The following is a 53,082-nucleotide window of genomic DNA, read 5'->3' as shown; positions in this document are numbered from 1 at the left end:
TCACTTGCTCTGCATTCGCCGTGCGAGGCGGGCCAGCGTCGTCTTCGACAGCTCAACCTCAAGGGGACGGTGTTCCGGCAGGTACTTCAACTGGCTCGGGTTGATCCGCAGCACGAGTTCGATGTGTTCGCCGTGCTCGTCGTCGGAGATGTCGGCGGATGCGATCTCGCCCGAGACCGCATCCGAGTGGCCGACGATGTTGAACCCCAGCGCACCGTGTTCCTTTTCCAGCGCCGCGAGCAGGGCATCCGACCAGCCGTCAGCCGCGTGCATCACGACGTCGATCGTGGCGCTGCGGCGGCTGGCGTCCTCAGCGCGGATCGCGGCTAGTGCGGTAGCCCAGGTCTCGCCCGTCTCGTTCATGCGCGCGACGACGCGCTTGTCTCGGGCCACGAACGTTCCTCCGGTGATGGTGCGAGCACGGTTGTGGTGGTTGCGGTGGTTCATGATGCCGTCCCCGACGACCAGCTGCTCGGCCTGCTCGTTCCCGCCGTGCCCACCATCGTGGGCACGGCGTCGCCCCCGAACGCAGGCTGAACCGTGTTCGCGCTGGTCACGGATCCTTACGTTCCCGACGAGGAACCGCAGAACTCACGGGATGTCGCACAGCGGGCGAAGCCGTCGACCGGCGCGGTGGCCGGTGTGGGTCGAGCGTGGGTCAAGCGTGGGTCGAGGCGTTTGCGGTCGTGCTCGTTTCTGGTCACGGTGTCGGTCATGACGACCGCGAAGACCGTGATCCACGCCGAACTGCACCGCGTCGTGCTGGACGAAGTGCACATGAGAGCGAAGCGGGAAGAGGAGCCGGGCCTGCCGCCCCGGGAGCTGACTCCCGAGCTGTGGGTGATCTTCCGAGACCACCGCTCTGACATCGAGGGCAAAAACCACCAGCTCCCCGCCATGATCGGGCTCGTCCTGGCCGACGCGCGCGTCTCCGGGTACGGAGACGCCTCGGTGGCCTGGACTCTCACCGGCGTCCCGCCGGAAGGGAGCACCCTCGCCCAGGAACTCGACAAGCTCGGCGTCACGCTGCACGCACAGTGGCCGACCGTCTGGCGGTGACCACCGCGCAGGAGACCGCGCGGCTGCGGTTCGCCGAGGCATGGAACGGGCAGCCAGCGGCACCGGCTGGCCGCGCCGCAGGCCGTCCGCGCCGGGCTCTTCCGGTGATGCCCTGAACAGACACGCCTTCCCTGCTTTTAGCCCAGGTTTGACCAGCGAACATAGCTTGACGCGTACGCGTCAAAATCGGTAGACTTGAGGCTCACCGAGAGAAGGAGCGGACATGGCGAGGACGGCAAGCGAGCTGGCGGACGACCTGACGCAGAACCTGATCGCGTCGGTCGAGGGCCTCGGCGAACAGATCCGGACGAGCGCGGTGTCCGAGACCCGCGAGCTTCTCGCCCAGGGCCTGGAGGACCAGTTCCTGCAGCCGGGCAACCGCGCGCAGTTCGGCGGCAACACGCCGGACGAGCTGATCATGCTGTTCCTCGGCGAGACCGAGCTGTCCAAGATCCCGCGCCTGCACAACGCGCTCGTCCGGTTCGAGGAAGACGGCGGGGTGTCCGAAGACTTCCGCGCCGCGCTCCTGTTCGCCGTCCAGCTGATCCGCGACGAGACCTACGAATTCTGACCGCGCCGGCGGGGACCCCCGTCGGTCCCCGCCGGTCACGGAAGCCGTTGCAGGAGAAGGAAACCATGATGAATCTGACCGAGAACCTGATGCCGCTGGGCGAGCCGGTGCGGACCGTCGAAGGCCAGGCGTTGTGCCGGACCTGCGGGAGCCGCAACACGACGTTGCGGGTGTTCGAGCCGGTCGAGGTCGAGCCGGGCGAGTTTGACGAGGTGGTCCTCATCGACTGCCACGACTGCCGGTGCCAGACCCCGTGAGCGCGTCGAGCGCTGCGGAAACCACGTCGAGGAAAGGAATCAGGATGGGCAAGCAGGAGCAGCAGCGGGACGAGATCGCCGGAGCGGTCGGGAAGCTTTTCCCCGCGGACGCGGCGCGGGCGGTCGTGAAGGCCGAGGCGTTCGGGGCGCTGGTGTACCGGGTGGGTCAGCGGATGGACCTGTACGGCATCAGCGCGGCCGACGTGCTGGGCGAGGTTGACGAGGGAGACCGGGAGTTCGCGGGCCAGGCCGACGTCCCGGCGGCGTTCCTGGCCCGCAAGGTCGCGGACCTGCCCAGCCGCGCCGAGGGGACCGCGGCCGTGCCGCAGACGGCGGTGACCAGCGGGAACGTCCGGAGCGGGCTGGCGGATGTCGTCGGGGCCGCGATGGCGTTCAGCGATGCGGTGGCGCGAGTCGGGGCCGAGTCGTTCGGCGATCAGGCGTCCGTGCTGGAGCGGGCCGAGCTGGCCTGGGTGATCGACCGGCTGGACGACACGCGCGGTGCGGTGGCCGAGTGCCTGGGCGAGCTGGCCACCAGCGTGGCCGCGAGCGTGGAGGCGGACGGGGACGGCTTCGACTTCGAGGCCACCGTGGAGCGTCTGCAGGCCGTGGGCGACGGCCTGTACGCCTCGATGCAGGAGATCGATCCGGACGGCAAGCGCCACGACGTCGACGGGCTGCCGAGGGCCACGGCCAGCTAGCGCGGAGCTGAGGAGGACGGGGCAGCTGATATCTGCCCCGTCCTGCCGGACAGCCTACGGGCGCCCGGCAGGCGGGACCCACCGCCGCAGACTCCGCACCCCCGAGACCAGCGCGAACACCGAGCATCGAAGGAGCAGCAGGACAATGGCAGGAGACACGATCATCCTGCGCACCGACCTCCGCGACCACCGGCCGCTGCCCGACGACAGCGAGCTGGCCCAGTCCGTCGCGGTGCTGGCCCGCGCTCACCAGGACGCGATCTGGGACCGGCAGCAGATGGTCAACCGTCTGCGTTCCCACCTGCGTGAGTACTTCCCCGGCGCGCTGGTCGCGTTCCAGGGCTCCGGCACCCTCGGCCTGGACTCCGCCCACGCGCGCGTGGTGCTGGCCGCGGCACCCACCCCCGCTTCGGCCGCCCGCCTCAGCCGCGCCCGGCTGCGCGCCCTGCTCAACCGCGCCGGCCGCCTGCGCCGCGACCTCGACACCGAGATCGACCGGCTGCACGCCGCGTTCCGGGCGGATCACCTGCGCCAGCTGCCCCAAGTCGAGAACGCGATGGGACGCCAGGCCGCCGCGCTGATCCAGCAACTCGACGCTGCCTGCCGCAGCGTCGCCGAACTGGCCGCCGCGACCGAGGAAGTCTTCCTGACCCACCCCGACGCAGAGATCATCACCAGCTTTCCCGGACTGTCGACGTCATCAGGGGCGCGCGTGCTCGCCGAGATCGGCGACGACCGGTCCCGGTTCGCCGATGCCAAGGCGCTCAAGGCTTACGCCGGCTCCGCACCCGTGACCCGGGCATCCGGACGAAGCCACGTCGTCGTCGCCCGCACGGTGAAGAACCAGCGCCTGGCGGCCACCGGCTACATGTGGTCCTTCGCCGCCCTGCGCTCTTCCGAGCCCCGCCAGCACTACGACCGTCGACGAACCGCAGGCGAACGGCACACCGCCGCGCTGCGCAACCTCTTCAACAAACTCCTGGGATGCCTTTTCCACTGCCTGCAACACCACACGGCCTACGACCCCGGCCGCGCGTTCCCCAGCCCGGGACCAGTCACGCAAGCAGCCTGACACCCCCGAAATTGACCTGGAACCACATGAGATGTCTGACCAGCCGAGACCCAGGAGGCGGAAATGGGCGACTGGATGCCCGCGTGCGGCAGCTGCGGCGCGCCGATGATCGGCGGCGCCGACGGCGACGACTGCGTCATGTGCCGGCAGGCGAACGCCGAGCCGGAAGACTGACCGAATGCGGCGGCATATGCGACACGGTCGCATATGCACGACCCGCGCCTAGAATCGAACGCGTGAGCGATGGCTTTGCCGCCGCGTGGGCGACCTGGGACACGGCGCGGGGCGAGGGACAGTGCCCGGTCCGGCCGGGCCGGGTCACCGGCGACGATCGGCCGGCGCGGTGCCTCAGCGGGCACGATCTCGCGCTCGCCGGCTTCTCGCTCGGGTACAACCACACCTACCGCGCCAGCACCGTGACCTGCGGCGTCTGCGAGGCATTGCGGCTACCTCGCGCATCCTGGGCGCTGCTCGACCCGGCCGCGGCGAACCAGGCGACGGCCGGCGCGGACGTCGACGGGCTGGCGCTGGTGGTCACGCCGCCGCCGAGGCCGGCCGGAGTCGGGACCATCGAGCTGCGCACCCGCACCGAGTCCCGCGGCCGCGTCGAGCTGCTGCTGTGCGGGCCATGCCGCCGCGCCGTCGCCGTCGCCCTGGACGTCCCGCCCGAGCACCGGCGGACCGGCGTGGGCACAGTGCTGGTCGAGGCCGCGCGAGCGCGCGCAGCCGGGTACGGCTGGACGACCGTCCCTCGAGGAGACGATCCCGCCGTGCGGGCGTTCTGGTGCCGGGTGCCGGTGCTCGGCCCGGACCGCCCGCAGCCCTGCTCGCACATGATCACTGCGGGCTGGTCGCACCCGGACATGGCGGAGGCCGGGTGGTGATCGGCTGATCCGCTGGAAATCCCCGCGGGCACCCGACACGTCCACCTGCCGGGTGACACTCAGGCCTGATCGGGCACGTGCTCTGCGCTGCCCGGCCGCATCGTCGCCGGGAGCAGGTCCAGGCGCAGCCACAGCAGCCGGTCGGCGGTGGTTTCCTCCCGGCCGCCGCCGGAGATCGCCTCGCGGTGCGCGGCGACCGCCGCGGCCAGCGATCGCAGCGCCGTGCCCAGCCGGTCGAGGGCGTCGTCGCGGTCGAGGATGGAGAACCGCCGCACGAGTTCACTGCGGCGTGCGCGGGCACAGGTCACGAAGTGCACCGCGCGGGACTTCCACGCCTCGTACTCGGCAGCGGCCTGCTGGTACTCCCGGCGGGAACCGCGGAAGGCACGCAGGGCGGCCTTGCGCTCGGCGAACGCCACCTCCGTCTGCTTGAGCAGCAGCCCGAGCGCCCGGTAGGTCTGGCGGAGCCGGTCGTCGTCGGTGGTCATCGCACGCCACCGCGCCGGGTCCGGCCGGTTGATCTCCGCCCCGACCGCCTTCACGGCCGCCCGGTCGTCCTCCACGTCGTAGGGAAGCCTCATGCGTCCCTGGCCCAGGTCGGCGCGAACGGCTTCAGCCGGCGGCGGAGCTCCGGCGCGGAAAGGCCGCACAGCTGCGCCAGCGAGTCGACCGTTTCCGGCCCGAGGGTGAGCGGCTTGACCTCCGCCGGTCCGGCGTCGAGGCCCACTCGTTCGCGGGCCCACCGGTACAACGGGGCCAGCGGCCCGTCATCGCGCGGATCGTCGAGCAGCGCGGCGACGTCGAGCCGCACCACGCCTTCCGGAATCGGTTCGGTGAAGACCCGGCGGTGCACTTTGGCCAGCAGGTCGTGCGGCAGCTCGTCCATCGCCATGCACAGTTCGACCAGGCGCATCACGGAGCACTGCCGGGTGCCGAGTTCGTACGTCGCCAGGGTCTGCAGCGAGATTTCGCTGTGCAGGTGCGTGTTCAGCTCTTTGCGCGTCCATCCCCGGCCGCGCCTGAGCTTGCGCAGCTCGTCTCCCAGCACCCGCTGGTAGTGCTCAGAGTCGATCAATTGGCTCCGCCTTCCCGTTCAGCAGCACGGACTCGGGCGCACCACGGCCCCGGCAGCAGGGGAGGAGCTGCCGGGGCCGTAGTGCCGGGGTGGCGCCAGAGGGTCAAAGGGGGTCCGGATCGGATTCGTGCCGGTCCAGCCAGTCGGCCAGCGCGTCGCCGTTCGACGGGTCGTCGGCGGAGCGGGCCCAGAGCAGGGCGTGCAGCATCGGGATCCGGTAGTGCCACTGAACGATCGGGGCGCACAGCAGGCTGCCCTCCGACGGGCCGCCGCGCAGCCCGAGCACGTCCGACTCCCAGCGGTCGCCGGGCAGCGTCAGCACCGTCGTGTACGAGCCGGCGGCGTGCACGAGCGCGGAGATCACTCCGGTGTTGTCGAGCTGCGGCACGATCCACCAGCCGCGCCGCCGGATCAGGTCTGTCGCCAGCCGCTCGCATTGGCGCAGGACGATGCGCGCTCGCGCCGCTTCGGTCATACCCGCTCCAGCCGAACCCACGGGCCGACCATGTCCTCACGGTGGTGGCGGCCGCGGCCGCGTCCGCGCCGCCGCGGCCGGGGAATGGCCGGCCCCGGCGGCACCCGGCGCCAGATGGCGTCGCAGGCAGCACAGACCGCGGTCTCGCCGTCGACGCCCGGCCACACCGTTGCGCCGCACAACGCCGGGTACACCCCATCGGCGCGGTGCGCGACGAACTTCGCGTGGGCGATCCGGTGCTCGACGCCCGTCTCGCCGTCGACCATGGGCATCGAGTCGATGCGCTCGTCGGCCACGGCCCTCACCTCGCCCTCTCCCGGCGAAGTCCTCGGCGCACCCGCCGTACTTCGCACATGAGGCTGTGCAAGGCAAAACCGCCCGTCACGAGCGCACCGACCACCACCGGGGCCATGTCCCACAGCGTTCTGATCATCACGGCCTCCGGGCGTTGGAAGGAGGACCCGCCCGGGGCTGGCGGAGGGGGGAAACGCAAGCCAGCCGGGCGGATCCTCCGCTGACCTCGGCAGAGCCGAACGTCAGGCCTGCCGAGTGCTGAGGCCCGGTGACACAGCGTCGGTCGCGTGGCGCGAGCCGCAGTCCGGATTGGCGTGTCCGCGCCTCCGGGTACAGCCCGCCCGTGGCAACTGGCTGTGCCGCCGGGGGCTACCGTGTTCACTGCATCGGTTTGGTAGCCGGAACGAATGTAGCGCGCTACACACGTAGCGCGCTACGGTCCGGCTATGGCCTATCCGGGTGAACCGTTGTTCGTGCAGGACCTGCCCCAGGCCGGAGGTGAGAAGACGGTGGCGACGCTCTCGCCGACCGCTGTGCGGCGCTGGATTCGCATCACCTTGCGACGGATGCGCAAAGCCGCCGGACACGAGCCCGAAGATGTCGCTGCGCGGCTCGGCAAGACCGTGCAGGCTTATCGCCATTACGAGACGGGCACTCGCCTGCCGTCGGCGTCGGACGTGGAAGTCCTGCTCAACTGGTACGGGTTCCCGGAGCGGGTGCCGTTCTTCCGACAGCTGCTCAAAGCGGCTCAGCGCGGCAAGGACTGGTGGAAGAGCTTTCCCGATACAGGCGTTCCGGAGTGGTTCCAGCTTTACCTTGGCCTGGAGTCCAACGCGGCAACGATCAGCTCCTACGACGCCCAATGGGTGCCCGGCCTGATGCAAACCGCGGACTACGCCCGCGAGCTTTACCGGGCCGGCGACCGAGGGCTCAGCGACGGCGAGATAGCGACGAAAGTCGAGTTGCGGTTGGCGCGCCAACCGATCGTCACTCGCGAGGAGGATCCTCTTCGCATTGTCTGCGTTCTTGACGAAGCGGTTCTCTACCGGCAGGTCGGAGGAGCGCGGGTGATGAGCGGCCAGCTCGACCACCTGGGCGAGCTGGCCAGTCGCAGCAACGTCGAGATCAGAATCCTGACGGCAGCTTCTGGCGCACATGCCGGAACCGAGGGGACGTTCACGATCTTGGACTACCCCGAAGAATTTGTCGGCGACCCCGGCACTGTCTACGCGGAACTGCGGCCCGAGGGCCGCTACTTCGAGGAGCCGAGCCAGGTCGAGGATTACCGCAACGCGTTCCGCAGTCTGTACGAGCAGGCGGACGCACCCGAGTGCACACCTGATTATCTCAAGGCAGCAAAGGAAAAACTAAGATGACCACCGACGCCGATCGCGTCGACTACGTCCACGCGATGCGCCGCTTCGCCGAGCTGACGACCGGTTGGGAGAAGTCTCGTTTCTCCGGCGGTCAGAATGGCTGCGTCGAGTTCCATTTCGACGGCGTGCATGGATGGGTCGGAGTGCGAGACTCCAAACTCGGCGACAACTCTCCGGTTCTCGCCTTCAACAAGGTTGAGTTCGACGCCTTCATCGCAGCCGCACAAGCCGGTCAGTTCACCGACCGAATCCAGTAGCGGCACGGGCCGTGACTGCGGGAAGGCCACGTTTGAATCTCCCGCCCGGCGAGGGGTAAAGTGGCGGGCGAGAGCGCGGGCCCGCGGGGTTCGTGCGAGTCGCGAGGCCAGGTGACCTGGGGCATGACCGGGAGCCTGGCTTCACGCATGTCCGGGGCCGTTCACGGAGCCCCGTCGACCTGCAGCTCGATCACGCATTCGGCCAGCGAGGCGAAGTAACGGCTGGTCCCGGTCAGTCGGGCGCGCACCGCTCCCGCCACCACGTCGGAGATCCACAGCAGCGGTTCGGCGTCGCCGAGGCGGTGCTCGATCCGGATGTCGGCGCCCTTCGGCAGGGCGATCCGCCGGATCCGTTGCACGGTCTGGATGTCGCGGGTGTTGAGGTCGCGCTGGCGCGACTCGGCGACGATGAGCCGGACGCCGGCGCTGTGCAGCTCGGCCACCAGCCGCTGCAGGCCGAGCGCCCGCGCCCGTTCCTGGCCCTTCACCGGCACCGGTGCCGTCACGGTCACGACCTGCATTTCCGCGATGTCCGCGACGTGTTTCGCCGCGGAGAGCTTCTCCGCGTCGTCCATCGGATACCAGTGCAGCTTGCTGCCGCGGCGGGTTCCGCGCAGTGCCAGCATCGCCTCGCGCAGCACCTCGTGCCGCTCCTCCGGCAGGACCGCGGCCGCCAGGATGTAGAACCCGGCGTCGCAGTGCTCGTGGAACGACTCGTCGAGGAACGCCTGCAGCACCGGCACAGCCTAGGCCGCAGGCCCAGCCGGGCAGCCGAGGCGCGTCAGCCGATCCTGTGGACGCGAGCGGGCGCCTCGCCGCGTGATCTTGCGAGTCGCCCAGTGCAGCCCGGCTCAGACGCCACGAGAGTCCCGGTTGACCATTCACTATGTCTTGACGCGTACGCGTCAAATCAATTAGGGTGGAGGTATCGACGACGAGGGAGGAACCCGAGATGAGCACCGCGATCACCGACACCGGCCGCGAGGACCGGCCTGCCCTGCGGCTGGAAAACCTCGCTCAAGAACTCGGGATCACCGCGGCGCAGCAGCAGCTGCGCGGCGAGCTCGGCGACGCCGGGGCGTACCGGGCGGCGCTGGACGAATGGGCTTCCACGCGGCGGGTGTGGCTGGTCGGCTTCCGCCGCCGCACCGCCCCCGCTCGCTGGGAGATCGGCGGCCAGGCGCTCGTCGTCGCCGAGAACCCGCTGGTCGCGCGCGTGCTGGTCGAGCAGGACCCGACCGTGCGGATGTGGGGCGCGGACCTCTACGGCGTTCCCGGCCGTGACCTCGTCGGCCTCACCTGCGACCGGATCCACGCCGGTCCCGGCGACATCCGCCAGCACTGACCGGCGGGAGCGTCGAGCAGTGGCTGCGAGGCGATGGGCGGCGGGCGATCCCGAGCCGCCGAACGACGAGGTCCGCACGGTGACCGGCGCGTCCGGCACCGTGTGGGCCCGGTCCGAGCCCGCTGGCCTGTACTGGTGGCCGCCGCCGTGCGGCAGTGTCCGGCACTGGCCGGAGCTGCTGCGGATCGACGGGCCGGTGACCGCGGAAACCGGTGCGGTGCAAGGGGTTCTGTTCGACGTCGAGCCGGTCCCCCGCCGCGGCCGCCGCTGATGCTCGGCGCGGCCGCCACTGGGTAGTACATTCGTTACGGGGCACTGCGCGGTCCCTTCTCCGAGCCGGTCGGTCCCCACGTGATCGCCCGGCGCCGAGGACAAGCTGACCATCGAGTTTCAGCGCACGAACGAAGAATCCCGCGATCGGACGCACATCTGCCGACGAGCCTCGCGGGGCGACGTGGGCTCCCCGCAGGAGGAGATCAGATGGGCACCGGCAGCATTCGCAACCACCGCGCCGCGATCCGCGAATACATGGCCGAGCACGGGGTGAGCTACACGACCGCCAAGCGCGCGGTCGAAACCCCGACGGCGGCCGCGGCGGCGGGCGGGCCACCCGACGACGGCTTCGGCGGCCACGAGTTCGAGTACGAGTCGCACACCGACCTGTTCCGGTGCCACCTGTGCCGGGAGTACGAGGTGACCGCCCGCGCCGACGGCGGCCCGATCTCGCCGTGCCCGGGGCTGCCCGGCTACGGCGGCGAAACCGAACGGGTCTACCTGCTGCTGCACGAGAACCCGCGCAAGCGCGACGGCGGCGGCGCGGGGCTCGCGAGGCGCATCTGGGCGTCCGGCATCGGCCGCACGGTCCGGTTCTGCTACCGCGACGGACGCTGGCTGATCGAGTCGGCCCCGGGCGTGGTCGACGAGCTGCAGCGCCAAATCGCGAAAATCCCCTGCACCCTCCCCGACGGCAGCACGGCGCCCGCCTTCACCGCGACCGAGCAAATCGCCTTCGCCGAGGGGCAACGGATTCTCGCCGAGAATTACGCCGCCTACGTGGCCAAATACGGGCCGCCTCGGTAAATCCGCCTCTCCGGCGCAAGATTTATGCGAAATAAGACCGGTTTGACCAGCACTGAAAGATTGACGCGTACGCGTCAAAACAGGTAGATTGGTGCTACTTCCGGTACTTGGTTCCGAGCAGAGAATGGAGATCAGGATGAGCAGGAAAACCCTCGCCGTCGGTGCCGGTGCGATTGCGGCCGGAGTGGCCGCGAGGCTCGCCTACGCCCGCGTCGTCGAATACCCGAAGTGGCGTGCGGACCACGACGACTTCGTGCGCCGGTTGAACGAACGCGAGCCCCAGGCCGCGACCGCTGCCCCGCGCCGCGCCGGCCAGTAACCGGGCGCGCCCAGGACCGGGGCCGGCCGCCGCGCCGGCCCCGCCCGGGCCCGGGCGCACGAATCCGGGCCCGGGACCAGCAGAAATCAAGCCCCGGCCGGGACGACTCCCTACCACAGTCGCCGTCCCGGCCGCGGTTCCCCGCTCGCACGAGGAGGTTCCAGTGTCCACCATGACGACGACGCCGCGGACGTGGCTGGCCGGGCTCGGCCCGGCACCCGAGAGCGACCATGTGCGCGACGACCGGTGCTGCGTGTGGTCGCGCGGCGCGGACGGGCGCTACCACGACCCGTCCGGCCGCCACGAGACCGCCGAGGGCCTGCACGCCCGCACGGACCTGGTCGAGGTGATCCGGTGATCCGCGCGAACGACGACTCCGCGATCGGCTGGGACGACGCGAAATGGCTGGTCGGCAACGGCAAGGCCAAGGCCAAGCGCAACCGGATCCCCGTCCCGGTCCTGTGCTACGAGCAGCCGATCTACGACTGCAGCCAATGCGGGACCCCGTGCAGCGGCGTGATGTGCCTGTCCTGCACCACGAAATAACACCCGGACCAGCAAGCAGCGGAGGCGATCGGCGATGACGGAGCTGTCCAGCTGGGAGACCGCAGACGGCGCCTGGCACGTCCTCGGCGCGGGCGACGCGGCGACCGTGCAGCGCGTCCTGGCCGAGCGCGCCGAGCTGACCGGAGCCGAAGCGCCGCGGGTGCGCGAGACCGAGCTCGCGCGCCGCTGGATCCGCCGCACCGGCGGCGGCGTGTTCGTCCGGTGCCGCTCGACCGACGCCGGCGCGCAGCTGCTGACGACCTGGACACCGGCAACGGAAGAAGGGAGGTGATCGACATGTGCGTCAGCTGCGAGCAACGGCCCGCGACCCACGGCGACGTCTGCTGCCAGTGCTACGAGCCCGACCAGTAGCCGACGGAGACGGGGCCAGGGCTTAGCTGGCCCCGTCCGCCCGGAGCCTACGCGTCCGGTCCGAATATCGTCATGGCCTGCCGGGGCACCACGTCCTCGGCAGGCCACCCCATGAAAGGCACAGCGATGAGCAGCAGGAACGCCGCCGCCGTCTGGTACGCCGGGCGCGACGAGCTGGACCAGGCCGCCGCGCGGCTGTGGGCCGCGGTCCAGGCGCGGCACCCCGAGCTGCCCGTCACCGCGCCGCCGATCAACGCCCACTACCCGGCCGAGCCGCTGCCGCGGTCCGCGCCGGCGGTGACCGTGTCGGTGCTGCGCGAGGCCGCCCGCACCCTCGCGGACGTGCGAGGCGTCGAGGTCGTGCGCCGGGCAGGCCGCTACCACACCGAGAAGTTCGCGGAGCTCGCCGCCGAGGTGGGCCTGCGCGCTGAGACGGACCCGAGCAAGCCGGTGGACCAGACCACCGGATTCACCGTGCTCAGCCTGGCCGACGGCGCGACGGAGACCTACCGCGAGGAGATCGAGGGAATCCGGGCGGCGCTGCAGGCGCATCCGGTGCCCGAGATCGACACCGCGCCGCAGCCGCGCCCTGGTCGAGGCGGGGCGAAGGTGCGCGCGCAGTGCGGCTGCACACCCCCGCGCAAGATCTACGCGGCCGGCGCGACCCTGGCCGGCCCCGGCATCGTGTGCACCGCGTGCGGGCAGCCGTTCACTCCCCCCGCCGACTCCTAGTCGGCAGCCCCTGCTGCTCAAGCACAGGAAAGGAACCGGGCGATGAAGATCTTCGGCCAGACCGTCTACCTCAGCCCGCAGGCGAGAGAGGCAGCGCGCCAGCAGCGACGCGCCGAACGCAACGAACGGGCGATGACCAGCCAGATCGGTTCCGCCGACCCGGATGCGGACGTCAGGTTTGGATACCCGTCGTCGATCGCCCAGGACGAAATCACGTTCGCCTGCGAACTGCTTGTCGCTGCCCGCAAGGAAACCGGCGGCGACACGATCGACGTGGAATCGATCCGCACGGCACTGCGCCGCCGGTGCGGCGCCGCGGCCGCGGTGCACGCCGCGCCCGAGTTCGTCCCGATCCTCGCGCCGGAGATCGACGTCCTGGAGCGCGCCGTTGCGCTCCTGGAACAACGCAGCTGGACATGGCAGCACCACCTGCGGCTCTTCGGCCGCGAGCTGCTCGACGACCTCCGCCGCCGCCAGGGTCACGCCGAAGCCGTTCGTTACATCGGCGAGCTCCCCGTCTTCTGACCAGGCCGTTCGCGGCCGTCGAATCCCAGGAAGGATCACGATGACCACCTCCGCGATCGACACCGAGCTGCACGCTCAGGTACTCGCGCACCTGAGCGCGGCCGGTGTCGCCGACAGCGACCGGCAGGCCGCCGATTTCCTCAGGCGAGTCCAGACCGGGCGGGAGAACACGCCTCCGGACAATGACGCCATGCTGTGGGGCAGGACATCCGTCGCGCTGGGCATGTCGTTGGCAATCGAGCAGCGGGAAATCGTGGCACGGCAGCTGATCGCGATCCTGCGGCGGATACGGGAACCGCACCGGCGGACCTGGGCGCCGGGCGACGACCTGCCCTCGCCGCCGCCCGCGAAGATGGCCGACCTCGACGGGGACGTCTGGCTGCACCAGGCCAACGCCGGAAACGGCTGCTACCGCATGAGCGCGAAAGACCGCCGCCGCACCGCGGGCAGCAGCCACGACTACGAAGGCGTCGAGCTCTGGCCCTTCCTGCTCTACGCCGAGGGGCCGTTCACCGAGGTTGCACCGGCCAGGTAGCCCGTCGGGCAGCGCGACTGGCACGCGATGCCCGACGGCGTCGCCGGGCACTCCCACCGCGCGTATAACGCCATGCACGCCTTGCGGTTGCGCGGCGAGAACGCGGCATTTTGTCGGTGCCCGCCGGTACGGTCCCGCTCATGACGACTGCTGATGCCCGCGAAGCCGAGAGCGACGAGGCTGTCCCCGGCTGGACGGGGCGACGGTGGCTGAACCCGCCTGCGGCTGCGGGCCGTGACGACGATCCGGCGTGCGTGCTGCTGTCGCCCGCGGAACGCGCGCTGCTCGGCGAACTGCTGGCGGCGGAGAAGAAACGGATCGACGAGGCGATCGAGCAGGACCGGGCAGCGTCCTCGGGCCAGCGGATGACCGAGGAGGAAGTGGTCCGCCGAGGCCGGCGCAGCCTCGTAGCAGGCCTCGCGGCGGATCTTGAATGGGTCGCGGTGCCTCCGGCGGTCGCCGACGAGCGGCTGTCTCGGGAGGCGACGTGTCACCCGGCGAACCAGCTGTCGCGGCTTCTGCCGACCGTTCTGGTGCAGCTCGTTCGCTGGTCGGGCGGCCGGTGCATCGTGTCCAACGCGGTGCAGTACGCCGCGGCGGTCGAAGCGAGCCGCCGCGGGTGGGACGGAGTCGTCGACGTTGCGAACGCCGCCGTCAACGCCGGAGACCAGGCCGTCGAGCGTGCCTACGGAACGGTCGAACCGCCGCCGCGGTGACCGCGAACCATCTGTATAACGATCTATACGGCTGCGCGCGAAGACCCTGGGCGCGCCCCGGGTCCCGGCTGGTGCGTCGCTCGCCCCGCGATCGCTCGATCGGGGACGACGACCGCCTCGGGGCTATCGTCACCGGCCAGGGCTTCCGCTGGATTCCTTCGGCGGCCGCGCGCACACTCGGACTCGTGCACGTGTGCGACGTCGAGGTCGGCCAGACCTACGACGTGGTGGTTCCCGAGCAGCTGCCGCGCAGCCGCTATCCCTCGCCGCCCGGTCGCTTCGGGCTGTGGGACCAGCTGCGCCTGCAGCGCGGCGAGCGGTTCGCGATGACGGTCACCGGCACCGACCCGGACGCCGACCCGCCGATGGTCGACGGGCTGCGCGTGATCACGGCCGGGTACGTCGAGGTGCTGCTCGTCGACGACCAGGTCGCCCAGCTCGGCCTGCCGCCGGGCAGCTACCGCATCGCCGGCATGGTCCGCCCCGACCGGGACGGCGGCCGGATCGTCGAGTTCCCGCACACCATCCGGTCGCAGGTCCCCGCGCGCTGGCTGCGCCGACCCGCCCGCCCCGTGCCGACCGTCGCCGTCGATCTCGACGACGAGCAGGACTGAGCGGGCGATCGACCGTTTCCCGTTTCCTGGTCCGGAGCCACCGGGAAACGTCTGTCCCGGTGCCGTCCGCGGCACCGATGCTGAGTGCATGACTTCCGATCTGCGGTTCTGCCCCTTCTGCCCCGCCTCCGCCGGCGGAGATCCGTCCGAAGTGGACCCGGCCGACATCGTGCGGCGCTGGCCCGCTGCGACGGCATTCCATCCGCGCCGGCGCATCATCCCCGGTCACGTGATCGTCGCCCCGCACGCCCACGTCGAGTCGGGCCATCGCGACCCGGTCGTCACCGGCTACGCCGCGGCGTGCGCGGCCGAGCTGGCCGACCAGCTCGGCTACCGGGAATACAACCTGATCCAGTCCTCCGGGAGGTCGGCAACGCAGACCGTCCCGCATATCCACTGGCACCTGGTGCCCCGCTCCCCCGACGACGGGCTGCCACTGCCGTGGACGCCAAGCCAGCAGCGGGAACAGGCGGAGCGGACGGAGGCTGCGGCATGATCCGGCTCGTGCAGGCCCGCGAATCGCTACCCGCTCCGGCCGCACCGAGCGTGTTCCTCGCCGGACCGACCGCCGAGGCCGACGGCCCGGTGCCGTCGTGGCGGCCAGACGCGATCGAGCTGCTCGACCAGTGCTGGCGCGGGCAGGAACCGCTGTCGGTGCTCACGCCGGAAAACCCGGTCCGCGCCGACCGGTACCAAGATCAGGTAATTCTTCGCGCACTTGGCCGTGTCCCGAGAAGTTGTGTCGCATTCGGACAGTGCGAGCCGGAGTGCGTGTTCTGCCGGATCGTCGCGGGGACCGAGCCTGCGGAAGTGGTGCGGCGGTGGCCCGGCGTGATCGCCATCCGACCGTTGAATCCAGTGGTCGAAGGGCATCTGCTGTTGATCCCGACGACGCATGTGTCCGATGTCGGTGCGGACACGGCTGTCTCCGCTGCGACGATGGCGGCCGCGGCGGAACTCGCTGCTGAGCACGACGACTGCAACGTCATCTCCTCGAAGGGTGCAGCCGGAACCCAAACTGTGTACCACCTGCATATTCATGTGGTTCCTCGCGTGGCTGGCGACGGCCTGCCGCTGCCGTGGACTCCGCAGCAGGAGGCTGAACGGCGCGGGGTGGCGTAATGGCGGTCGAGGTGGTTTACGCGCGGGAAGCCGTCCCGGTTGGGTGCCCGTCGGTGATGCTGCTGGGGCCGACGCCGCGCACGGCGGCGGTGCCGTCGTGCGCCCGTCCGCTATCGACCTGCTTGCCGAGCAGTGGCACGGCGATGGGCCGTTGACGGTGCTGAGCCCGGAATCCCGAGGAGGCATCAGGGCGGAGCATTACGACGATCAGGTCGAGTCCGAGCTGGAGATGATCCAGTCGGCGGACGCCTTGATGTTCTGGATTCCGCGCGACCTGCGGACGTTGCCGGGCTTCACTACGAACGTCGAGTTCGGCCTTGTCGCGGGAACGTCTCCGGAACGGGCGGTGCTCGGGTGCCCGCTGTGCGCCAATCCGGCCTGTCGTTAAGGACGGTGTCATGAGCCGCCATTCGGGCTGAGTGGGCTGGTCAGGGTCGGTTTTCGGGGTGGCGGTAGCCTCCGCGCGTGCCGCGTGCCTTGGAGCAGGACGAGCTGATCGAGCACTGGACCCTTTTCGGCGACGAGGTCGCCCTGGTCAAGGGGAAGCGGAGGCGGAACGCGCTGGCGTTCGGGCTGCTGGTGCGGTTCTACGCCCGGCAGGGCCGGTTCCCGCACGGTCGCCTCGAGTTGCCGGATCAGGTGGTGGAGTTCGTTGCCGCGCAGGTCAAGGTCCCGGCGGCTGAGCTGTCTTCCTACGGCTGGACGGGCCGGACGCACGAGCGGCACCGGGCGGAGATCCGCGAGTTCTTCTCCGCGAGTTCTTCGGGTTCGCCGAGTGTTCGGTCGCCGACCAGGCCGACGCCGCGGACTGGCTGGTCGCCGAGGTGACCGAGGTCGAACGGCGTCCGGAGCAGGTCCGCGCCGAGCTGCTCGGCTGGCTGCGCGGCCGGCGGCTGGAACCGCCGACGTCGGGCCGGATCGACCGGATCGTGCGCTCGGCCCTGGACCGCGGCGAGACACAGCTGATGGAACGGGTCGCCGCGCTGCTCGCCGAGGACACGCGAGCCCGGTTGAACGAGCTGGTGTTCGCGGTGCCCGACGAGTTCGCCGAGTCTGCGGGGAGGGAAGATCCCGCGCGGGACGTGCTGGTGTGGGTGAAGTCCGACCCCGGCCGGCTGAGCCTGAACACGATGCTCGACGAGATCGCGAAGCTGGAGACGATCCGCGCGATCGGGTTGCCGGGCGAGCTGCTGGTGTGGGTCGCGCCGAAGATCGTGTCCGGGTGGCGGGCCCGCGCGGCGGTGCAGTCCCCGTCGCACTTCCGCGGCTTCGCCCCGACGACGCGGTGGGTGCTGCTGGCGGCGCTGCTGGTGGAGCGGGAGAGGGAGATCACCGACACGCTGGTCGAGCTGCTGATCTCCACGGTGCACACGATCAACGCGCGGGCGGATCGGCGGGTGACCGAGGAGATGGTGGCCTCGTTCAGGAAGGTCCGCAACAAGAACTCGCTGCTCGCGCGGGTGGCGGAGGCCTCGCTGCTGCGACCGGACGGCGCTGTCCGCGAGGTGGTGTATCCGGCGGCGGGCGGTGCGGCGACGTTGCAGGAGGTGGTGGCCGAGTACAAGGCGGCGAGCCCGGAGTTCCGCCGCAACGTGCAGGTGAAACTGCGCGCGTCGTACTCGAACCACTACCGGGTCGGGATGATCAAGCTGCTGAGGACGCTGCGGTTCCGGTCGAACAACGACACCCACGCGCCGGTGATCGACGGAATCGGCGTGGTGCTGCGCCATGCCGAGCACCGGGTGCAGTCCTATCCGCTGGGCGAGGCCGTGCCGATGGAGGGCATCGTCGAGGGCGACTGGGCGGAGCTGGCGTGGCGCGGGGCGCCGGGCGCGTCGCGGGTGGTGCGCACGGTGTACGAAGTGTGTCTGTTCAAGGCGCTGCGGGAACGGTTGCGGTGCAAGGAGATCTGGGTCGAGGGCGCGGACCGGTTCCGCGACCCGGAGCAGGACCTGCCGCCGGACTTCGTCGAGCGGCGCCGCCAGTACTACGCGGAGCTGTCCAAGCCGCTGGACGCGGCGGAGTTCATCGAACCTTTGCGCGCGGAGATGGCCGGCGAGCTGCGGGCCTTGCAGGAAGGCCTGCCCTCGTGCGACTGGCTGCAGATTTCGGCGCGCGGCGCCGGGCGGATCACGCTCTCGCCGCTGGAGGCGGACCCGGAGCCGAAGAACCTGCGCAAGCTCAAGAACGAGATCCGGACCCGGTGGGGCCTGGTGCCGCTGCTGGACATGCTCAAGGAGACCGCGCTGCGGATCGGGATCCTGGAGCACTTCGCCCCGGCCGGGTCGCGCGGCGGGCTGGACCGCGCCGAGCTGGCCGAGCGGCTGATCCTCGCGATCTTCGGCTACGGCACGAACATCGGGATCCGCGCCATCGCCGCCGGGGACCACGGGCACACCGAGGAGGAGCTGCGCTACGCCCGCCGCCGCTACCTCTCGGCCGAGGGAGCGCGGCGGTTCGCCGCGGCGATCGCGAACGCCACCTTCGCCGCCCGCCAGGAGCTGATCTGGGGCGCCGGGACCGGCGCGGTCGCGTCGGACTCGACGCACTTCGGGGCGTTCGACCAGAACCTGTTCACCCAGCACCACGTCCGCTACGGCGGACGAGGCGTCCTGATCTACTGGCACGTCGACAAGAAATCCATGGCGATCAACTCGCAACTTCTGTCATGCACCGCGTCCGAGGTCGCCGCGATGGTCGAGGGCGCGATGCACCACCGCACCGAGCTGGACGTCGAGGCCAACTACGTCGATTCCCACGGCCAGTCCGAGATCGGCTTCGGCATCACGAAGTTGCTGGGCTTCGAGCTCAAGCCGCGGCTGAAACGGATCAACGTCACCAAGCTCTACCTGCCCGACGCTGACTTCCGGGCGCAGATCCCGGATCTGGCTCCGGTGCTGTCGCGGCGCGGCCCGATCCGGTGGGACCTGATCGCGCAGCAGTACGACCAGCTGGTCAAGTACGCCACCGCGATCAACAACCGGACCGCCTCCACCGAGGCGATCCTGCGTCGCTTCACCCGCGCCGCGACCCACCCGACGTATCAGGCGATGCTGGAGGTCGGCCGTGCCCAGCGGACGGTGTTCCTGTGCCGGTACCTGCGCTCGCGCGACGAGCAGCGGGAGGTCAACTCCGGGCTCAACGTCGTGGAGTCCTGGAACGGCGCGAACGCGCAGATCTTCTACGGCAAGGCCGGCGACATCGCCACCAACCGCCGCGACGAGCAGGAAATGTCGGTGCTGTGCCTGCACATCGTCCAGGCGGCGATGGTCTACATCAACACGCTGATGATCCAGGACGTGCTCGCGGAGCCGGAGTGGGCGGCGACGTTCGGGCCGGTGGACTACCGCGGGCTCACGCCGCTGATGTGGGCGCACGTGGCGATGCACGGCGAGTTCAAGCTCAACATGAACTCCCGTCTCACCCTCGGCCGGTCGGCGCCGTTGCCCGGCGCGTCGACGGGGAATACCACAGGTTGACCGACCGTCGCGCGGTGGTGGACACGTCCCGGATCTCGGCTCGGAACAGGGCGTTGGGTTCGTGGGCATGGTTTCGCCGCTGACGGGGTGGCGTCCTGTCCAGGTCGTTCGCCTGTTGTAGGACTCGGCCAGCGAACGGACGTCGTCGACGAGCGCGGACAGTGCCGGGGTGGGCACCAGCACTGGCCGTCCGGGTGCGGTGTGGTCTTCGACGGCTCCCCAGTCGTCGGGCACGTCGTCGATCCTGACGGCGATGTTGGCGCCGGGACCGAGGTAGCGGCCTGCCCGGCAGTCCTCGCTGCGGTAGTTGCGGCTCAACGTGATCCGGAATCGGATGGTGTCCGGCGCGGTGCCCAGCGGATCGAAGATCGCGAGGACAGCCAGGTCGCTCGCCGCGGGCCGGTCCAGCCGCCGGCCGAGCGCCCGGGCGGCCTTGATGTAGCTGCGGATCGCGGCGGTGATGCCGGCGTATCCCAGGGCGCTGTCGTAGCGGTCGCCGAACGTCGTGACCATGCTCCCCTGAAGACGGTCGTTGACGTCCGGGTCCAGCCTGAACCCCGGCGTCCACTCCGCCGCCGCAGGCGCTGCATCGGCGGCGTCGCGCGGCCGCCGGGCGAGGAGCAGATCGAGACGATGCTGCGCGGCTTCCCGTTCGTCCTCCGGCGTGCCGGGATGGTCGACCAGAGCGCGGACAGCCGCGATCCGTCGGGCGATCACGCCAATCGGGTCGTTCACCCGCATGAGGATGGCACCCGAGATCGTGCACATCGCGCGCGACACAGCGTATTCGAGCGATCAACCCTTCGATCAGGGCACGCCTGAAAAGTCAGGCCTCCGTGCTGAGCGCCGTGCGAGCGGCATCGGAGGCCCGGGCGGCGACCGGCCGCTGCGCGTGCGCGACACCCTCTTCTGACAACGCCGGACCGACGGCAAGCAACCGTGCGTCCCCCGGATCGGGGCGCAGTCGCCGGGCGGGTGAGGATGTCGGGATGGATCTGGATGTGCAGGCGGGTGTGCTGCCGGTCGAGGGCGGCGACCTTGTGCCGTTTCTGCTGTGCGAGGACCCGGCCGGTGTGGCGTTCCCTCCGCTGGAGGGGGTCGTCGTCGCCGACGACGATGCTCAGGTTCGTGGTGCGCTACGGGATGCGGCTGCAGGGCACGGACGGCCCGGACTTCCCCGAGTTGATCGGCTGGCACGTTTCCTTGGACGCCGATCGCAACCTGCTCGTCGACTGGGCCGCGCCCACAGGCAGGTTTCTGCAGGACGTCCGCCTGACGTGCACGCCGCAATGGCGCGAGCTGGCCGAGCGGACGGGTGCGGTGATCGTGTTCGTCGGGGAGAACGTCCTCGCCCGGAAAACCCTGATGGCCAACCAGATCTACGGCCACCTCGGTGCCGCGGCCGCCGACGGTCGCCTCGCCGCCGGCCTCGCCACCTACACCTCCAGGACCTGAAAGGGGCGGGGACGGGGGTCCTCCCCGGTGAGTCTGAGACCGCGACGGCGTCCCGCTGATGCGATGGGATTGCTATTCCAGCCGCCAATCTCCTCGTTTGATCGCTGTCACAAATGGATCTGCCGGAGCTTCGAGGAGGCTGAGGGCGTGTCCGACCGCGATGGTGTTGCCGAGCCGAGTCAAAAAGGTAAGTTGTTCGCTCGTTTGGGGCGTGTTGCCGTGGGCGAGGTTGTTGCGGGCCTTTCCGGCGATCTGCCAGATGTCCTGCGGTTCCTTGACCACGTCGGAAAGCAGTCGCGGGATGGGGTCGGTAGAGGCGTCGACAAGGTCCCGAAGCACCTGAGGCAGGCCCTCGTTCAGGGCACTGAGGCGCTCGCGCAGTTCGTACGTTCCGAAGAAGTTGCCCCAGCGCCGGAGCCAGGCGTAGCTCTCCTTCGAGACGTCACAGGAGTTCCGGATTTCCCTCATTGCCCTGTTCTTCTCCCGGGAGAAGACGTTTCTGCTCACGGGCCCGGCACCGTATTTGATGGTGTGGAAGCTTTCCAGCGAGGCCATTAGCGCGGTGAATCTTGCGGTGATTGGCAGCCCTTCGACTGGAATGGATGCGAGATAGTCGAGGAAAACCGGGTACTCCTCCTTCATGAAGGACCACCTGCTGACCAGGTCGGGGAGCGACAGGCCGCCAGGCCCGCAGTGAACGAGCGTCGGCATCGTCCCTGGTCGTGACAGCTCAGCGTCGAATCGCTGCTGGGTCACCTCGCGGCCGTAGACCGACGCCGCCCCCGCCCCTTCGCGTTTCACGCTGACGAAAGTGATCGCCTGGGGCCTGTTCGTAGCGAAGCCTGCGAGTTCAGCGCATGGGCGGATGTACGTGCTCATCCATTCGTCGATGGGCTGCGGCCGGCCGGAGACCGTGATGACCGGTGCTGTGGTGAACGACAGTTTGTAACCCTGCGGGGGCGCGAACGAAGCGAGGTAATGCATCCGGACGCGGTCCCCGTCCGGGCTCGTCCATTCTCGAGTCGAGGCGTCATTCCAGGCTGCACCGTAGGGAGCGTCGTCAACGAGCCGCAGCGGGACGTTGTAGTCCTTGAGCGGCGCCACGCCGGACAGTTCGGTGAGGCCGTCAGCCTGGAAGGTGATCTCGTCGAAGATGAGCTCGGTGTTCTCTCTCAGTCTCGGCCCGACCACCGCGAGTTCGGCGAACAGCACCGACTGCCCGGGCGCTTGGTGGGAGACGTAGGCACCGGGGAGCGCGGCATCGAGGTTGTTGCGCAGTTCTCCGCGAACCGCTCCGTAGGGTTTTTCGCTCGGTTCCCACACCGTCCAGTACGAGTTGGTCTTCGCCGCAACGTCCGCTGACGGCGGCTCCGCCGGCAGGTCATAGGCCATGCCGGTGACGTTCTGCGCACCGGCCAGGGCGAGGATGCCCGACACCGAAGAACCGTCTGCGAGACGCCACTCGAGCGGATACTCCCCGACGGGCAGCAGCGGATTCCTGTTCAATGCGCCACCGTCTTGCCAGCCGAAACCGCCGCCTGGGCGCGGTTGGCGAATACGTGCGACGCAGCGGTCCCTCTGTGGTGCGATGCGTTCCACCGCAGGGCAAGTTTCACGTCCGTTGGCGACATCTCAAGCCTCCAGCGCGGCGTGATGGTCGTGGTCGCGCAGCATGCGCAGGACGGTGGCCGGGGAGGGGTGCTGGCCTTTCTTTTTGCCGGTGGTGATGACCAGGCGTGCGGCGATGTCGCGCAGGCTCATGCCTTGCTGGTCGCGCAGGTGCAGGGCGTGGGAGAGCATGGCTTCGTCGGTGACGGCGGCGCCGCCGATGGTCTTGCCGCGGGCGCGGGCGGATTCGTGTCCTTCGAGGGTGCGGTCGCGGATGTATTCGCGGTCCATGCCGGACATCGCGGCCAGAACGGTGAACACGATCCCGGTCGGGTCGTGGGAGCCGTGCAGGTCGCCGGTGAGGAATTCCAGGCCGATGTCGGCGGCGCGGAGGTTTTCGGCGAGGGCGGCCAGTTCGATGCCGCGGCCGAGCCGTTTGTGTTCGTGCACGACGAGGGTGACCGCGACGCCGGAGGCGCGGATCTCGCGGGCGAGGGCGATCGCCTTCTCCAGCTCCGGGCGGCGCAGGACGCGGGTGGAGATCTTCTCCGAGAACACGCGCGTGACGCCGGCCTCGGCGAGGGAGTCGAGCTGGGTGTCCAGCGACTGGCGCACAGTGGAGGCGCGGGCGTAGCCGATCCGCACGTGCCCGGCCGGCTCGGCACTGGCAGTCGCGCGCCGCGGCAGCTCGACCCAAGCCGAACCCGGCTTGCGCAGTGCCGGCGTCGCCACGGCGAGCGCTTTGGCCAGCGACGGCACCAGCCGAAACCGGGCGGTGTGGTACTGGATCGCCACCTTGCCCCTGCCCGTCCGGCACGGCGACCCCGCAGGGGCGGCGCAGGTCGACATCGGGCAGTCGAAGGCCTCGACCCGGAGGAAATCGTCGTCGCTCACCCCCAGATCGTTTCATAGGGGCGTTTCACAAGTCCAGTCGTATGAAACGTTCCATGAAACAAAGTCCGCCCTGAACTGGCCCCACTGGTCGGGGTGTTTCATGGGTGGTCGCCTATGAAACACCGTGATGGGCAGCTCTGTCGCATCAAGTTCCTTCGAGGGAATCCCATTGCGAAGTTCGCAACATGAGTTGCATACTGAAACACATGGCGAAGCGTGACATGATTGACGATCTGGTCGACATCCGGCACCCGCTGCCCCGGGCGGACGAAATGCCCGAAGGGGACGAGGACATCTACAGCGACTGGTGCAGCGAGGTCACCCGGGACCGGGACGCCTACGAGCGGGAGCTGCGGATGCACGAAGAGCACGAGGAGGGCGACTGGGACCCGCTGCTGGCCGAGATCCACGCCGCGCACCAGGAAATGCGCGCCGCGGAAAAGCGGATGCGGACGCTGGTCGCCTACGGGCGAGAGTTCATCAAGCCGCATCCCTATCAGCTCAAGCAGCTGGCCGAGGCGACCGGGATGTCGATCTCGGGCACCCGCAGCTCCTACACCGTCGCCGAGGTCGCCGAGGTCGCTCGCCGGATCGGCCGGCAGCCGCGCTTCCGCACCGACGAGACCGGGGAGTGAGTGCCGTGACCGAGGACGAGATCACCGCCGCGGCGATCGCCGCGGGCTGCGCCTGCACCCCGGCCTGGCCCGAGCTCGCCGTCACCCGCGACGACAGGACCAGCGAAACCGTGCTGGCGTCGGCCACCCCGGGCCCGCTGGCGCGGCTGTACTACGCGCACTGCGTCCGCTGCGGCGTCCAGTACCCCGGCCCGTTCCGGCTCCCGCCCCGCACCGCCTGCCAAACCGGGCGGACCAGCGCCGCCCGCCCGTGGCACAACCGGTGCCCCCCAACGGGAAACCGACACGAGAAGAAGGACACGCTGTACACCCTGATCCGGCGGGCCCTCGCCGACGGGAACCGCTGACATGGCCGACCGCCGCCCGTTCAAGGTCCGCTTCCACCACGACGGCACCCGCCGCACCGACCCGGACACCGGGCTGACCTGGATCGACCATACCGCCCCGCTCCGGCCGGCTGCGGTTGCTGCCCTACGGCGGACACGGCTGGCGCCGCTATGACGTCGACGAACAGGCCCGTCACCCCATCACCCCGCGCGACCACTGACCAGGGAGAACAACTCTTGACCACCGAACCCGACCTGACACCGGAGGAACGGCGCGACTTCGCTGTGCACCTCGCGAATGCGATCCACCACCCGGACGGCCAGATCCACGTTCCCATGAGCCCCAGCGAGGCCCGGGCGCTGGCCGACGTTCTGCACGTGCTCGCCACCCGGCGCGCCACCGACGACTACTCGGCCGGCACCGAGCACATCTTCAACGGCGTCGCGACGACGATGGCGGGCCGGCTGCGCACACATCTCGAGCAGGCACGCGCCGACGAGGAACGCGATCGGGAAGCCGGTGAGCGGAAGTTGCCCGCCATCGAGTCGCGCAAGCTGATCGATGACTGGATCCGCGTGCTGACCCTGGTCGGCGAGGGCCGCGGCCCGGAGGAGACGACCGCGCTGATCGAGAAGGTCAACCAGCCCGTCACCTATGCCGTCGAGGTCCGGACTCCGCTGCCGGCCGTCGACGTCCGCGCCATCGAGCAGAGCCAGAAGGAGTGGATGAACGAGATCCGCCGTCGCCAGGTCGGGGTGCACGTGCTGGTGGAGTAGTTCCTGATCACCTGGCTGGCCGAGGCGGCCGGGCAGAGCTGGAGCGAGATCGTGCAGCGGCTGGCCCGCGAGATCGACACCGTGATGCCGTCCGAGTGAACCGCCGCTGACCTGCGGATCTTGGCTTAGCGCCAACGGCTGTACCGCTGCTACTCAACCCCGGAGGAAGCGGCGCATACGGGGTCGAAGCGGGAACGGAAGCGCGGTTGGCTCGCGGCCACGAGGACACGACCAGGTAATCCGCCAAAATTTCCCCGTTGCTACCGGAATCCCCGGACGCTGGCGATGCTCGGGTTGGCGTGTGATCCGTCAGGTGACGCGCGAGGGATGACGGGCCCTGGTGCGATTCGGTTATGAGATCCGGTATTGAGCGGTCTCGTCAGGGCCTGCGACGACTCTGGACGGTTGCCACTCGGGTACCGACCATGCATCGATGAGGTGGGCTTCCGGCTGTTCCGGCGCCTGAGCTGGCGTCACCGACGCGCTGCCGCGGTTACGCACCGATACGCGAAGCCGGACGAAGCCGGCTGGGACGCGAACCGTTCGGGAATCGCTGCTGTAGAGAGAGGCGACGGTAATTTCGCCGTCGGGGCAGTCGAGGGTGCGTTCGACTGCCATGTCCCAGTCGTGGTCGTTCAAAGGCGGAGCGTGGGGATGCACTCGGAAGGTCGCCGGGACGGATCCGAATTCCGTGCCGGTGAGCACGGCAATCCAGCCGGCTTCGCCCGTCAGCAGGCCGTCCGGGCTGCCCGGCCACGGGTTGTCCATTTCAGGCTTCGAGCGGAGGTGGTACTGGCCGTCCTGGGCCTCGACGGCCAGTACCACCACGTCGTCCGCGCTCACGCTGCTCCCCGTGCCATCGGCCTACCAGGCGGTGGACCCATTGGGGAGCACGGCCTGCACGTAAAAATCATCGAAGTCGATAATACGGTAGTAGTCGTAGTACGCGCTGGTGAGGCCGCCTTGGATGTCGTTGGCGTTTTGCGGCACGATCTTGGTGGAACGGTCGTTGGGCGCAGCTCCGTCGCCGCCCTGGTAGGTCGACGCCATCGGGTATTCGTCGCAGCTTTCGCCCGGACCGGTCGCAACGGAGCCGCACGCGATTCTGCGGTTGTCGGCGATCTTGGCTGCGTTCGTCTGCCGGTTCAGAGTGGACGAACCAGGACCAGGTCGTCCCCAATGGCTCGGCAGAGTCCTGATGGCGTCGTAGACGTGCTGCGCGACGGGGCCGACGTCGGGGTTGTCGACGCTGTTGTAGTTGACGTATCCGGGCAGGCTGTAGTCGACGCAACCAGCGCCGTATCTGTTCGGCCGGTGGTCGCAGCGACCGTACATTTGATTGCTCTTGAAGTCATCTATTTGCACAGGGTTGCCGACGGGATACAGGATGAGACCGTAGCCCAGAGACTTGTCCAAGGAGATAACAGCGCCTTGGTCCATGCCCGCAGAGTACTGCGTATACCATTTTTTCACCGTCTTCCCCCGGGTGAGGCTGACGGGTTCGTATTCTCCGTTCGAGCCAGCCAATTGCGAAGTCGAGCAGACGGATGCGTTGTTCCGACACCCGGAGTACATGTTTCCGTTCAAGCCGTTGGCCAACGTGCCCGATGCTGCGCCGACTGTGATTTCCACGTCCAGATCCCACGAGGGAGTCGCCCCCGACCCCTCGGCGAAGGACGCCGAGGTCCTGGCCGAGAAGCTCAGGGAACCGGTCACGCTGGTCACCCCGTTGACCGTCTCCCGCTGCGTCACGGTCCATCCGTCATCGGAGCACGAGGTGAACCTGTTCGGATTGTAATAGCCGTCGGCGCAAGCCGGGTCGAGCGAACTGCCGCCTACGGCAGCGCGACCTTGTTTCGCGGCTTTCGGCGCGCCGGGTTCCTTCAGCGACTGTCGCCTGCCGAGTTCCGATTGCGCAGGCAGCCCGCGCTTCCCGCCGGAGGAGTCACGTTCAACCACTGTGCACGTGTAGCGCGCCCGGCCGCCCGCACGCCGAGCGCAGTCCTGCTTCTGGGCCTCGACTGAACCCGGCGGCGAAACCGTGCCCTGCGACGTCCGCGACGGAGCTGCATTCACTGGCGAAGCCGTCGCAAGGCCCACAAGCAACGCTGCGCACAAAATAGACGAGAATGCCACGTGACATCTTCGCATGAAAAAAACGCCTCCACTCTGACTGGTGAAACCATTGAGACTTGCGCGAATAGCGCAAGAATACGCTCTCGGATTCGGACGGAAAATAAGTACGGCTCGTGCATGAATCAGCAGCGCCCAAGGCATCAAAAATCTGCGGCCCGAAAGGCATCGGATTCACTAACTTCGCCGAGTTGGCCAACTCCGCCCAGTTCAACCGAGCCGCGCGCCCCGTCTGTCGTGCACCGAAACCCTTTCCTGCTCAACCCTCCTGCGGGAGAAGCGGGGCGTGCCCGAACGATCACCGCGATCATCCCCTGTCCCGAGCCCGCTCGGCATCCCCCTCGCCGCAATCACCCCCAACCGGACGCACCCGAAAAGGGGAGGCTTCAAGGATGAACCGGGACTGCGTCGTTTCGGCGACTCCCACACCTCGCCCGGGTTGTCGACGCACACCCCGCGAGGGATGCCCCATTGTCCAGTTGGGCGAGATCACCCACTGCTGGACCAGGGGACGAGCGGGGGCCGGAAACGCACGCCGTTCTTGACCAGCGCGGCTGGTAGGCAGTCCGGCACGACACGGGTGTGAGCCGCGGATCGCAGCGTGCGGTCGGTGGTGCTCGATCGTCCAGCCCGTGAACTGGTACTCCGCGAACCCCGCCGGGCCGACCTTCACCTGCCCGGCCACCGGACCAGCAGCTAGTCCCTACTTTGCGGCTCGGATCAGCTCCAGGAGTCTCCGTTCCCCGGTGAGTTCAGCGCGAGTGAACGCGCTTCGTCGGGAACTGACGGCCTCGCCGCCGCCGAAGCGGGGAATCCCGGTGGGTTCGTGGCTGTGAGCGTAGCGGTTACTGCTGTTCGGTGCCGCGCTCGAGCTGGTTGTCAAGCAGATGCTCGGCGAGCACGGTGTATCGGCTGGCGGTGGCGTGGGACAAGTTGAAAACTAGCGCCAGGTGCAGCGGATCCGCACCGGAGGCCAGTGCTTCGTGAAGGATCCGGTCGCTGCGGATGCGGTCGATGGTGAACCCGTGTTGGCTCAGACGGTTGGTGAGATGGACGTGGCTGACGGGCTCGGTGCCGAGTGCGGTCCGACCGGCGATCAGCACGTGCCGGTTCGGGGTGCGCGGCCAGGTGGTGCGGCGATGATCGAGCCATGCCTGCAGCGCTTTGTGGGTCAGCTCGTCGAGCCGGCGTCGGTGTCCGCCGATGGTGATCCGTCGGTTCGGGATGTCGAGGTCGTCGAGTGTGAGTCGCCTGATCGCGCCGGTTCGGGCGGCGTGGATGGCGGCCAGGGCGATGATCAGCCGTTGCGCTGGATCGTCGGCGAGCTTCTCGACGGCGCGGATCTCGGTGTCGGTCATCGACTGCAGGCTCAAGTCGACGCGGCTGGCCTTAAGCCGGGTCGTGGGATTGGTGAAGACGAGGCCGCGCTTCTTGGCGTAGAGAAACAGAGACCGTAGCGCAGGGACCGCGGTGCGCCGCTGGTGGCCGCGCAGCGGGTCCAGTACCTCGTTGACGTCGGCGACGGTCACTTCGCGGAGGTGGTCGTACTTCGTTGCCCAGCGGTTGAGGGTCGGCCGGAGGGCGCCGAAGTACCGGTAGACGGTCGGCTGTGATCGGCTCCGGGTCCGGGCGTCTCCCTCCAACAGGACCAGCAGCCAGGCCCGGACCGGGGCAGCGAAGCCGGCCGGCAGCTCGCCGACACAGCGCTCGATCCATCGCCGGATCGCGGGTGTGGTGTCGTCCTGGAGGAGATCGAGCTTGGCGAGGGCCTCGGCGATCCGGCGGGAGTTGCGCAGCCGACGTTCGCGGATCTCGGTCACGAGGACTCTGTCGTCGACGGGCCGGCCGTCGAGCAGCACGACTAGGCCGTCCAGAACCTGCCGTGTTGTCGAGCGGTCCCAGCCGTGGGCGGCACCGAGTTGCTCGGCCTGGACCGCAGCGGCCCGCACCACCGAATCGCTCGATCTCAGTGCCGGATGCTGCCACCGCGACGGCGTCGGGACGCCGTCCTTGCGGCGGTAGTACGACGCCAACCCTCGGCATCTGTTGTCGCAGTAAGCACGATCCCGGCGACTCCCAGCAGGAAGCGGCGTTCCACAGTGGACACATTTCACCGCGGCGGAAGGGATCTCCCAGCGCGGCGACGCGGCGTGACGGCACGAGCCTCGCCCACCACGGCGGTGGTCTCGTCCGTGGTGGCATCTGGCTGCGACACCTTGCCCGGCTCGGGCAGCAGCAGTTCCTCCACCCCGCAGCCAAGCACCGCGCACATGACGTCCAGCTCGTCGAGCTTGACGACGTTCGGCGTGCCCGACCACAGCCCGGACATCTTGCCTGCGCTGATCACCAGGCCTCGGTCGGCGAGCATCCGCTGGAACTCGCTGGCCTTCCAGATGCCCGCGATTAGCTGCGGCCAGGCGCAGATTCCACTTCATCGTGCAAGTCCCTTCCATCGGTCGGCGGCGCGTTGCTGCCCGGTGATCCATGCGTCTTCGACGTGACTGCCGTGAACGTGGATGTACCGGGCCGTGGTGCCGGTCCAGGCGTGACCGAGCAGCTCCTGGATGGCGAACAGGCTCATGCCCCCGAGATAGAGCTGGCTGGCGCAAAAGTGCCTCAGGACATGGGGCGTGAGCTTCCCCGCCCAGGTCGGCAGGTGTGCGGCGGTGGCCGCGGTCAGCGCTCGCCGGAACACATCGGCGGTCGCTCGTGAGCAGGAGCCGTCCTGGTTCTTGCGTTCGGAGGGGAACAACGGGGCGCCCTGACGCGTGTGATCGTCGCCGAACTGGCCCCAGATGTCCTCGATGAACCAGTGCAGATTGCGGTCCGCACCGTTGATCAACGGCACGAGGCGTGGTTTCGGGCCTTTGCGGCGCGAGCCTTTGCCGTGCCGGACGTTGAGCTTGCCGTACCGGCCCAGCTCCCACCGGACGTCGTCCAGGTCGAGCATCCGGGCCTCGTTGATCCGCACGCCCACATCGGCCGCGAGGCGAGCGACCGCGTAGTTGCGGGCCATCGGCGAGAACTTGCGGCAGGTGACCAATTCCTGGCGCCATCCGGAGAACAGCTGCTCGATCTCGGCCTCGGTGGGCGGGATCCGCAACTGCGGCTCGACCGACTGGCGAGGCCGGTTCATCTCGTCGAGCGGACACTCGACAACCCGGCCGGTGAGGTTGTGCAGTTCGACCTTGTGGCGCAATTCGAGGTACTCGAAGTACACCGCCAGCGCCCCGGCGCGGCCGGTCCGCGTCGACGGCCTCGCGTCGCGCAGTTCTTTGCCGAAGTAGACATCGGCGTCCGGAGGCTGCATTTCCCACAGCGGACGGCCGAACCAGTCCCTGATCAGCTCCAGGTGGTTGGTGTCGTTGCGGATCGTGCTGTCCACCAACCCGGCTGACGCACGTGCCAGCACGAACCCGGCCAGCACGTCCGTCTCGAAGTCGGCGAGGTCCTCCGGAGTTTCCGGCGCACGCAGATCACGTAGGTCACGCACCACAGCCAGTGCCAACCCCACACCCCTCGCCTTCATCCTCAGTGAAGATCACTCATTGAAGAGGCGATCATGTCACTCTGGATGACACAGATTCAATTGGGGTCGAGAACAGCCGACCATGCCCACAAGCCCTGGTCCAGGCACGATCAATGCAGCCGACAGCGCTGACCGAACTCACGAACCCATCGACTGTTGCGCTGCCGTAGAGGCCTGTCGCCCGCAGGGGCCACTGACCAGCGGGCTCGTTCAAGATGGCGGCTTATGACACCGTCCTTAACGGCAGGGCAATCCCGAACGGAACCGCTACCTGATCTGGCATGCCCTTCGGTTGGGAATCCCGGTGGTCGACGCCCTGCCGGATGCCGTGGCCGCGGCGCTGGCGATCGTTGCAGCCCGGCGGGTTCGTTCCGGCGAAGCGAGCGGGATAACAGCGGTGGCGCATTCCTCCTTGCCCGGTGTCTCGTTGCGGCCCCGGTCATCGGGGGATGTGGTTCACCCATGCGGAGGACGGGGTGCTGGCCGGAGTCGGCCGAGGGAGTCTCCGGCTTCGACGGCCGCGCGCAGGCTTCGGATTTCGTTGTGCTGCGCGGCAAGGCGGCTGATTGCGAGGTCTCGGAACTGCCGCAGCTCGTCCAGGTCGCTAGCTTGGTCGGCAAGGCGGTCGCGGAGGTGTCTGTTCTCCGTGGTGAGCCGGGAGATCTGGGCGTCGCGAGGGTCGGCGCGGTGTTGGTTTGGCGAGCTGTTGGTCGCGTCGGCGGATGAATTCCTCGGAGAGATCCTGGTAGGTCCCGCGCCGGTTTCCTTTGGGATAGAAGCCGGTGCGCGGGACACCGGCTTCCCGCGCGAGCGTGTTGAGGTCGCAGCGGCCGCCGGCGGGCAGGGTTCCGCTCAGCAGGCGTTCCATCGCGGCGCGGATCGCCGCCTCGTTGCGGGCGCGTTGCTGCTCGGTCAGTCGTCCCATGCCGCGATGCCTTCCGGGTTCGCCTCGTCGATGCGGGAGAGGACTTCCTTGACGCGCAGCAGTTCCTGCTCCAGGCGGCGGCGTTCGACGGTGCGGCTGCGGGGCAGGTCGGAGAGGAAGCGCTCGTGCTGTTCGGCGGCGTCCTGCCAGATGGCCCGGTGGACGGGGTGGAAGGTCGATTGCGGGCAGCGGGTCGCTTCGCAGAGCCCGAGCACCGGCTGTTCGGCCTGCGGGGTGCCGGCGGTCTTGAGGCACAGGGCCTGCGCGGGGTCGCTGAACCAGCAGTAGTTCGCGGCTCCGAGGTGCAGCGTCTTCGCGCGCCGGGCCAGCATCGCGCGGACGCGCTGGTCGTTGTCGATGACGTTCGCCGGCGTTCCCGAGGGCGGCTTCGGGCGGTGTCCAGCGCGGCGAAGAAATTAGCGAGTCCTCGTGCTCCCGGTCCTGCGGGGCGGGCGCCTGCTCGGTATCGCTCGTGTTCGCGGGTGAGCAGTTCCAGGGTCCGCTGTTCCTCTTCACGGGCCACGTCGGCCAGGAAACGGGCCTGCGCCCCGCCGGGGCTGCCCGCGTATCCCTCGGTGGTGGCGACCGAGACGTGCTTGAGCTGGATCTTGGCCGCGAGGACGCCGTGCGGCCGGTAGGCCAGCGCCACCGCCAGCGTCCGGCGCAGCATGCGCAGGTTCACCGGGCCGTCGGGAATCGGGGCGAGCCCGAGGCGCTGGCCGCGGGGCCCGTTGCCCCAGGTTCGGAAGGCGGCGTACTTCTTGTCGAAGACCATGTTCGGGAACAGCGGGCCGTCCTCGCCCAGTTGTTCGACAGCTGCGATCGCGGTGTGGACGTGCTCGGTGACGACCCACTGCTCCCGCGTCCCGCCCACGGGCTGGCCTTTGATCAAGGTCCCGGCCACCCGGTAGCGCCGCAGGCCGGGGAAGGGTTCCTCGACCGGCATCCGGCAGCCCGGGAGCAGTTCGACGAGTTCGCTGCGTCGCATCCCGGACACCGCGGCCGTCACGACGAGGCAGGCGAAGCGCAGCAGTTCGGGGATTCCTGCGGCCTGGTAGAAGAACAGCGGCTCGGTCCAGGGCAGGCTGCCGGTGCCGTCCGCGCGCTCGACGACCTCGGCGTTGCGCGCCAGCGGCGGCACGAGGCCGACCGCGTTCACCGCGGCTTCCAGCTCCGGGCGGAGCCGGTCGAGCCAGGTCAGAGGCATCCAGTCGACGTCGACCTCGTGGGCCAGCTCGGCCAGGTTGACATGAATCAGCGGGTCGTCAGCGCGCCACGGCTGCTTGTCGAGCCGCTTGCGAACCTCGGAAGGATGCAGCAGCTCCAGCGGTTCGTTGCGCTCGGCGCGGCCGGCGATGACGGCGCGCAACCGCGCCGCGTCGACGGTCCGCCGCTGAGGCCGCCGCGGGCTCGGAACGCGCTCGCGGGCGAACTGCGCGATCGGCCCGGCCAGGGTGGTGCTGACGTACAAAGCGGCGGTCAGCAACGGCTGAAGAACCTCTTCCTGCACCACCGGAGTTCTGTTCGTGTAGTCGGTGCGCTTGCCCGAGACCTGCGCCGCGGTGGCACCGCCGAAGGGGCGCAGCGCTGAGGGATAGCGGTGGTCGGGGGCGAACAGCTCCCGGTAGAGGGCCAGCCCGGAGACGGCGCTGACCGCGTTGTGGAGGGCTCCGGTCGACACGGCCACGACCGCGCCGTGTTCGTCGCGGATCTCGCCGCGCTCCGCGGCGAAACGCTCGCACATCTCGGCGGTGACGTGCTGAAGGCTGGCGACTTGCTGCTCGGTCAGCCAGTTGAGCCAGTGCACCAGCTCGACGTGCCGTCCGACGCAGGTCTGGATTCCTCGCGGCGTCCGGTAGGCCCCGGGCAGTTCGCGGACCTGGTCCAGGTGCGGCGCGAGCAGCGCGACCGCGTACTCCTTGGCCACGATCCGCCAGGCCGGATTGCGGATGGCGGTGAAATCCAGCCGCCGCGCGACAGGCCGGAGGTACGCGGGCAGGCCGACCACGGGGCTGAAGTCCCACACGTCCTCGTCGAAGACCGGACCGCGCGCGCCGTCGTCGACGGCGAGGCCGAGCGTGGCGCACAGGTCCAGTCCCTCGAACGGCGACCGGTCGACGGCGGGCCGGGGCGCGCCGCCGACCGGGGATGTGATGCTCACGAGGTGCGTTCCTCCGGCCGCAAGGGCAGTTCGGCGTCCTGATCGGTCACGGTCCTGGCGGCTGCGGCCAACTCCGCCGGCGCCAGCTGCCGCAGCTGCTCGATGACGTCGTCGACGCGGCGGGCGTAAGGGCCGAACACCGGCGCGAACTCCGCGCCGGGCATCTCCTGCCACTGGCGGGCGAAATAGGCGCGCAGCCTCAGCAGGTTCGCGGCGTGCCGGGGAGCGAAGATCGCCAGCGGGCACAGCAGGCACACCCACGGCCGAGCCGGGCACGGCTCTCCGGCCGGGCCGTGCGCACCGGCCAGCGGGTCGATGCAGGCTGCGGCGAAAGCGTCCGTGGTTCCGTCCACCAGCCCGGCGGGCAGCGGTCGCCCGCCGTCAGCCTGGGCGACGGCATCGGGGAGGCCCGCGGCCGCGGCGGCGAGCTGGTCGGCGTCCAGCACCCGCGGCGCTTCGGCCCGGCGCAACAGATCGCCCTGTGCCTCCGCGATCACGCCGTCGAGCAGCGCGCGCTGCTGCTCGGTCGAGACGGACAGGTAGCGGTCGCCCTCCACCTGCGGGGTGTGGTTGGGGTCGACCATGGCGCGGGGGCTGCCGATCCACGCCCGCCGGTTGCGCAGCACCTCGAAGGTCGTGCGCAAGCGTTGCCGGTTCAGCCGGAGCGGGTCGCCGTCGTCGGTCACCAGTTCGCGCCGCAGAGCCCAGTGCGCGAACGACTCCGTCCCCAGCCGCCCGTTGAACCACTTTCGCCGGCCGCCGTGAGCGTTGTGCCGCAGCCACATTCCGTCGCGCCGATCCTCGGGCGCGAAACGGCGGCTGAGCGCGGAATGCCGCAGCCACTGCCGCAGCAGGGTCGAAGCCCGGCGGGTCAGCGTGATGCTTTCCGTGCTGGCGCGGCCCTTGTGGTAAGTCACGACGCTGACCTCGCCGCCCGCCCAGTCCACATCGGACACACGCAGGCCGGTGATGCCGTCGGGCACGATTCCTGTTTCCGTGGTGAACAACAGCACGTAGGCGATGACCGTGTCGGTGGCCGGGAACAGCGCCCGGTTGACCCGTTCCAGGTCCGCTCCGCTGCACTTGGGCGGGTGGCCGTCCTCGCTGTGCAGGTCCACCGCCGACCGCGGCCCCGACCCGGCCAAGCGGCGGCAGACGTCGGCGTAGCTCCATCCCGCCGCGGCCGGGGCGGCTGCGGCGTCGGCCGCGGCCAGCGCACGGCGATGCTCGGCGAAAGCCTCGCGCACGATCTCGCGGCAGGTCCGCCGCAGCATCGCCCATTCGTTTTCCGTGTAGGGCGGCAAGGGGTTGGTGCTCGGCGCGGGGTTGAACACTCTGCCCTGGACCAGTGCTCGCACCTGCCCGCTCAACAGCCCGGTCGAGTCGTCCAGCGCCGCGAGCACCCGTCGGCTGTTCGCCTCGACGCGGTGCCCGCACGACCACCAGAATTCCGCCAGCCGACCGCGGGTGAGGCGCTCGGCCCCGCCGCGGTGCCCGGCGGCCGTCACCTCCCGCACCAGCGACTGGCACGCGTGGACGTAGTGCCTCACGGTCGAGACGGTGTCGAGCGGTCCGTGCGGGTGGACCAGATCGGCCAGCCCGCGCAGCAGCTGCGCCGCGAGGACGTCGTTGACCCCGGACTCCGCCGCGACCGCCGCGGCAGCACCGCGGCTGAACACGCACGAGATGGTCGGCGGGTTCTCGGTCACCTCAGCGGGCATGAACGCCTGCCTCCTCGACGTCGGCGAACTCTTCGTCGACCTCCAGCTCGGCGGCCGCGTCCTGGCCGGCGTCCAGGGTGTGCTCGGTCAGCTCGCGGAAGATCCGCTCGGTGTCCAGCCGCCGTAAGTACTTCTCGGTGGTGACCGTGGAGGAATGGCCGAGCAAATCCCGCAGCACCATCAGCGGGTCGGCCTGGGCCAGGTAGAGCAGCAGAGCCGGGTCGACGCCCGCCCCGGCCATGATCTGTGCGGCCCGGACGTAGTGGCCTGCGATAAGGCGCTCCATCGTCGCGATCGCGAAGGTGTGGCGCAGGCGGTGAGGATGCACGTGAGGAAAACGGGGGTCGAACCTGTCGGCGATCCGCCGTGAGGCGCGGGCGAGCACCGTCGGCCAGGCGGTGAACGGGCCGCCGTCGCCGCGCACGGCCCACAGCATGCTGCCGCCGGCGGGCGCGACCAAGCGGCAGCGCTCGGCCGGGCGCAGCGCGGCCCAGCGCACCCGGCGCCCGTTGACGCGGCCGCCGAGCGGATCCATTTCCTCGACCACCAGGCCGCTCGCGCGGCCCTTCGGCGTCCAGCGCGCGCCGTCGGCGCAGGCCGCCCGTTCCAGCCTGGCGTACTGGTGGACCTCGGCCAGGGCCTCGTAGGAAATCCAGGTGGTTCGGGGCTTGTTGCCCTTGGTCACTCCGGCCGGCACCGGGAACGGGATCGGCACGCTGCTGCGCCGAGCGGGCAACGGCGGGATCTCCGGCAAGAGCAGATAGGTGAACTCCTGCGCCCGCAACCCGGTGGCCAGGGCGAGGTGCCCGCCCGCTCGGTCCCGTCCGAGATGGCGGCCGCGGCAGCCGGGATCAGGCGACCCGTCCGGCCGGCGGCCCGCGAGCGCGGACAGCAGAAGCCGCGCGAAGTCCTCCTCGAGATACTTGATCGTCACGTGCGGTTTGGGCATCCGGCGGACCGCCAGATTCACCCGCATGTCCCGGGAGACGCCCCCGAACGAGGCTCGGGCCGTGCGGTAGCTGAACGGCTCCGCCAGCGCGAGTTCCTGCACGACCGCCCACCGATAGAACCCAGCGAGGATGCTGACGTGCTGGCCCCAGGTCGTGGCGTCGAAGCGACGCTCCACCGGCCCCGCCGCCCGGAACGCCGCGTACAACCCCAGTGCGGCCTTCAACTGCTCACGCGATCCGAACAGTGGAACCTGGTGCTCAGCAAGGAAAACAGCCCAGTCCCGCAATGCTCGCCCGTACTTCGCCCAGGTCGCCGGGACCCGCGCACCGGTCGTAGGCAACTCGCACAGCCAGCGGTTCATCGCCACGGTCGGCCGGTCGACGAACTCGTCGGCGAACAGAAGGTCGTCGTCGACGAGCACCGGCATTCCCTCGGGGATCAGCGGCCGGGCCTCGACATCCCAGTCTCGCCACCCCTCCCGGGTGAAGAAGATCAAGCGCACGGGTCCGGAACATAGAGACCCGGACGGCGCTGAACAAATCCGATCCCCGCAGTTCAGAGCCAACGTGCCAGGTCAATCCGACACGGCATCAGTGCACGAAGAAAGTACTGCTGGGAGAACGCGTCGAGAGCGGCGGCCGCGGTGGTCTTGTTCTGGATCCCACGCGACATGACGTACATGCCCGGGATGACGACGAACGTCGAGTTCGGATACGACGTGGCAGCCGGGCGGACCGTGGTGCTCGGCTGTCCCCCGGACTGCCCCGATCCCCGAAGGAACAAGTACCTCATGCACCTGGCCCACGCGCACGGAGTGCCAGTGCGCACCACGCTCCGGGAAACGGCGGAAACGGCGGCAGGGCTGGTCATCGACCCGACATGGTGAGCCTGGTCAGTGCCCTGTCGCGCGGCCGGAACGGGCGCATGTCAGCGGTTCCCATCGGCGAGGGCCCGCCGGATCAGGGTGATCAGCGAGTCCTTTCGTGTCGTGCCGGGTTTCCGGTGCTGGACACCGGCTCTGCCACGCGCGGGCGCCACCGGTCCGTCCGGTGTGGCAGGCGGTGCGGGGCGGGAGCCGGAACGGGCCAGGGTACTGGACGCCGCAGCGGTCGCAGTGCGCGTAGTACAGCCGCGCCAGCGGGCCGGGGGTGTCGGAGGCCAGCACGGTTTCGCTGGTCCCGTCGTCACGGGTGACGGCCAGCTCGGGCCAGGCCGTGGCGCAGGCACATCCCGCGGCGATCGCCGCGGCGGTGATCTCGTCCTCGCTCACGGCTACTCCCCGGTCTTGCCAGCACCGCCGCGCGGCTGCCGGCCCATGGCCTCGGCGACAGCGGCGATCCCGGGCAGCCTGGTCGCAGCGTCTTCCTTGTTGAACGTGGCCCAGAACTCCTCGTCCCGAGAGCGCGGCTGGCGACCGATGCGGCGAGCGACGGCGGCGATCTCCTCGACGGTGTAGGAGCTGCGGGTGCCGGAGATCGACATGCCGGTCGCGCCGGCGAGGTCCTTGAGCTGGTAGGGCTGGGGCTTGATGAACTCGCGGCCGTAGGCGACCAGCATCCGCATCCGCGCTTCGGCGGCGCGCATCTCCCGCCGCGCGGTGTTGATCTCCGCCAGCAGTGGGTCGAACTCCCAGTCGGCGTTCTCCTCGGTGAGCCGTAGGTTCTGCTCGAACTTCTCGCGTTCCCCCGCGACCTCGTCACGGGCAGCGTCAAGGATGTCCTCATCGCCGTCGGGCACGTCCTCGGCGCCCGGCCACGGGTAGAGGATGTCGACCAGATCGTCAATCATGTCACGCTTCGCCATGTGTTTCAGTATGCAACTCATGTTGCGAACTTCGCAATGGGATTCCCTCGAAGGAACTTGATGCGACAGAGCTGCCCATCACGGTGTTTCATAGGCGACCACCCATGAAACACCCCGACCAGTGGGGCCAGTTCAGGGCGGACTTTGTTTCATGGAACGTTTCATACGACTGGACTTGTGAAACGCCCCTATGAAACGATCTGGGGGTGAGCGACGACGATTTCCTCCGGGTCGAGGCCTTCGACTGCCCGATGTCGACCTGCGCCGCCCCTGCGGGGTCGCCGTGCCGGACGGGCAGGGGCAAGGTGGCGATCCAGTACCACACCGCCCGGTTTCGGCTGGTGCCGTCGCTGGCCAAAGCGCTCGCCGTGGCGACGCCGGCACTGCGCAAGCCGGGTTCGGCTTGGGTCGAGCTGCCGCGGCGCGCGACTGCCAGTGCCGAGCCGGCCGGGCACGTGCGGATCGGCTACGCCCGCGCCTCCACTGTGCGCCAGTCGCTGGACACCCAGCTCGACTCCCTCGCCGAGGCCGGCGTCACGCGCGTGTTCTCGGAGAAGATCTCCACCCGCGTCCTGCGCCGCCCGGAGCTGGAGAAGGCGATCGCCCTCGCCCGCGAGATCCGCGCCTCCGGCGTCGCGGTCACCCTCGTCGTGCACGAACACAAACGGCTCGGCCGCGGCATCGAACTGGCCGCCCTCGCCGAAAACCTCCGCGCCGCCGACATCGGCCTGGAATTCCTCACCGGCGACCTGCACGGCTCCCACGACCCGACCGGGATCGTGTTCACCGTTCTGGCCGCGATGTCCGGCATGGACCGCGAATACATCCGCGACCGCACCCTCGAAGGACACGAATCCGCCCGCGCCCGCGGCAAGACCATCGGCGGCGCCGCCGTCACCGACGAAGCCATGCTCTCCCACGCCCTGCACCTGCGCGACCAGCAAGGCATGAGCCTGCGCGACATCGCCGCACGCCTGGTCATCACCACCGGCAAAAAGAAAGGCCAGCACCCCTCCCCGGCCACCGTCCTGCGCATGCTGCGCGACCACGACCAGGCCGCTGGAGCCGCCGAGACCTCGAACGCGTGAAACGGTACGAGCCTTCCCGCCTGCGTTCGACGAGTGGACGCCGGGAGGCTTGGTGTCAGCAGCCCGGCATTCGGTGAGGGTCGCCCGGTGCGCGGCGCGGGGGCTCGATTGTTCCGAAGACCTCGCCGCGGTAGCGGCGGTACAGGTTGTCGACGCCGAGATGATCGATCACGTCGTTGGTGTCCAGCACCGAGCAGTGTGTGCCGTCGCGCTTGAAGGTGATGCGGCTGAAGACGTCGAAGGCGAGCGTCAGCCGACGCTCGCAGTGAATGTAGTCGATTCTCTCGCCGGGATGATCGGCCTGGAGCTGGGCGAACACCAGATCGTGCCCCTCGATGAGGTCGGTGCCGTAAATGTTCTCGTCGTCGATGCCTTGCACCTCGATGACGACGGCGACCAGGACACCGCCTGGCGCCCGCCACACCCGCAGGTGCTGCGCCCCGAACCCGGGGAACCCGGTGAACGTCCACTGGGGCTCGTCACGGATGAGATCCATGCAGGGAGACGATAAGCGCCCCGGCAGCGTCCACGAACAGGCGATCGCGTGCAGACGAGTCCGGACATCCGTGCAGTCCACTTCGGACATCGACACTCCCGAGACCGCTCGCCCGGAAAATCCGCGTCCAATGGAAGCGATCCATTCTTGTCGTCAAACGATCGGTTGACGACAGAAACGGCTCGCGGCCGACCGCCCGCGCGTACTGCTCGCGGCAACAGGCGAACCACTCTCCGCAGTCTGGACAAATCCGTGACAATGCTCGTCCAAAAAACAAATCACACGGAGCGTGTGACATGATTCGGCTGTCAGGTTTTCCCGCCCGGAAAGAAGGACGTCATGGCAAAACCGCAGCAGCAGCAGAAGTGCCTCAACAACCACCCCGCGACGAGCGAGGGCTACTGCACCCAGTCCGGCTGCACCTACTCGGCCAGCAATCGCCACCAGGCAGTCGGTGGAGTGAACCAGGGGCCGGCCTACGAGGTCCCGGAGTACCCGGAGGGCAACCCGTACACCCGCCTCGACTGAGCGGGCCCGGCGCGTCCGAGTCGGTACGGTTCGGGCATGACCGCTCTCGACGAGCCTCGTGAACCCGGACCACCGCCTCGGGCCGACGCCGACGACGGCGTGGAAGCGCGACGGGCCGAGCACGGCCTCATCGGAACTCGCGCACTCGCCGAGGAGTACGGCATCAGCACCGACAGCGTCCGGGCGCTGATGGCCAAGTACGGCGTGCGCGAGGTCCGCGGCTACCCGCGCGACGCGGCGCTCGCCGTCCAGGCGCAACGCCCCGGCCGACGGCCAGGGCCCGGCCGGGGACACCGGCGGCCCGCACCCGACATCGACGAGCACCAGCCCTGACCGCAGGTTCCCGGCCGGCGCCCCAGAACGCACCCCGGGAACCTGCAGACGAAGGGCCAACACCGCCATGACGATCGACATCGACGCCGAGCTGGTGCCGGACGACACCCGCTGGGGACAGGGATACGGCCGCCCCTACAGCCCGGCCGAGCTCGACGACATCGCCCGCAACATCGCCACGCCGCAGCCCGGCTACCGCTTCCGGCTGCGCGCCAACTCCCCCGGGTGGAGCCCCGCCGTCTCGGGCCGGGCGCACGTCCCGCCCGGCTACGACGCGCTGCGCCATCCCAACCGCGACGGCGTCGACCCGGACGCGCTCGATCCGGAGTTCGCGACGCAGGACGACCCGGTCCCGGCCGTGGCGGTCGAGCCCGGGCTGCAGCAGTACTGCCGCGACCGCGGCTGGGTGCTGGACCAGCACGGCCGCCCGCTGCACCCGCTGCACCTGCAGCTGCTGGCCGACTCCCGGATCGGGCTGCCCGCCGGCCTGGGCTACGCCCACTGGTACGGCGAGGCGGTCGTCGCCGACGCGGTGGTCACCACCGCCGACGGCGACGTCCTGCTGACCGGCCGCGAGACCGCCAGCGGCCGGATTCCCTGTCTGCCAGGCGGCTATGCGATTCCCGCCGACGCCGGCCGTACCGCCGCCGACTGGCGGCACGGGCTGCGCCCGGTGACCCGCGACTCGGTGATCGCGGCCGCGGCCCGCAAAACCCGCGACGAGACCGGGGTTGCCGTCGGCAAGGACACGCCGGCGACGATCGTCCGCGCCATCCGGCCGATCAGCTCGCCGCACACCCTGCACGCCTGGACCTGCATCTACACCGTCCGGTTCGACCTGGCGGACACGATCGGGCCCCCGCCGGACCCGGCGACCGGGGCGCGCTGGGCGTCGGTCGACGACCTCCACGAGCGGCTGCTCGGACGGATGTGGCCCGACCACCGGCGCGCGATCCTCGCGGCGGTCGAATGACCCGGTGACGAACAAGTCCCCGCCCCATCGGGGCGGGGACTTCACCGCGTTGTCAGTACAGAACATCGGGAACCACCCCGAGCCCGCGCGGCACAGGCAAGCATAGCCACCACCAGGAGGGCCGCCGGCCGCGCCGCGGGGAGGTCCGCCGCCGGGCCGCCCCGGTCGCGACGCCGGCGCGCCGCTCGCCATGTCTGACCATGTACGCTAATCTGACCATGTCCACGAAAGGCGGCCCCGGCGGGGCGCGCGAAAGGAGAGCGCCGTGAGCGAGGACCAGGACGTCGGGCGCGCGGCCGCGCCGAGACGGCGGGCCCCGCGCAAGCCGCAGGTGCCGGCGCCAGGGCACACGCGCATCGCGTGGTACTGGCGATTGCCCGACTTCGACGACGCGCGCGCGGCCTACCTCGCCGACTGGCAGTGCGACGAGCGCGAGCGGATCCGCGGACCGGAGAAGTTCGCGGCCTGGATCGGGCGAGCCCTCTCCCGCTTCGCCGAGCTCACCCCGCAGGAGCGTGCCGCGCGGGTCGAGCGCCCGCCCGCCGAGGGCATCACCGGCGGAAGCCGCAGCTTCGAGGTGCCCGACGGGGACCTGGCGGCGATGCGCAAAGCGATGCGCGAGGACCGCGAGGCCGGTCTGTGGACGTCGGACAGCGGATGGGTCGCCGGCGCGATCGCCACCGCCGTCGAGGCCGCGCGCACCCGCGCAGGCGGCACGCTGCCCACCCCGCCGACCAGGCTCGCCAGCAGCTACCGGCACCGGTTCGACGAGTCGTAGTTCGCACTGACAGCGGGGAGCGCGACCGGAGTGGTGTCCGGACCGCGCTCCCCGCACGCATTTCCGGTCGGCGCACTCGACACGCTTGCGCACTACTGAACATGTACGCTAACCTGAACATGTCAGTACGGAACAGGGGCTCACCACCCCGACGCGAGGAGACGAACGATGAACATCAGCGACATCCCGACCAGGCCCGCAGCGATCGTGACGGTCGACTCGGACTGCGAGCAGTACCCGGACATCATCGCGGGCACCTGGACGCCCGGCGACATCATCGCCTGCCCCGAGTGCCAGACCTCCCACGCCGTCACGGGCGTGACCGTCGTCGCGATCATCGACGCCGCCGAGGTTCCCGCACCGGAGGAGGTCGAGTGATGGCCGACTACCGCGTGATCGTCGCCGAGACAGTGCTGCATTCCGTTCCCGTGCACATCGACGGACCCGACAGCCGGGCAGCGCGGGCGGCGGCCAAGGCCGACGCCGTCGAGGCGCTCGCCGAGGCGGGAGGCAAGCACTTCCTGTCCGTCCAGGACCCCACCGTGCTCCGCGTCGCCCCGGTCGAGCGAGCGGCCGGACAAGACCCGGAGGCCGCCCGGGTGCGCTAGCCGCGCGTCGCGGGCTCCCGCGTCCCTGGCGGCGCGGGAGCCCGGGCGTCGACGCGCATCCCCGGGCGCGGGAACAGGCGCCCGCGCAGGCCGACGACGCGGCCGCGGAAACCCAGAAAAAAGACGGCGGGGAGGAAGAGGAGATCAAGGCCGCCCACCGGCGGCCGCGACGTGCGTGTCGCGATCTTCCCGACCTTTTTCGCGGGCACGGTTGCGCCTGCCTGAACATGTACGCTAGACTGAACATGTCAGTACAGAACAGGGGCTCACCACCCCGAACCCGAAAGGGAAACGACATGTCGGACGTCATCACCACCACCTCGAACAGCGACCTCGCCGCGATCGCCGACCTGCTGCAGCGCCAGCGCGCGCAGCGCCTGGACGTCGTCGCCCCGGCCGCCGCGATCCGCGCCGAGGGCGGCCGCCTGGTCGTGCGCGACGCGGGCGAGCCGGTGCTCACCGCAGACGGGGTCACCGCCCGGGACGCGTCGCTCGCCCCGAACGTCGTCGCCGACGCCGGAATCGCCGACAAGCTCGGCATCCCCGCCCCGTACGTGCGCCACCTGCGCGAGAACAACGTCGAGCTGTGGGACGCCAACGTCAACGGCTGGCTGGAGCGCGACGCGCGGTCGTTCCTCGTGCGCGGCCTCGCCGACGAGGACGGCGGCGAGGGCATCGCGCGGGCGTTCCTGTCCGAGAAGTACCGCATCGTCGACAACCTCGACGTGCTGCTCGCGACGCTCGAAGGCCTGCGCTCCACCGGCATCGAGGCGAACGTCACCGGCGCGGACCTGTCGGAAAAGCGGATGTACGTGCGCATCAGTTCCCGGCTGTCGCGGCCGCCGCGCCGCAGCTGCTGGCCGACTACCGCTCGCCGTTCACCGGCGACCGCGGAGCGGACAACCCGATGGTGTTCGCCGGTTTCGTCGTCGCCAACAGTGAGGTAGGGCACGGGGCGTTCACCATCACCCCGCGCGTCGAGGTCCAGGTCTGCAAGAACGGCATGACGCTGCAGCGCGACGCACTGCGGTCCCCGCACCTGGGCGGCCGCCTGGACCACGGCCAGATCCGGTTCAGCGACGCCACCCAGCGCAAGAACGTCGAGCTGGTGAAGTCCCAGACCGCCGACGCCGTGCGGACCATCCTGGACACCGACTACCTGACCAAGGTCATCACCGAGATGACCGAGAAGGCCGCCGCCAAGGTCAGCGAGCCCTCGCACACCATCGAGCGCGTCAAGACCGAGCTGCGCTACACCGACGCCCAGCGCGACGCGATCTTGTCGCACTTCCTCAAGGGCGGCGACCCCACCGCCGGAGGCGTCATGCACGCGGTGACCAGCGCGGCCCAGGTCATCCGGGACACCGACGCCGACCGGGCGCACGAGATGGAAACCCACGCCGTGCGAGCGCTCGACATCGCCGCCGCCGCACGCTGACCGCCAACCGAAGCCGGGGCGGGCAGTGCCGCTCGCCCCGGCCGGTTCCTCGTCGCTCCGAAAGGACAACTGTTCACCATGACCACGACGGAAACCCGCTACGTAATCGGCGAGTTCGTACGCATCACCTCCGGCGAATTTGCCGGCCAAACCGGGACGGTCGTCGCCACCGAGACCGATGCGCAAGGAAAGACCCTGTACGCCCTCGCCCCCAGGCGAGTGGCCGTTGACCGCCGGCGACTGGTGGCCGGCGATCTTCTGGAGCACGCGGCCAGCGTCTCGCTGGCCGAGGCGCAGCAAACCCTGCAGGCGCTGGGTGACGCCGTCACGCGCGACGACGTCCACGCCTACCGGGACGCACTCGCCCTCGCGTGGCGCCAGGGGCTCACCAACGAACAGATCACGGACGCCCACACGTGGCGCGACCGCAAGCGAGACCGGCCCGCATCGTTCGGGTCGGACGGCGGAATTCGCTAACTCAGCGACAACGAGAAAACGCGTAGGGCCCGCCCGAGGCAACTCGGGCGGGCCCTACGCGTCGTGTACGCGGCCCGTCGCACGGCGACGCAGCACTGAGCGGAGCGGGACTACCTACTGAGCGGAGGACTCCGCATCGTCGGCTACCGGGGCCGACGCGGCTTGCGCGGGTTCTCGCTCAGTCGACGCGTCGCGCTTTTTGGTGGACACGTCGCGCTTCTTTGTGGCCGATCCACGGCGCGACGCTGCCGTCCGGGGTCGCCCGCCACGTCGGGAGCCGGGCTGCTCGATCCCGAGCTTTCGCAGTTCGTCGACAGTCCATCCCGCTTTGGTCGCCGCCGTCCAGGCGTCCGCGAGCTTGCTCTCGGCAGCGCGCAGCGCGTCACGCGCTGACGACGCTTCCTGCGCGTATTTCTCCAGGTCTCGAATGCTTCCGAGCCGTTCCTGCAGCAGTGCCTGGGCGCGGTCCGTGATCGTGTCCATGCCCGCAGTGTAGGCGACTTCACGCGTCAAGTCCCGCACTGCCCTTCCCCTGTCTTTGCCGATGGGTTTCGGTGACACAGTGCGTTCCTGGCGGAAAAGGCACTCCACGCCTTCGGCGGGAGCAAGCTATAGGGTAGGGTGCCCCTAAGTGCGGGTCACACCCTGATTACGCACCCTCGCCCGTCCTAGGTGGCCGGCCGAGTAGACCCACTCGTGCACAGCACGAGGAGACCCATCAGGAGGTGTGCAGCAATGGGTGAACGGGGAGGCTCGTACCGTCGTCGGATGGTCGGTCAGCGGCGCGACAAGCGGACCGTCATCAAACACACCGACGAAGAGTGGGCCCGGGTCGCGGCCATGGCGGAAGTCCAGGGCGTCAGCGTCGCCAGGCTGTACGAGCGTGCGCTGTGGGCCGGAGACGCTGTCGCCGCGGCGAAGATGTCGCAGATCTACGCCGAGCTGGTGATGGCTCAGCGTCTGCTGATCGGCGTCGCGACGAACGTCAATCAGATGGCGACGGTCGCGAACTCGACCGGGGAGCTGCCCGCGGCCGCGCAATTGGAGGCTGCATTGGCACTCGCGCAGCGGCAGGTCGACCGTATCGACGAGCTGCTGCACGACCTGCCGGGCGGAGATCTGTTCCGGAGCGTGAAAGCGTGACCGGTGAACCGTCGACCATGGTCGCGCATGTCGCCGAGGGCGGTCGGGACATGCCCGGCTTGATGAAGTATCTCTACGGGCCCGGCAAGGCGAACGAACATCGCGACCAGCACATGGTGGCCGGCTCCCCCGGGCTCGCTCTCGCATGGCCGGGAGCCCTCGCCGCCGACGAGGCACGCGAGCTCGGGCATTTCGTCGAGTCGTCCTGGCGCGCTGCGTACATGGAACAGATGGCCGAGGCCGGGTTGCCGGTGCGCGGCATCTCGCGCACCGCACGCGGCAGCGAGCCGGGCGTCGTCGACGTCTTCGGCAACGACGTGTTCGGTCCCGAGCACGTCTACCACCTGATCGTTTCGCTCCCGCCGACAACGCCTGGACCGACGAGCAGTGGGCTGCCGTCGCTCAGGAATTCATGAGCGGAATGGGGTTCAGCGACGGGCCCGATGACGACCAGGGCTGCCGGTGGGTGGCGATGCGCCACGGCTTGTCGGTGAACGGGAACGAGCACATGCACATCGCGGTGAACCTCGTCCGCCAGGACGGGCGCTGGGCCGAGCTCCCCCACCGCACGGACCGCAACGGCAACCGCCACCGAAACGACTTCGCACTGGTTCAGCGTGTGCGCCGTGAGATCGAAGAGCGTCACGACTTCGTGATCCCGCTGCACGACCGCGGCCGTTCCGGCCGGTCGCTTCCCGCGTACACGATGGCCGAGCACCAGCAGTCTCGGCAACGGGCCGAGCTGACCGGAAAAGAGGTCCCCGACCGCGTCCTCGTTCGGCAGCTTGTGCGCGCCGCGGCCGCCATGTCGACGACCGAGGTCGAGTTCATCAACGCTGTCCTCGACGGCGCGGTCGGTGTCGAGCTCGACGTCGCTCGATGGGCTCCCGGCGGGCACGACACGGTGACCGGGGTACAAGGTCCGTATCGGCGACGGCCCGTGGCTCTCGCCCACTCATTTCGACCCGGAGATGACCCTGGGCAAACTGCGTGCCCAATGGGAGCCGAACGAGACCCCGCAGACGCGTGCGGAAGCACTGGCGCTGTGGCGAGGCGACGCCGCACCTGCGGAGGCGACGCCGGTCGCGGCGGGCGACGTCGGGAACAGGTGCGTGCTGCCGTCGCGGAGCTGGACGCCTGGAACGGCGACCTCGAACGGCTGTCCTCCGATGCCCCGCAGTGGCGTCGTCAGAGCGGGACGCAGCCGGTCTTCTGTCCGTCTTCTCTCGCATCGACGGCCCGACCGGCGAATCGTTCGCGGTCGCCGGCCGATGCGCTCATCCGGGACCCGTCGACGACGGCGCCGACGTCTACGACGATGCCGCAGCCTCGCGGGCAGGACGGGTGCACCCGCGCAACGATTCGGAACCCACCGTGCCGAGCTCGCGGCGCGTCACGCGCAACCGCGCTGCGCGCGAGCTCGCCGGACCACCACCGCGGCTGGCTCGCCGTCCTCGCCAAGTGCAGCGCACGTGACCGCCGTGCACGCCGCGAGCGCGGCACGACAGGAGCTGGCGGCTGCGCGTGCGTTGCACACCAACGCGGTTGCCGTCCTCGAAACGTAACGACCGGCCTGCCAGCACGCGGTGCCGGAGCGTGCTGCGTTCGCGCCTGAGGCTGCTGGTGCGGCGGCGATGGCGCGCGGTCGCGACGGGACGCGTCAAGGCCGCACCGACACGACCGCCGCCGGAGTGTCGCCGACTCGACCTGCCGGTGCGGAGAAGCCGGCACCGGATGAACGACGCGGCCGGACTCGGCTGACCCCTGCGCTTCGGCAGACGATGGGCGGTCGAGATGTTCCAGTGGTCCGGACGGGCGCGGAAGGGGTCCTGCATAGCGAAGCCCCGGCTCGCATGTTTGCTGAGCCGGGGCTTTGAACTGTGTGGGAGTTCGGACGTCAGGTGGTTTGGGTGCGGGTCCGGGTGGTTTGCGCGGCGGGCGGCTGTGTGTGCGGCGTCGCCTGTGTCGCGTGCTGGGTGTTGGCCGATGCCAGCATGTCGCGGGTCGAGCGCGGGTAGCCGTACGCGGAGACCTGGCGGACCCGGGTCGCCTCGTCGTCGAGCGATGCCGCCATGCTTTCGCCGCGGTCGTAGCCGTTCGCGGCGGTCGTGGTGGTTTCCGGGTGTGCGGCGTCGGTCCGCAGCAGCATCTCGCGGAGCTGGGCGAGGGTGTTGTCCACCGTTTCGGCGACGGCGGGGTCGTCCATCGGTTCCACCCCCTCGTAGCGAGTACCGTCCTCGTCGCTGACGACGGACTCGTCGCCGTGGGCGTCGAGTGCGGACATCACCACGTCACGCAGTTCGTCGCTGGCGATGGCCTGCACGTCGCCGCCGGCTTCGGCGACGAGGTGGACGAGTTTCACGTCCGGCATCCTCGGTTCGTTCATCCAGTGCGCCTGGCCGTATGCCTCGTTCTCGCGGGCGGCGGCCTCGGCAAGGATGGTTTGTGCGCGGTCTGCACGCTGGGCGTTGGCGGTGGCAGAGCTCCCGTCGATCCCGAGATAGGCCTGCTTGCGCAGGACGTCCGCCGCGGCGTCGGGGTCGATCCGCCGGGGGACGTATTCGTCGTAGAGCCGGGCGCTGTCGGCGCCGGTGACGTTCTGCGCGGACTCGCTCATCGTCGAGGTCCTTTCCTGTGCTGAGCGATGGTTGTTCCTGGGCAGATCGGGCGTTGTCACCGCCGTTGGGAGCGGATGTGGGTGGCTCGGCCGGACCCGGGCGTTTGCGGGCGAGGTTTCGCCTGTGTCGCCTTCCGGTTGTCGGTCTCGGCCAGCATGTCGCGGGTCGAGCGCGGGTAGCCGTACGCGGAGACGGTGCGGGCCTGGCGGGCGTCGTCGTCGATCGTCTCGGGCACGGACTCGGCCCGGTCGTAGTTCGCGGAAGCCGGCCGTGCTTCGGTGCGGTCGGGTCCGCTGTCGCGGTCGCCGGGCTGGACCGCGGTGGCGCGCTCGTCGTCGATGATTGACTGCGCTTGATCGAGCTCGCCCTCGGTGGCCCGCATCTCGCTGAGGACCTGCTCGACCGCTTCCTGGCCGGCGTCGTATTGCAGCTGGGCGACCTCGTCGACGGAGTAGCTCAGCAGCTGGTCGCGTTGATCTTCGGGGGCGTGTTCGCGGACGCGGTGTTCGGTGAACCCGATCTCCGCGGCAGCGTCGTCGTCTCCGGCGATGAGCCGGGGACGCAGCTCTGCGATGGCGTTGTCGATGACGAGGAATGCCCCGGAACGGGCGTTGTCGAGATCGGCCAGCCGCGCGCGAAGATCGTCGCGCTTGTCCTCCCACATCTTGGCGGGGTCGAGGCCGTCGGGCAGCGGGATGTCGCGGACGTCGACTCCTCGTTCGGCCAGCAGCCAGAAGTCTTTTTCCGCGGCCGTCCGGCCCGCGGCGTCGGCGTCGAGCATCTCCCAGATCCGCCCGCGTTCGGCGAGTTGGTCGGCCTGCCGGTCGGTCAACGCGGTGCCCAGCGGGGCGACGCCGGCGACCTGTCCGTCGCCGGCGGCGGTCACCGCGACGGCGTCGAAAGGGCCCTCGACGCGGGCGAGCCGGGCACTGTCCGGAGCTTCGTAGAGGCCCAGGAGGTGGTCGCCCTTGGTGTAAGCCGGGGTGCTGCCCGTGTTGAGGTATTTCGGCGCCCTCTCGTCGCCGGAGAGGTCGCGTCCGATGAACCCGACGATGTCGCCGTCCTGATCGCGGATGCCCACCATGGCGCGGTCACGGAAGAAGTCGATCACCTGGCCGCGCGTGGACTGCCGTCCCAGGCCCGCAGCCACGATCTCGGTGTCGGTGGCGCCGTGGCTGCGCAGGTGGCCGGTGAGGTTGGACCATCCGGTCGGGGCGTAGCCGAAGCGCCAGCGGTCGTCGGCCACGACGTCGGCGCCGAGCCTGCCGGCCAGGTAGGCATACCCCGGGGAGTCGGGCGTCATCGACGTGGCGAAGTAGTCGGCGGCCAGTGTGTTCAGCTCGATGGTCCGCTCCCGGCTGATCGCCGGCGTCTCGTTCGGTGCAGGGGCGGTCCGCCGCGGTGGTGCCGTCTGCGGGGCGGCGACCGGTTCCAGGCCGGCGGCCGTCCGTGCTTCGGCGGAGTCGTAGGCCGTCCAGTACCGGAGGGCCTTGTCCTGCCACGCCATCTCCTGCCACGCCTTGCCAGCGGCCATCGACGAGGTGTCGGCGGGCAGTTCGGCCCGGAAACTCTGCTCGGCCAGTGCCCACGCGGTCGCCCGACGGGCCCGCTCCTGCGGGGTCGACGCCTTCGACGGGGCCATTCCCCGTTCTTCCTTGGGCGCGACCGACGGTCGGGCGCTCGGTGCGGCCGGGGCCTGGCTGCCCGTTGCGGAGGTGGGAGCCGCGGGCTTCGTGCGTTCCGGTGTCGGGTCCTTGGCTGCTGTGCTGGCGGTGCCGCGGTTGTCGAGTTCTCGGCGGATTTGCCGCGCTGCGAACTTTGCGGGGTCGGTGCCGATGGTGCCGGGGTGCGTCACGCCAGGCGGGTACCGGTTTCCTGCGCTGGTGTCGACGGTGTCGCCTGGTGCGGAGTTTGGCTGCATCAGCCGCTCTGTGCCACTGGAGATCACTGCTTCCCGCATGATCTCGAGCGGCTCGTAGCCTTTTTCGGCTGCCTCTTGCAGTCTGTCGCCGAGCTGGTCAACCGAGCGCGTCTGGCTTGCGATGATCCATTCCGCGTCGTGCGGCCAGAGGTTTTCGATTGCGTCGATCGCCAGTTGCCGCGGGTCAGCGGCTGCCGCGGGCGCCGTGCGTTCGGGCTGCGGGGTCTTGGCTGAGTCCTCGGACGCGCTGGTCAGCGGGGCGGCGGGCCCGAGCGTGCCGTTCTCGGGGATCTGGACCTGCCGGGCTTCCTGGGCGTCGTAGACGGTCCAGTACCGGTCGTAGCGGTCCTTGCTCGGCAGGGCCTTCCACGCTGTCTCGTCCATTCCCGCCTGCGCCAGCCGCCATGCTTGCGCGCGGTGGGCGCGCTCCGCGTCGCTGCCGGCTTTCGTCGGGGCCACGCCGCGGTCGGGATTGTCGGGGCCGGCGGGGAGCACGACGTCTCGGTACCGGATTTCGACCGGGGCGCCGGTGGCGGTGCTGGCCGAGATGTCGTGCGCGATCGCGGTTTCCTCGGACAGCGCGGTCGCGACCGCGTCCTGGTCGCGTGCTGCGTCTGCGGCTGCGGCCGCGGTGTCTTGCAGGGCATCGGCGAGGTAGGTGGCCGGGTCGATGCCGAACCGGTCGCGAAAGTGCCGTTCGAGCAGGTCGGCGTTGTCCAATGCGGTTGCGGCGTTGTCGGGCTCCAGGATGGCGGTGACCCGGGCCGACTCCCAGGTGCGCACCAGGTCGGCGACCGCCGCGTCGTCCAGGGCGTTCGGATCCAGCGGTCGGTCCGGACGCCCGGCCGGCGTCAAGGACGTGCCGATCGCGAGGTCTGCTCGGTTCGGGTCCAGGCCGCCGCGCGCATCTGGGCGCGGTGGTGGTCCAGCTCGGCGTCGGCCCGGTCGGTCGCGGTGGTTTCCCAGTGGCGGTGCAGGGCAGCGGCCCGGGCATGCTCGTCGACGGCGCCGCCCGCGACTCGCCATCGGTCGGGCGCGAACTCGGCTCCGCGGCCGGTGTGCTCGGCCCATGCCTCCCAGCGTGACAGCGTGGGGAGGCGTCCGTACTCGGCCCAGTGCTGCCAGTCGGCCCACACCTGCTGCTGTGCCGCGCCGTTCGGGCGAGCGTCGAGCCGACCGCGCAGGTTGCTGTGCCGTCGGTAGTAGAACGGGGCGTGGGCCTCGGCGAGGTCGACGGCCTCGGGCATGGTGATGCGTCCGGCGGGGACTCGTCCCGGCGCGGACGGGTTCTCGACGCTGCGCAGGATGGTGGCCGGGTCCGCGCCGTGGGCGGTTTCGATCCGTCGGCCGAGATCGTCGCGGGCGGCCAGGGCGCGCGGGTCCTGGTCGGCCCACGCGGCTGCCGCGGCCCACGCGCGGGACGCGGCGACGCGGTCGCCGCGTTCGACGACGCCGGGCCGGGTCCAGGGCAGGAACCTGTCCCGGGCCCCGTCGCGCTGTGCCGTCCAGACCGCCCGGTTCTTCGCCTCCTGCTGCCGCTGCAGCTCCCGGGCGTGGGAGGCGGTCTCGCGGGCTGCTTCGCGTTCCCGCTGCGCCAGTTCGCGGTTCTTGTCGGCGCGAGTGCGGGCGGTCCGCTCGGTGATCTGCGCGACCGTGGTGACTGCCGTGCGCAGCGCCTGGTCCAGCTCGCGTGCGAGTTCGAGTTCCTCGTGCATGGTCATGCCACGCCTCCCTGCTGGTGGGACTGGGGCTGCACGACGGACTCGGGGTCGACGTCGAACAAGCCCGCAGGCGGTTCGGTGTGCGCCCATACGGCCCGGCGCGGTGGACCGGGTCGTCGTGGGTTCGGGGTGCGCAGTTGGCGAACGCGCCGTCTGCGCGGGTGAGCATCGACATGTGGTGGTCGAAGTGGTCGCGCAGCCAGGTCGAGAGGCTCGGCGCTGGCTCCAGGCGCATCGCCTCGAACGCTTCCCACAGGGCTTCCAGCCGGGTGACGGCTTCTTCGTGCAGCCACCACTGCTCGCACCACCGGGTGTCCCGGTCGTGGCGGTGACGCCAGTTGGGCAGCACGTACCGGTCGACGAACGTCGGCAGCGACGCGAACAGCGGCGCGCTCGCGGCGGGCGCGTCCTGTCCGGATTCCAGCGCGACCGCGCGGTCGTAGGCGGCCCGGGCGGCGGCGACGCGTTCCTCGGCCAGGTCTCGGGCGCGTTCGGCCTTGGCGACCTTTTCCCGGGCCGCGACCACCGCCGCGCTCTCGCGCGCGGAGGCACAGCGCGGGCCTGGGCGAGCCGCTCCTCCGCGGCTGCCAGCAGGTTCTCGGCCGTGTCGCGGCTCTCGTGTGCGTCCAGGAGGGC

At 69.8% G+C, this 53,082-nt stretch carries 69 protein-coding genes and 2 pseudogenes; 46 read left to right on the top strand and 25 right to left on the bottom strand.

Annotated features, from left to right (window positions below; genetic code table 11):
• On the bottom strand, positions 1 to 447 hold the full coding sequence (locus DMP23_RS47565) for a hypothetical protein (RefSeq protein ID WP_337825267.1): 447 nt from the start codon (positions 445 to 447) through the stop codon (positions 1 to 3).
• A gap of 267 nt (positions 448 to 714) precedes the next feature.
• Here DMP23_RS47565 and DMP23_RS47560 point away from each other — a divergent pair, with 267 nt between their 5' ends.
• The 6 genes from DMP23_RS47560 (at position 715) to DMP23_RS47535 (ending at position 4,544) form a co-directional block, all read left to right on the top strand.
• Complete coding sequence (locus DMP23_RS47560) at positions 715 to 1,059, top strand: hypothetical protein (RefSeq protein WP_337825266.1); 345 nt, start codon at positions 715 to 717, stop codon at positions 1,057 to 1,059.
• A gap of 223 nt (positions 1,060 to 1,282) precedes the next feature.
• Positions 1,283 to 1,630, top strand: a complete 348-nt coding sequence (locus tag DMP23_RS47555; protein ID WP_337825265.1) for a hypothetical protein — start codon at positions 1,283 to 1,285, stop codon at positions 1,628 to 1,630.
• Positions 1,631 to 1,698: 68 nt separating this feature from the next.
• Positions 1,699 to 1,887 carry a hypothetical protein gene (locus tag DMP23_RS47550; RefSeq protein ID WP_337825264.1) on the top strand — a complete coding sequence of 63 codons (189 nt, stop codon included), beginning with the start codon at positions 1,699 to 1,701 and terminating at the stop codon, positions 1,885 to 1,887.
• A gap of 44 nt (positions 1,888 to 1,931) precedes the next feature.
• A complete protein-coding gene (locus DMP23_RS47545) occupies positions 1,932 to 2,588 on the top strand; it encodes a hypothetical protein (protein WP_337825263.1) in 657 nt (218 codons plus the stop codon).
• Between the two features lie 145 nt (positions 2,589 to 2,733).
• A complete protein-coding gene (locus DMP23_RS47540) occupies positions 2,734 to 3,660 on the top strand; it encodes a transposase (RefSeq protein WP_443111388.1) in 927 nt (308 codons plus the stop codon).
• Between the two features lie 236 nt (positions 3,661 to 3,896).
• The gene (locus tag DMP23_RS47535; RefSeq protein WP_337825262.1) at positions 3,897 to 4,544 is read left to right on the top strand and encodes a hypothetical protein; all 648 of its coding nucleotides are present in this window, start codon (positions 3,897 to 3,899) and stop codon (positions 4,542 to 4,544) included.
• A 59-nt stretch (positions 4,545 to 4,603) separates the two neighbouring features.
• Here the strand turns inward: DMP23_RS47535 and DMP23_RS47530 are convergent, their stop codons facing one another.
• The 4 genes from DMP23_RS47530 to DMP23_RS47515 form a co-directional block, all read right to left on the bottom strand.
• Positions 4,604 to 5,125 (bottom strand): hypothetical protein, encoded by a 522-nt coding sequence (locus DMP23_RS47530; protein ID WP_337825261.1) that lies wholly within the window; start codon positions 5,123 to 5,125, stop codon positions 4,604 to 4,606.
• Positions 5,122 to 5,619 (bottom strand): helix-turn-helix domain-containing protein, encoded by a 498-nt coding sequence (locus tag DMP23_RS47525; protein WP_337825260.1) that lies wholly within the window; start codon positions 5,617 to 5,619, stop codon positions 5,122 to 5,124. Before DMP23_RS47525 ends, DMP23_RS47530 begins: the two co-directional genes overlap by 4 nt.
• Positions 5,620 to 5,722: 103 nt before the next feature.
• Positions 5,723 to 6,094, bottom strand: a complete 372-nt coding sequence (locus tag DMP23_RS47520) for a hypothetical protein (RefSeq protein WP_337825259.1) — start codon at positions 6,092 to 6,094, stop codon at positions 5,723 to 5,725.
• Positions 6,091 to 6,390 carry a hypothetical protein gene (locus DMP23_RS47515; protein WP_337825258.1) on the bottom strand — a complete coding sequence of 100 codons (300 nt, stop codon included), beginning with the start codon at positions 6,388 to 6,390 and terminating at the stop codon, positions 6,091 to 6,093. The genes DMP23_RS47520 and DMP23_RS47515 overlap by 4 nt, the downstream gene beginning before the upstream one ends.
• 444 nt (positions 6,391 to 6,834) lie before the next feature.
• Between DMP23_RS47515 and DMP23_RS47510 the strand changes: the two genes are divergently transcribed.
• Positions 6,835 to 7,764 carry a helix-turn-helix domain-containing protein gene (locus tag DMP23_RS47510; RefSeq protein ID WP_337825257.1) on the top strand — a complete coding sequence of 310 codons (930 nt, stop codon included), beginning with the start codon at positions 6,835 to 6,837 and terminating at the stop codon, positions 7,762 to 7,764.
• Positions 7,761 to 8,021 (top strand): DUF397 domain-containing protein, encoded by a 261-nt coding sequence (locus tag DMP23_RS47505; RefSeq protein ID WP_337825256.1) that lies wholly within the window; start codon positions 7,761 to 7,763, stop codon positions 8,019 to 8,021. Before DMP23_RS47510 ends, DMP23_RS47505 begins: the two co-directional genes overlap by 4 nt.
• Positions 8,022 to 8,182: 161 nt before the next feature.
• Here DMP23_RS47505 and DMP23_RS47500 read toward each other — a convergent pair whose 3' ends face one another.
• Positions 8,183 to 8,758, bottom strand: a complete 576-nt coding sequence (locus DMP23_RS47500; RefSeq protein ID WP_337825255.1) for a hypothetical protein — start codon at positions 8,756 to 8,758, stop codon at positions 8,183 to 8,185.
• A gap of 215 nt (positions 8,759 to 8,973) precedes the next feature.
• Here DMP23_RS47500 and DMP23_RS47495 point away from each other — a divergent pair, with 215 nt between their 5' ends.
• From DMP23_RS47495 to DMP23_RS47405, 19 genes and pseudogenes are all read left to right on the top strand, one after another.
• Positions 8,974 to 9,366 (top strand): hypothetical protein, encoded by a 393-nt coding sequence (locus DMP23_RS47495; protein ID WP_337825254.1) that lies wholly within the window; start codon positions 8,974 to 8,976, stop codon positions 9,364 to 9,366.
• Between the two features lie 19 nt (positions 9,367 to 9,385).
• Positions 9,386 to 9,637, top strand: coding sequence for a hypothetical protein (locus DMP23_RS47490; RefSeq protein ID WP_337825253.1), 252 nt, complete (start codon positions 9,386 to 9,388; stop codon positions 9,635 to 9,637).
• A gap of 209 nt (positions 9,638 to 9,846) precedes the next feature.
• A complete protein-coding gene (locus tag DMP23_RS47485) occupies positions 9,847 to 10,446 on the top strand; it encodes a hypothetical protein (RefSeq protein ID WP_337825252.1) in 600 nt (199 codons plus the stop codon).
• 136 nt (positions 10,447 to 10,582) lie between these two features.
• A complete protein-coding gene (locus DMP23_RS47480) occupies positions 10,583 to 10,765 on the top strand; it encodes a hypothetical protein (protein ID WP_337825251.1) in 183 nt (60 codons plus the stop codon).
• A 163-nt stretch (positions 10,766 to 10,928) separates the two neighbouring features.
• Positions 10,929 to 11,123, top strand: coding sequence for a hypothetical protein (locus DMP23_RS47475; protein ID WP_337825250.1), 195 nt, complete (start codon positions 10,929 to 10,931; stop codon positions 11,121 to 11,123).
• Positions 11,120 to 11,311, top strand: a complete 192-nt coding sequence (locus DMP23_RS47470) for a hypothetical protein (RefSeq protein WP_337825249.1) — start codon at positions 11,120 to 11,122, stop codon at positions 11,309 to 11,311. The genes DMP23_RS47475 and DMP23_RS47470 overlap by 4 nt, the downstream gene beginning before the upstream one ends.
• A 34-nt stretch (positions 11,312 to 11,345) precedes the next feature.
• Positions 11,346 to 11,603: a hypothetical protein gene (locus DMP23_RS47465; protein WP_337825248.1), complete on the top strand. Its 258-nt coding sequence runs from the start codon at positions 11,346 to 11,348 to the stop codon at positions 11,601 to 11,603.
• A gap of 206 nt (positions 11,604 to 11,809) precedes the next feature.
• Entirely contained in the window at positions 11,810 to 12,415 is a 606-nt protein-coding gene (locus tag DMP23_RS47460; RefSeq protein ID WP_337825247.1) for a hypothetical protein, read from the top strand.
• A gap of 42 nt (positions 12,416 to 12,457) precedes the next feature.
• Positions 12,458 to 12,940: a hypothetical protein gene (locus DMP23_RS47455; RefSeq protein ID WP_337825246.1), complete on the top strand. Its 483-nt coding sequence runs from the start codon at positions 12,458 to 12,460 to the stop codon at positions 12,938 to 12,940.
• 40 nt (positions 12,941 to 12,980) lie between these two features.
• On the top strand, positions 12,981 to 13,475 hold the full coding sequence (locus DMP23_RS47450; protein WP_337825245.1) for a hypothetical protein: 495 nt from the start codon (positions 12,981 to 12,983) through the stop codon (positions 13,473 to 13,475).
• Between the two features lie 140 nt (positions 13,476 to 13,615).
• Positions 13,616 to 14,191, top strand: a complete 576-nt coding sequence (locus DMP23_RS47445) for a hypothetical protein (RefSeq protein WP_337825244.1) — start codon at positions 13,616 to 13,618, stop codon at positions 14,189 to 14,191.
• A gap of 71 nt (positions 14,192 to 14,262) precedes the next feature.
• A complete protein-coding gene (locus DMP23_RS47440; protein ID WP_337825243.1) occupies positions 14,263 to 14,805 on the top strand; it encodes a hypothetical protein in 543 nt (180 codons plus the stop codon).
• A gap of 88 nt (positions 14,806 to 14,893) precedes the next feature.
• Positions 14,894 to 15,301, top strand: coding sequence for an HIT family protein (locus tag DMP23_RS47435; RefSeq protein WP_337825242.1), 408 nt, complete (start codon positions 14,894 to 14,896; stop codon positions 15,299 to 15,301).
• On the top strand, positions 15,298 to 15,927 hold the full coding sequence (locus DMP23_RS47430; protein WP_337825241.1) for an HIT domain-containing protein: 630 nt from the start codon (positions 15,298 to 15,300) through the stop codon (positions 15,925 to 15,927). Before DMP23_RS47435 ends, DMP23_RS47430 begins: the two co-directional genes overlap by 4 nt.
• Positions 15,928 to 15,970: 43 nt before the next feature.
• Complete coding sequence (locus DMP23_RS47425) at positions 15,971 to 16,315, top strand: nucleoside 2-deoxyribosyltransferase domain-containing protein (protein ID WP_337825240.1); 345 nt, start codon at positions 15,971 to 15,973, stop codon at positions 16,313 to 16,315.
• 77 nt (positions 16,316 to 16,392) lie between these two features.
• Positions 16,393 to 16,641, top strand: a pseudogene (locus DMP23_RS47420) (DUF4158 domain-containing protein); the annotation flags it as partial.
• Complete coding sequence (locus DMP23_RS47415) at positions 16,626 to 19,406, top strand: Tn3 family transposase (RefSeq protein WP_337825311.1); 2,781 nt, start codon at positions 16,626 to 16,628, stop codon at positions 19,404 to 19,406. The pseudogene DMP23_RS47420 and the gene DMP23_RS47415, both read left to right, overlap by 16 nt.
• 201 nt (positions 19,407 to 19,607) lie before the next feature.
• Positions 19,608 to 20,228, top strand: coding sequence for a hypothetical protein (locus tag DMP23_RS47410; RefSeq protein ID WP_337825239.1), 621 nt, complete (start codon positions 19,608 to 19,610; stop codon positions 20,226 to 20,228).
• A 294-nt stretch (positions 20,229 to 20,522) separates the two neighbouring features.
• A complete protein-coding gene (locus DMP23_RS47405; protein ID WP_337825238.1) occupies positions 20,523 to 20,861 on the top strand; it encodes a hypothetical protein in 339 nt (112 codons plus the stop codon).
• A gap of 72 nt (positions 20,862 to 20,933) precedes the next feature.
• On the opposite strand, the gene DMP23_RS47400 is transcribed toward DMP23_RS47405, so the two are convergent.
• A complete protein-coding gene (locus tag DMP23_RS47400; RefSeq protein ID WP_337825237.1) occupies positions 20,934 to 22,460 on the bottom strand; it encodes a hypothetical protein in 1,527 nt (508 codons plus the stop codon).
• Positions 22,461 to 22,493: 33 nt separating this feature from the next.
• Positions 22,494 to 23,363: a recombinase family protein gene (locus DMP23_RS47395; RefSeq protein WP_337825236.1), complete on the bottom strand. Its 870-nt coding sequence runs from the start codon at positions 23,361 to 23,363 to the stop codon at positions 22,494 to 22,496.
• Between the two features lie 206 nt (positions 23,364 to 23,569).
• Between DMP23_RS47395 and DMP23_RS47390 the strand changes: the two genes are divergently transcribed.
• The 3 genes from DMP23_RS47390 to DMP23_RS47380 all read left to right on the top strand — a co-directional run bounded on the left by DMP23_RS47390 (position 23,570) and on the right by DMP23_RS47380 (position 25,101).
• On the top strand, positions 23,570 to 23,998 hold the full coding sequence (locus tag DMP23_RS47390) for a hypothetical protein (protein WP_337825235.1): 429 nt from the start codon (positions 23,570 to 23,572) through the stop codon (positions 23,996 to 23,998).
• 5 nt (positions 23,999 to 24,003) lie between these two features.
• A complete protein-coding gene (locus DMP23_RS47385; protein ID WP_337825234.1) occupies positions 24,004 to 24,345 on the top strand; it encodes a hypothetical protein in 342 nt (113 codons plus the stop codon).
• Positions 24,346 to 24,561: 216 nt separating this feature from the next.
• Positions 24,562 to 25,101, top strand: coding sequence for a hypothetical protein (locus DMP23_RS47380; protein ID WP_337825233.1), 540 nt, complete (start codon positions 24,562 to 24,564; stop codon positions 25,099 to 25,101).
• Positions 25,102 to 25,452: 351 nt separating this feature from the next.
• On the opposite strand, the gene DMP23_RS47375 is transcribed toward DMP23_RS47380, so the two are convergent.
• From DMP23_RS47375 to DMP23_RS47355, 5 genes are all read right to left on the bottom strand, one after another.
• Positions 25,453 to 25,944 (bottom strand): hypothetical protein, encoded by a 492-nt coding sequence (locus DMP23_RS47375; protein WP_337825232.1) that lies wholly within the window; start codon positions 25,942 to 25,944, stop codon positions 25,453 to 25,455.
• 21 nt (positions 25,945 to 25,965) lie between these two features.
• On the bottom strand, positions 25,966 to 27,060 hold the full coding sequence (locus DMP23_RS47370; protein WP_337825231.1) for a NucA/NucB deoxyribonuclease domain-containing protein: 1,095 nt from the start codon (positions 27,058 to 27,060) through the stop codon (positions 25,966 to 25,968).
• A gap of 1,019 nt (positions 27,061 to 28,079) precedes the next feature.
• Entirely contained in the window at positions 28,080 to 29,093 is a 1,014-nt protein-coding gene (locus DMP23_RS47365; RefSeq protein WP_337824596.1) for a hypothetical protein, read from the bottom strand.
• A 251-nt stretch (positions 29,094 to 29,344) separates the two neighbouring features.
• Positions 29,345 to 29,602 (bottom strand): helix-turn-helix domain-containing protein, encoded by a 258-nt coding sequence (locus DMP23_RS47360; RefSeq protein WP_337825230.1) that lies wholly within the window; start codon positions 29,600 to 29,602, stop codon positions 29,345 to 29,347.
• 63 nt (positions 29,603 to 29,665) lie between these two features.
• Positions 29,666 to 30,727 carry a tyrosine-type recombinase/integrase gene (locus DMP23_RS47355; protein ID WP_337824594.1) on the bottom strand — a complete coding sequence of 354 codons (1,062 nt, stop codon included), beginning with the start codon at positions 30,725 to 30,727 and terminating at the stop codon, positions 29,666 to 29,668.
• 498 nt (positions 30,728 to 31,225) lie between these two features.
• Between DMP23_RS47355 and DMP23_RS47350 the strand changes: the two genes are divergently transcribed.
• Positions 31,226 to 31,489: a hypothetical protein gene (locus tag DMP23_RS47350; protein ID WP_337825229.1), complete on the top strand. Its 264-nt coding sequence runs from the start codon at positions 31,226 to 31,228 to the stop codon at positions 31,487 to 31,489.
• 186 nt (positions 31,490 to 31,675) lie between these two features.
• On the opposite strand, the gene DMP23_RS47345 is transcribed toward DMP23_RS47350, so the two are convergent.
• Positions 31,676 to 32,020, bottom strand: coding sequence for a hypothetical protein (locus tag DMP23_RS47345; RefSeq protein ID WP_337825228.1), 345 nt, complete (start codon positions 32,018 to 32,020; stop codon positions 31,676 to 31,678).
• Between the two features lie 140 nt (positions 32,021 to 32,160).
• Between DMP23_RS47345 and DMP23_RS47340 the strand changes: the two genes are divergently transcribed.
• Together DMP23_RS47340 and DMP23_RS47335 are read left to right on the top strand one after the other, a co-directional pair.
• On the top strand, positions 32,161 to 33,279 hold the full coding sequence (locus DMP23_RS47340; protein ID WP_337825227.1) for a hypothetical protein: 1,119 nt from the start codon (positions 32,161 to 32,163) through the stop codon (positions 33,277 to 33,279).
• Between the two features lie 105 nt (positions 33,280 to 33,384).
• A complete protein-coding gene (locus tag DMP23_RS47335) occupies positions 33,385 to 33,891 on the top strand; it encodes a hypothetical protein (protein ID WP_337825226.1) in 507 nt (168 codons plus the stop codon).
• Here the strand turns inward: DMP23_RS47335 and DMP23_RS47330 are convergent.
• Together DMP23_RS47330 and DMP23_RS47325 are read right to left on the bottom strand one after the other, a co-directional pair.
• On the bottom strand, positions 33,846 to 35,570 hold the full coding sequence (locus tag DMP23_RS47330; protein WP_337825225.1) for a hypothetical protein: 1,725 nt from the start codon (positions 35,568 to 35,570) through the stop codon (positions 33,846 to 33,848). The two genes, DMP23_RS47335 and DMP23_RS47330, sit on opposite strands and share 46 nt — an antisense overlap.
• A complete protein-coding gene (locus DMP23_RS47325; RefSeq protein ID WP_337825224.1) occupies positions 35,560 to 37,023 on the bottom strand; it encodes a site-specific integrase in 1,464 nt (487 codons plus the stop codon). Before DMP23_RS47325 ends, DMP23_RS47330 begins: the two co-directional genes overlap by 11 nt.
• A gap of 168 nt (positions 37,024 to 37,191) precedes the next feature.
• Here DMP23_RS47325 and DMP23_RS47320 point away from each other — a divergent pair, with 168 nt between their 5' ends.
• The gene (locus tag DMP23_RS47320) at positions 37,192 to 37,407 is read left to right on the top strand and encodes a hypothetical protein (protein ID WP_337825223.1); all 216 of its coding nucleotides are present in this window, start codon (positions 37,192 to 37,194) and stop codon (positions 37,405 to 37,407) included.
• Between the two features lie 6 nt (positions 37,408 to 37,413).
• On the opposite strand, the gene DMP23_RS47315 is transcribed toward DMP23_RS47320, so the two are convergent.
• Both DMP23_RS47315 and DMP23_RS47310 read right to left on the bottom strand, forming a co-directional pair.
• Complete coding sequence (locus tag DMP23_RS47315; protein WP_337825222.1) at positions 37,414 to 37,791, bottom strand: hypothetical protein; 378 nt, start codon at positions 37,789 to 37,791, stop codon at positions 37,414 to 37,416.
• Between the two features lie 2 nt (positions 37,792 to 37,793).
• Positions 37,794 to 38,324: a hypothetical protein gene (locus DMP23_RS47310; protein ID WP_337825221.1), complete on the bottom strand. Its 531-nt coding sequence runs from the start codon at positions 38,322 to 38,324 to the stop codon at positions 37,794 to 37,796.
• A gap of 206 nt (positions 38,325 to 38,530) precedes the next feature.
• On the opposite strand from DMP23_RS47310, the gene DMP23_RS47305 reads away from it, so the two are divergent.
• Positions 38,531 to 39,412, top strand: coding sequence for a recombinase family protein (locus tag DMP23_RS47305; RefSeq protein WP_337825220.1), 882 nt, complete (start codon positions 38,531 to 38,533; stop codon positions 39,410 to 39,412).
• A 55-nt stretch (positions 39,413 to 39,467) separates the two neighbouring features.
• Here DMP23_RS47305 and DMP23_RS47300 read toward each other — a convergent pair whose 3' ends face one another.
• Positions 39,468 to 39,908, bottom strand: a complete 441-nt coding sequence (locus tag DMP23_RS47300; protein ID WP_337825219.1) for a hypothetical protein — start codon at positions 39,906 to 39,908, stop codon at positions 39,468 to 39,470.
• A 339-nt stretch (positions 39,909 to 40,247) separates the two neighbouring features.
• On the opposite strand from DMP23_RS47300, the gene DMP23_RS47295 reads away from it, so the two are divergent.
• The 9 genes from DMP23_RS47295 (at position 40,248) to DMP23_RS47255 (ending at position 45,043) form a co-directional block, all read left to right on the top strand.
• Positions 40,248 to 40,436, top strand: coding sequence for a hypothetical protein (locus tag DMP23_RS47295; RefSeq protein ID WP_337825218.1), 189 nt, complete (start codon positions 40,248 to 40,250; stop codon positions 40,434 to 40,436).
• 36 nt (positions 40,437 to 40,472) lie between these two features.
• The gene (locus tag DMP23_RS47290) at positions 40,473 to 40,769 is read left to right on the top strand and encodes a hypothetical protein (protein ID WP_337825217.1); all 297 of its coding nucleotides are present in this window, start codon (positions 40,473 to 40,475) and stop codon (positions 40,767 to 40,769) included.
• Between the two features lie 67 nt (positions 40,770 to 40,836).
• Complete coding sequence (locus DMP23_RS47285; RefSeq protein WP_337825216.1) at positions 40,837 to 41,742, top strand: NUDIX hydrolase; 906 nt, start codon at positions 40,837 to 40,839, stop codon at positions 41,740 to 41,742.
• A gap of 265 nt (positions 41,743 to 42,007) precedes the next feature.
• On the top strand, positions 42,008 to 42,520 hold the full coding sequence (locus tag DMP23_RS47280) for a hypothetical protein (protein ID WP_337825215.1): 513 nt from the start codon (positions 42,008 to 42,010) through the stop codon (positions 42,518 to 42,520).
• A 168-nt stretch (positions 42,521 to 42,688) separates the two neighbouring features.
• Positions 42,689 to 42,898: a hypothetical protein gene (locus DMP23_RS47275; protein WP_337825214.1), complete on the top strand. Its 210-nt coding sequence runs from the start codon at positions 42,689 to 42,691 to the stop codon at positions 42,896 to 42,898.
• Positions 42,898 to 43,128 (top strand): hypothetical protein, encoded by a 231-nt coding sequence (locus DMP23_RS47270; RefSeq protein ID WP_337825213.1) that lies wholly within the window; start codon positions 42,898 to 42,900, stop codon positions 43,126 to 43,128. The genes DMP23_RS47275 and DMP23_RS47270 overlap by 1 nt, the downstream gene beginning before the upstream one ends.
• Positions 43,129 to 43,424: 296 nt before the next feature.
• Complete coding sequence (locus DMP23_RS47265) at positions 43,425 to 44,075, top strand: hypothetical protein (protein WP_337825212.1); 651 nt, start codon at positions 43,425 to 43,427, stop codon at positions 44,073 to 44,075.
• Positions 44,036 to 44,566, top strand: coding sequence for a hypothetical protein (locus DMP23_RS47260; RefSeq protein WP_337825211.1), 531 nt, complete (start codon positions 44,036 to 44,038; stop codon positions 44,564 to 44,566). The genes DMP23_RS47265 and DMP23_RS47260 overlap by 40 nt, the downstream gene beginning before the upstream one ends.
• Positions 44,567 to 44,644: 78 nt before the next feature.
• Positions 44,645 to 45,043, top strand: a complete 399-nt coding sequence (locus tag DMP23_RS47255) for a hypothetical protein (RefSeq protein WP_337825210.1) — start codon at positions 44,645 to 44,647, stop codon at positions 45,041 to 45,043.
• 114 nt (positions 45,044 to 45,157) lie between these two features.
• On the opposite strand, the gene DMP23_RS47250 is transcribed toward DMP23_RS47255, so the two are convergent.
• Positions 45,158 to 45,526, bottom strand: coding sequence for a hypothetical protein (locus tag DMP23_RS47250; protein WP_337825209.1), 369 nt, complete (start codon positions 45,524 to 45,526; stop codon positions 45,158 to 45,160).
• 285 nt (positions 45,527 to 45,811) lie between these two features.
• Here DMP23_RS47250 and mobC point away from each other — a divergent pair, with 285 nt between their 5' ends.
• Positions 45,812 to 46,186: a plasmid mobilization relaxosome protein MobC gene (gene mobC, locus DMP23_RS47245; protein ID WP_337825208.1), complete on the top strand. Its 375-nt coding sequence runs from the start codon at positions 45,812 to 45,814 to the stop codon at positions 46,184 to 46,186.
• Positions 46,183 to 46,602, top strand: coding sequence for a hypothetical protein (locus DMP23_RS47240; RefSeq protein WP_337825207.1), 420 nt, complete (start codon positions 46,183 to 46,185; stop codon positions 46,600 to 46,602). Before mobC ends, DMP23_RS47240 begins: the two co-directional genes overlap by 4 nt.
• Here the strand turns inward: DMP23_RS47240 and DMP23_RS47235 are convergent.
• The 5 genes and pseudogenes from DMP23_RS47235 to DMP23_RS48220 form a co-directional block, all read right to left on the bottom strand.
• A complete protein-coding gene (locus DMP23_RS47235) occupies positions 46,524 to 47,084 on the bottom strand; it encodes a hypothetical protein (protein ID WP_337825206.1) in 561 nt (186 codons plus the stop codon). The two genes, DMP23_RS47240 and DMP23_RS47235, sit on opposite strands and share 79 nt — an antisense overlap.
• Before the next feature lie 999 nt (positions 47,085 to 48,083).
• Entirely contained in the window at positions 48,084 to 48,803 is a 720-nt protein-coding gene (locus DMP23_RS47230) for a hypothetical protein (RefSeq protein ID WP_337825205.1), read from the bottom strand.
• Positions 48,804 to 48,859: 56 nt separating this feature from the next.
• Positions 48,860 to 51,580, bottom strand: a complete 2,721-nt coding sequence (locus tag DMP23_RS47225; protein ID WP_337825204.1) for a toprim domain-containing protein — start codon at positions 51,578 to 51,580, stop codon at positions 48,860 to 48,862.
• A complete protein-coding gene (locus tag DMP23_RS47220; RefSeq protein ID WP_337825203.1) occupies positions 51,577 to 52,446 on the bottom strand; it encodes a hypothetical protein in 870 nt (289 codons plus the stop codon). The genes DMP23_RS47225 and DMP23_RS47220 overlap by 4 nt, the downstream gene beginning before the upstream one ends.
• 169 nt (positions 52,447 to 52,615) lie before the next feature.
• A pseudogene (locus DMP23_RS48220) lies at positions 52,616 to 52,795 on the bottom strand (DUF4913 domain-containing protein); the annotation flags it as partial.
• Positions 52,796 to 53,082: the final 287 nt, after the last annotated feature.

Source organism: Amycolatopsis sp. A1MSW2902 (genome assembly GCF_017312175.1).
Lineage (GTDB): Bacteria > Actinomycetota > Actinomycetes > Mycobacteriales > Pseudonocardiaceae > Amycolatopsis > Amycolatopsis nivea.
The sequence above is the reverse complement of the archived record's forward strand: the minus strand, read 5'-3'. Positions and strand labels throughout refer to the sequence as shown.

What these genes read in the sequence shown, in the direction of transcription:
- DMP23_RS47295 (WP_337825218.1), top strand. Translation starts at nt 40,248, where the DNA reads ATGGCAAAACCGCAGCAGCAGCAGAAGTGCCTCAACAACCACCCCGCG.
- DMP23_RS47390 (WP_337825235.1), top strand. Translation starts at nt 23,570, where the DNA reads ATGGCGAAGCGTGACATGATTGACGATCTGGTCGACATCCGGCACCCG.
- DMP23_RS47275 (WP_337825214.1), top strand. Translation starts at nt 42,689, where the DNA reads ATGAACATCAGCGACATCCCGACCAGGCCCGCAGCGATCGTGACGGTC.
- DMP23_RS47465 (WP_337825248.1), top strand. Translation starts at nt 11,346, where the DNA reads ATGACGGAGCTGTCCAGCTGGGAGACCGCAGACGGCGCCTGGCACGTC.
- DMP23_RS47520 (WP_337825259.1), bottom strand. Translation starts at nt 6,094, where the DNA reads ATGACCGAAGCGGCGCGAGCGCGCATCGTCCTGCGCCAATGCGAGCGG.
- DMP23_RS47430 (WP_337825241.1), top strand. Translation starts at nt 15,298, where the DNA reads ATGATCCGGCTCGTGCAGGCCCGCGAATCGCTACCCGCTCCGGCCGCA.
- DMP23_RS47260 (WP_337825211.1), top strand. Translation starts at nt 44,036, where the DNA reads ATGGTGTTCGCCGGTTTCGTCGTCGCCAACAGTGAGGTAGGGCACGGG.
- DMP23_RS47460 (WP_337825247.1), top strand. Translation starts at nt 11,810, where the DNA reads ATGAGCAGCAGGAACGCCGCCGCCGTCTGGTACGCCGGGCGCGACGAG.
- DMP23_RS47350 (WP_337825229.1), top strand. Translation starts at nt 31,226, where the DNA reads ATGCGGAGGACGGGGTGCTGGCCGGAGTCGGCCGAGGGAGTCTCCGGC.
- DMP23_RS47265 (WP_337825212.1), top strand. Translation starts at nt 43,425, where the DNA reads ATGTCGGACGTCATCACCACCACCTCGAACAGCGACCTCGCCGCGATC.
- DMP23_RS47550 (WP_337825264.1), top strand. Translation starts at nt 1,699, where the DNA reads ATGAATCTGACCGAGAACCTGATGCCGCTGGGCGAGCCGGTGCGGACC.
- DMP23_RS47290 (WP_337825217.1), top strand. Translation starts at nt 40,473, where the DNA reads ATGACCGCTCTCGACGAGCCTCGTGAACCCGGACCACCGCCTCGGGCC.
- DMP23_RS47485 (WP_337825252.1), top strand. Translation starts at nt 9,847, where the DNA reads ATGGGCACCGGCAGCATTCGCAACCACCGCGCCGCGATCCGCGAATAC.
- DMP23_RS47405 (WP_337825238.1), top strand. Translation starts at nt 20,523, where the DNA reads ATGCTCAGGTTCGTGGTGCGCTACGGGATGCGGCTGCAGGGCACGGAC.
- DMP23_RS47545 (WP_337825263.1), top strand. Translation starts at nt 1,932, where the DNA reads ATGGGCAAGCAGGAGCAGCAGCGGGACGAGATCGCCGGAGCGGTCGGG.
- DMP23_RS47455 (WP_337825246.1), top strand. Translation starts at nt 12,458, where the DNA reads ATGAAGATCTTCGGCCAGACCGTCTACCTCAGCCCGCAGGCGAGAGAG.
- DMP23_RS47495 (WP_337825254.1), top strand. Translation starts at nt 8,974, where the DNA reads ATGAGCACCGCGATCACCGACACCGGCCGCGAGGACCGGCCTGCCCTG.
- DMP23_RS47230 (WP_337825205.1), bottom strand. Translation starts at nt 48,803, where the DNA reads ATGAGCGAGTCCGCGCAGAACGTCACCGGCGCCGACAGCGCCCGGCTC.
- DMP23_RS47510 (WP_337825257.1), top strand. Translation starts at nt 6,835, where the DNA reads ATGGCCTATCCGGGTGAACCGTTGTTCGTGCAGGACCTGCCCCAGGCC.
- DMP23_RS47250 (WP_337825209.1), bottom strand. Translation starts at nt 45,526, where the DNA reads ATGGACACGATCACGGACCGCGCCCAGGCACTGCTGCAGGAACGGCTC.
- DMP23_RS47330 (WP_337825225.1), bottom strand. Translation starts at nt 35,570, where the DNA reads ATGCCCGCTGAGGTGACCGAGAACCCGCCGACCATCTCGTGCGTGTTC.
- DMP23_RS47450 (WP_337825245.1), top strand. Translation starts at nt 12,981, where the DNA reads ATGACCACCTCCGCGATCGACACCGAGCTGCACGCTCAGGTACTCGCG.
- DMP23_RS47220 (WP_337825203.1), bottom strand. Translation starts at nt 52,446, where the DNA reads ATGACCATGCACGAGGAACTCGAACTCGCACGCGAGCTGGACCAGGCG.
- DMP23_RS47345 (WP_337825228.1), bottom strand. Translation starts at nt 32,020, where the DNA reads ATGCTGGCCCGGCGCGCGAAGACGCTGCACCTCGGAGCCGCGAACTAC.
- DMP23_RS47530 (WP_337825261.1), bottom strand. Translation starts at nt 5,125, where the DNA reads ATGAGGCTTCCCTACGACGTGGAGGACGACCGGGCGGCCGTGAAGGCG.
- DMP23_RS47270 (WP_337825213.1), top strand. Translation starts at nt 42,898, where the DNA reads ATGGCCGACTACCGCGTGATCGTCGCCGAGACAGTGCTGCATTCCGTT.
- DMP23_RS47435 (WP_337825242.1), top strand. Translation starts at nt 14,894, where the DNA reads ATGACTTCCGATCTGCGGTTCTGCCCCTTCTGCCCCGCCTCCGCCGGC.
- DMP23_RS47255 (WP_337825210.1), top strand. Translation starts at nt 44,645, where the DNA reads ATGACCACGACGGAAACCCGCTACGTAATCGGCGAGTTCGTACGCATC.
- DMP23_RS47480 (WP_337825251.1), top strand. Translation starts at nt 10,583, where the DNA reads ATGAGCAGGAAAACCCTCGCCGTCGGTGCCGGTGCGATTGCGGCCGGA.
- DMP23_RS47300 (WP_337825219.1), bottom strand. Translation starts at nt 39,908, where the DNA reads ATGGATCTCATCCGTGACGAGCCCCAGTGGACGTTCACCGGGTTCCCC.
- DMP23_RS47360 (WP_337825230.1), bottom strand. Translation starts at nt 29,602, where the DNA reads ATGCTCGCCGACCGAGGCCTGGTGATCAGCGCAGGCAAGATGTCCGGG.
- DMP23_RS47310 (WP_337825221.1), bottom strand. Translation starts at nt 38,324, where the DNA reads ATGGCGAAGCGTGACATGATTGACGATCTGGTCGACATCCTCTACCCG.
- DMP23_RS47555 (WP_337825265.1), top strand. Translation starts at nt 1,283, where the DNA reads ATGGCGAGGACGGCAAGCGAGCTGGCGGACGACCTGACGCAGAACCTG.
- DMP23_RS47540 (WP_443111388.1), top strand. Translation starts at nt 2,734, where the DNA reads ATGGCAGGAGACACGATCATCCTGCGCACCGACCTCCGCGACCACCGG.
- DMP23_RS47565 (WP_337825267.1), bottom strand. Translation starts at nt 447, where the DNA reads ATGAACCACCGCAACCACCACAACCGTGCTCGCACCATCACCGGAGGA.
- DMP23_RS47560 (WP_337825266.1), top strand. Translation starts at nt 715, where the DNA reads ATGACGACCGCGAAGACCGTGATCCACGCCGAACTGCACCGCGTCGTG.
- DMP23_RS47285 (WP_337825216.1), top strand. Translation starts at nt 40,837, where the DNA reads ATGACGATCGACATCGACGCCGAGCTGGTGCCGGACGACACCCGCTGG.
- DMP23_RS47505 (WP_337825256.1), top strand. Translation starts at nt 7,761, where the DNA reads ATGACCACCGACGCCGATCGCGTCGACTACGTCCACGCGATGCGCCGC.
- DMP23_RS47320 (WP_337825223.1), top strand. Translation starts at nt 37,192, where the DNA reads ATGACGTACATGCCCGGGATGACGACGAACGTCGAGTTCGGATACGAC.
- DMP23_RS47445 (WP_337825244.1), top strand. Translation starts at nt 13,616, where the DNA reads ATGACGACTGCTGATGCCCGCGAAGCCGAGAGCGACGAGGCTGTCCCC.
- mobC (WP_337825208.1), top strand. Translation starts at nt 45,812, where the DNA reads ATGGTCGGTCAGCGGCGCGACAAGCGGACCGTCATCAAACACACCGAC.